General features: G+C 69.7%; 50 protein-coding genes (1 of these 50 running past the window's edge). 25 read left to right on the top strand and 25 right to left on the bottom strand.

Annotated elements, in window-relative coordinates; all coding sequences use genetic code 11:
- The 3 genes from ACN469_RS07935 to ACN469_RS07925 form a co-directional block, all read right to left on the bottom strand.
- A protein-coding gene (locus ACN469_RS07935; protein WP_498765760.1) for an OPT family oligopeptide transporter crosses the window boundary here: on the bottom strand, window positions 1-1,015 show its 5' portion. The gene continues 887 nt to the left of window position 1, outside the view; only the first 1,015 of its 1,902 coding nucleotides appear in the window; the start codon lies at window positions 1,013-1,015; its stop codon lies beyond the left edge, outside the window.
- Between the two features lie 123 nt (window positions 1,016-1,138).
- Window positions 1,139-1,666, bottom strand: a complete 528-nt coding sequence (locus ACN469_RS07930) for an FKBP-type peptidyl-prolyl cis-trans isomerase (RefSeq protein ID WP_498765758.1) — start codon at window positions 1,664-1,666, stop codon at window positions 1,139-1,141.
- Between the two features lie 71 nt (window positions 1,667-1,737).
- On the bottom strand, window positions 1,738-3,015 hold the full coding sequence (locus ACN469_RS07925; RefSeq protein WP_498765756.1) for a dicarboxylate/amino acid:cation symporter: 1,278 nt from the start codon (window positions 3,013-3,015) through the stop codon (window positions 1,738-1,740).
- 106 nt (window positions 3,016-3,121) lie between these two features.
- Here ACN469_RS07925 and ACN469_RS07920 point away from each other — a divergent pair, with 106 nt between their 5' ends.
- Window positions 3,122-3,760, top strand: a complete 639-nt coding sequence (locus ACN469_RS07920) for a hypothetical protein (protein WP_498765754.1) — start codon at window positions 3,122-3,124, stop codon at window positions 3,758-3,760.
- Here ACN469_RS07920 and ACN469_RS07915 read toward each other — a convergent pair.
- A complete protein-coding gene (locus ACN469_RS07915; RefSeq protein WP_498765752.1) occupies window positions 3,739-4,521 on the bottom strand; it encodes a DNA-methyltransferase in 783 nt (260 codons plus the stop codon). The genes ACN469_RS07920 and ACN469_RS07915 overlap by 22 nt on opposite strands.
- A gap of 579 nt (window positions 4,522-5,100) precedes the next feature.
- Complete coding sequence (locus tag ACN469_RS07910) at window positions 5,101-5,379, bottom strand: hypothetical protein (RefSeq protein ID WP_498765750.1); 279 nt, start codon at window positions 5,377-5,379, stop codon at window positions 5,101-5,103.
- Window positions 5,380-5,429: 50 nt separating this feature from the next.
- On the opposite strand from ACN469_RS07910, the gene ACN469_RS07905 reads away from it, so the two are divergent.
- A complete protein-coding gene (locus ACN469_RS07905) occupies window positions 5,430-6,347 on the top strand; it encodes a type VI immunity family protein (protein ID WP_498765748.1) in 918 nt (305 codons plus the stop codon).
- A 15-nt stretch (window positions 6,348-6,362) separates the two neighbouring features.
- Here the strand turns inward: ACN469_RS07905 and ACN469_RS07900 are convergent, their stop codons facing one another.
- From ACN469_RS07900 to ACN469_RS07885, 4 genes are all read right to left on the bottom strand, one after another.
- Window positions 6,363-7,241: a DUF2381 family protein gene (locus ACN469_RS07900; protein WP_498765746.1), complete on the bottom strand. Its 879-nt coding sequence runs from the start codon at window positions 7,239-7,241 to the stop codon at window positions 6,363-6,365.
- Between the two features lie 10 nt (window positions 7,242-7,251).
- Window positions 7,252-9,258 carry a serine/threonine protein kinase gene (locus ACN469_RS07895; protein WP_498765744.1) on the bottom strand — a complete coding sequence of 669 codons (2,007 nt, stop codon included), beginning with the start codon at window positions 9,256-9,258 and terminating at the stop codon, window positions 7,252-7,254.
- Window positions 9,259-9,534: 276 nt separating this feature from the next.
- Window positions 9,535-10,713 carry a TfuA-like protein gene (locus tag ACN469_RS07890; protein WP_498765742.1) on the bottom strand — a complete coding sequence of 393 codons (1,179 nt, stop codon included), beginning with the start codon at window positions 10,711-10,713 and terminating at the stop codon, window positions 9,535-9,537.
- Complete coding sequence (locus ACN469_RS07885) at window positions 10,710-11,846, bottom strand: YcaO-like family protein (RefSeq protein WP_498765740.1); 1,137 nt, start codon at window positions 11,844-11,846, stop codon at window positions 10,710-10,712. The genes ACN469_RS07890 and ACN469_RS07885 overlap by 4 nt, the downstream gene beginning before the upstream one ends.
- A 226-nt stretch (window positions 11,847-12,072) precedes the next feature.
- Between ACN469_RS07885 and ACN469_RS07880 the strand changes: the two genes are divergently transcribed.
- The gene (locus ACN469_RS07880) at window positions 12,073-12,426 is read left to right on the top strand and encodes a hypothetical protein (RefSeq protein ID WP_498765738.1); all 354 of its coding nucleotides are present in this window, start codon (window positions 12,073-12,075) and stop codon (window positions 12,424-12,426) included.
- Between the two features lie 47 nt (window positions 12,427-12,473).
- Window positions 12,474-13,829, top strand: a complete 1,356-nt coding sequence (locus ACN469_RS07875) for an eCIS core domain-containing protein (RefSeq protein WP_498765736.1) — start codon at window positions 12,474-12,476, stop codon at window positions 13,827-13,829.
- 92 nt (window positions 13,830-13,921) lie between these two features.
- On the opposite strand, the gene ACN469_RS07870 is transcribed toward ACN469_RS07875, so the two are convergent.
- Window positions 13,922-14,686 carry a hypothetical protein gene (locus tag ACN469_RS07870; protein ID WP_498765734.1) on the bottom strand — a complete coding sequence of 255 codons (765 nt, stop codon included), beginning with the start codon at window positions 14,684-14,686 and terminating at the stop codon, window positions 13,922-13,924.
- A gap of 348 nt (window positions 14,687-15,034) precedes the next feature.
- Between ACN469_RS07870 and ACN469_RS07865 the strand changes: the two genes are divergently transcribed.
- A complete protein-coding gene (locus ACN469_RS07865; RefSeq protein WP_498765732.1) occupies window positions 15,035-15,568 on the top strand; it encodes a hypothetical protein in 534 nt (177 codons plus the stop codon).
- A 204-nt stretch (window positions 15,569-15,772) separates the two neighbouring features.
- Window positions 15,773-16,249 carry a peroxiredoxin gene (locus ACN469_RS07860; protein WP_498765730.1) on the top strand — a complete coding sequence of 159 codons (477 nt, stop codon included), beginning with the start codon at window positions 15,773-15,775 and terminating at the stop codon, window positions 16,247-16,249.
- 15 nt (window positions 16,250-16,264) lie between these two features.
- Here the strand turns inward: ACN469_RS07860 and ACN469_RS07855 are convergent, their stop codons facing one another.
- The gene (locus ACN469_RS07855; RefSeq protein ID WP_498765728.1) at window positions 16,265-16,843 is read right to left on the bottom strand and encodes a TIGR02265 family protein; all 579 of its coding nucleotides are present in this window, start codon (window positions 16,841-16,843) and stop codon (window positions 16,265-16,267) included.
- Between the two features lie 180 nt (window positions 16,844-17,023).
- Between ACN469_RS07855 and ACN469_RS07850 the strand changes: the two genes are divergently transcribed.
- From ACN469_RS07850 to ACN469_RS07825, 6 genes are all read left to right on the top strand, one after another.
- Window positions 17,024-17,659 (top strand): RNA polymerase sigma factor, encoded by a 636-nt coding sequence (locus tag ACN469_RS07850; RefSeq protein ID WP_498765726.1) that lies wholly within the window; start codon window positions 17,024-17,026, stop codon window positions 17,657-17,659.
- Entirely contained in the window at window positions 17,659-18,189 is a 531-nt protein-coding gene (locus ACN469_RS07845; RefSeq protein ID WP_498765724.1) for a zf-HC2 domain-containing protein, read from the top strand. Before ACN469_RS07850 ends, ACN469_RS07845 begins: the two co-directional genes overlap by 1 nt.
- Before the next feature lie 5 nt (window positions 18,190-18,194).
- Window positions 18,195-18,707: a hypothetical protein gene (locus ACN469_RS07840; protein WP_498766024.1), complete on the top strand. Its 513-nt coding sequence runs from the start codon at window positions 18,195-18,197 to the stop codon at window positions 18,705-18,707.
- 128 nt (window positions 18,708-18,835) lie between these two features.
- Window positions 18,836-19,426, top strand: coding sequence for a DUF4136 domain-containing protein (locus ACN469_RS07835; RefSeq protein ID WP_498765722.1), 591 nt, complete (start codon window positions 18,836-18,838; stop codon window positions 19,424-19,426).
- Window positions 19,427-19,543: 117 nt separating this feature from the next.
- Entirely contained in the window at window positions 19,544-20,686 is a 1,143-nt protein-coding gene (locus ACN469_RS07830; RefSeq protein ID WP_498765720.1) for a chemotaxis protein, read from the top strand.
- A 249-nt stretch (window positions 20,687-20,935) separates the two neighbouring features.
- A complete protein-coding gene (locus tag ACN469_RS07825; RefSeq protein WP_498765718.1) occupies window positions 20,936-22,021 on the top strand; it encodes an ADP-ribosylglycohydrolase family protein in 1,086 nt (361 codons plus the stop codon).
- Window positions 22,022-22,030: 9 nt separating this feature from the next.
- Here ACN469_RS07825 and ACN469_RS07820 read toward each other — a convergent pair whose 3' ends face one another.
- The 3 genes from ACN469_RS07820 to uvrA form a co-directional block, all read right to left on the bottom strand.
- Window positions 22,031-23,041, bottom strand: coding sequence for a DUF5996 family protein (locus tag ACN469_RS07820; protein ID WP_498765716.1), 1,011 nt, complete (start codon window positions 23,039-23,041; stop codon window positions 22,031-22,033).
- A 132-nt stretch (window positions 23,042-23,173) separates the two neighbouring features.
- Window positions 23,174-23,770, bottom strand: coding sequence for a glutathione peroxidase (locus tag ACN469_RS07815; RefSeq protein ID WP_498765714.1), 597 nt, complete (start codon window positions 23,768-23,770; stop codon window positions 23,174-23,176).
- Between the two features lie 71 nt (window positions 23,771-23,841).
- Window positions 23,842-29,148, bottom strand: coding sequence for an excinuclease ABC subunit UvrA (gene uvrA / locus ACN469_RS07810; RefSeq protein ID WP_498765712.1), 5,307 nt, complete (start codon window positions 29,146-29,148; stop codon window positions 23,842-23,844).
- Window positions 29,149-29,329: 181 nt separating this feature from the next.
- Here uvrA and ACN469_RS07805 point away from each other — a divergent pair, with 181 nt between their 5' ends.
- Complete coding sequence (locus ACN469_RS07805; RefSeq protein WP_498765710.1) at window positions 29,330-30,337, top strand: S1 family peptidase; 1,008 nt, start codon at window positions 29,330-29,332, stop codon at window positions 30,335-30,337.
- Window positions 30,338-30,346: 9 nt separating this feature from the next.
- Here the strand turns inward: ACN469_RS07805 and ACN469_RS07800 are convergent, their stop codons facing one another.
- Window positions 30,347-30,934 carry a DUF2378 family protein gene (locus ACN469_RS07800; protein WP_498765708.1) on the bottom strand — a complete coding sequence of 196 codons (588 nt, stop codon included), beginning with the start codon at window positions 30,932-30,934 and terminating at the stop codon, window positions 30,347-30,349.
- A gap of 160 nt (window positions 30,935-31,094) precedes the next feature.
- Here ACN469_RS07800 and ACN469_RS07795 point away from each other — a divergent pair, with 160 nt between their 5' ends.
- The 4 genes from ACN469_RS07795 to mdoH all read left to right on the top strand — a co-directional run bounded on the left by ACN469_RS07795 (window position 31,095) and on the right by mdoH (window position 37,854).
- Complete coding sequence (locus tag ACN469_RS07795) at window positions 31,095-33,383, top strand: PAS domain S-box protein (RefSeq protein ID WP_498765706.1); 2,289 nt, start codon at window positions 31,095-31,097, stop codon at window positions 33,381-33,383.
- Window positions 33,384-33,715: 332 nt separating this feature from the next.
- Window positions 33,716-35,308: an OpgD/OpgG family glucan biosynthesis protein gene (locus ACN469_RS07790; protein ID WP_498765704.1), complete on the top strand. Its 1,593-nt coding sequence runs from the start codon at window positions 33,716-33,718 to the stop codon at window positions 35,306-35,308.
- Window positions 35,305-35,799: a hypothetical protein gene (locus ACN469_RS07785; protein WP_498765702.1), complete on the top strand. Its 495-nt coding sequence runs from the start codon at window positions 35,305-35,307 to the stop codon at window positions 35,797-35,799. The genes ACN469_RS07790 and ACN469_RS07785 overlap by 4 nt, the downstream gene beginning before the upstream one ends.
- 24 nt (window positions 35,800-35,823) lie before the next feature.
- On the top strand, window positions 35,824-37,854 hold the full coding sequence (gene mdoH, locus ACN469_RS07780; protein ID WP_498765700.1) for a glucans biosynthesis glucosyltransferase MdoH: 2,031 nt from the start codon (window positions 35,824-35,826) through the stop codon (window positions 37,852-37,854).
- Window positions 37,855-37,867: 13 nt separating this feature from the next.
- On the opposite strand, the gene ACN469_RS07775 is transcribed toward mdoH, so the two are convergent.
- The 3 genes from ACN469_RS07775 to ACN469_RS07765 are packed head-to-tail and all read right to left on the bottom strand — an operon-like array spanning window position 37,868 to window position 41,047.
- Window positions 37,868-38,842, bottom strand: a complete 975-nt coding sequence (locus ACN469_RS07775; RefSeq protein ID WP_498765698.1) for a spermidine synthase — start codon at window positions 38,840-38,842, stop codon at window positions 37,868-37,870.
- A gap of 45 nt (window positions 38,843-38,887) precedes the next feature.
- Window positions 38,888-40,198: a M18 family aminopeptidase gene (locus ACN469_RS07770; RefSeq protein ID WP_176434195.1), complete on the bottom strand. Its 1,311-nt coding sequence runs from the start codon at window positions 40,196-40,198 to the stop codon at window positions 38,888-38,890.
- A gap of 45 nt (window positions 40,199-40,243) precedes the next feature.
- Entirely contained in the window at window positions 40,244-41,047 is an 804-nt protein-coding gene (locus ACN469_RS07765) for a hypothetical protein (protein WP_498765696.1), read from the bottom strand.
- 198 nt (window positions 41,048-41,245) lie between these two features.
- Between ACN469_RS07765 and ACN469_RS07760 the strand changes: the two genes are divergently transcribed.
- Entirely contained in the window at window positions 41,246-41,971 is a 726-nt protein-coding gene (locus tag ACN469_RS07760) for a hypothetical protein (RefSeq protein WP_498765694.1), read from the top strand.
- A gap of 128 nt (window positions 41,972-42,099) precedes the next feature.
- On the opposite strand, the gene ACN469_RS07755 is transcribed toward ACN469_RS07760, so the two are convergent.
- Complete coding sequence (locus ACN469_RS07755) at window positions 42,100-43,041, bottom strand: acyl-CoA dehydrogenase family protein (RefSeq protein WP_498765692.1); 942 nt, start codon at window positions 43,039-43,041, stop codon at window positions 42,100-42,102.
- Window positions 43,042-43,345: 304 nt separating this feature from the next.
- Here ACN469_RS07755 and ACN469_RS07750 point away from each other — a divergent pair, with 304 nt between their 5' ends.
- The 3 genes from ACN469_RS07750 to ACN469_RS07740 all read left to right on the top strand — a co-directional run bounded on the left by ACN469_RS07750 (window position 43,346) and on the right by ACN469_RS07740 (window position 46,074).
- On the top strand, window positions 43,346-43,921 hold the full coding sequence (locus tag ACN469_RS07750) for a hypothetical protein (RefSeq protein ID WP_498765690.1): 576 nt from the start codon (window positions 43,346-43,348) through the stop codon (window positions 43,919-43,921).
- An 87-nt stretch (window positions 43,922-44,008) separates the two neighbouring features.
- Entirely contained in the window at window positions 44,009-45,631 is a 1,623-nt protein-coding gene (locus ACN469_RS07745; RefSeq protein ID WP_498765688.1) for a sigma 54-interacting transcriptional regulator, read from the top strand.
- Between the two features lie 74 nt (window positions 45,632-45,705).
- Window positions 45,706-46,074, top strand: coding sequence for a hypothetical protein (locus tag ACN469_RS07740; protein WP_498765686.1), 369 nt, complete (start codon window positions 45,706-45,708; stop codon window positions 46,072-46,074).
- Window positions 46,075-46,081: 7 nt separating this feature from the next.
- Here ACN469_RS07740 and ACN469_RS07735 read toward each other — a convergent pair whose 3' ends face one another.
- The gene (locus tag ACN469_RS07735; RefSeq protein WP_498765684.1) at window positions 46,082-49,627 is read right to left on the bottom strand and encodes a protein kinase domain-containing protein; all 3,546 of its coding nucleotides are present in this window, start codon (window positions 49,625-49,627) and stop codon (window positions 46,082-46,084) included.
- Between the two features lie 222 nt (window positions 49,628-49,849).
- A complete protein-coding gene (locus tag ACN469_RS07730) occupies window positions 49,850-50,479 on the bottom strand; it encodes an SET domain-containing protein (protein ID WP_498765682.1) in 630 nt (209 codons plus the stop codon).
- 94 nt (window positions 50,480-50,573) lie between these two features.
- Here ACN469_RS07730 and ACN469_RS07725 point away from each other — a divergent pair, with 94 nt between their 5' ends.
- Window positions 50,574-50,948, top strand: coding sequence for a DUF423 domain-containing protein (locus ACN469_RS07725; protein ID WP_498765680.1), 375 nt, complete (start codon window positions 50,574-50,576; stop codon window positions 50,946-50,948).
- A gap of 25 nt (window positions 50,949-50,973) precedes the next feature.
- Here ACN469_RS07725 and ACN469_RS07720 read toward each other — a convergent pair whose 3' ends face one another.
- On the bottom strand, window positions 50,974-51,096 hold the full coding sequence (locus ACN469_RS07720; protein WP_498765678.1) for a hypothetical protein: 123 nt from the start codon (window positions 51,094-51,096) through the stop codon (window positions 50,974-50,976).
- 32 nt (window positions 51,097-51,128) lie between these two features.
- On the opposite strand from ACN469_RS07720, the gene ACN469_RS07715 reads away from it, so the two are divergent.
- Entirely contained in the window at window positions 51,129-52,409 is a 1,281-nt protein-coding gene (locus tag ACN469_RS07715) for a metal-dependent hydrolase family protein (RefSeq protein WP_498765676.1), read from the top strand.
- Here ACN469_RS07715 and ACN469_RS07710 read toward each other — a convergent pair.
- On the bottom strand, window positions 52,397-53,635 hold the full coding sequence (locus ACN469_RS07710) for a glycosyltransferase 87 family protein (RefSeq protein ID WP_498765674.1): 1,239 nt from the start codon (window positions 53,633-53,635) through the stop codon (window positions 52,397-52,399). The genes ACN469_RS07715 and ACN469_RS07710 overlap by 13 nt on opposite strands.
- A 196-nt stretch (window positions 53,636-53,831) precedes the next feature.
- Window positions 53,832-54,782: a 1-phosphofructokinase family hexose kinase gene (locus ACN469_RS07705; RefSeq protein WP_498765672.1), complete on the bottom strand. Its 951-nt coding sequence runs from the start codon at window positions 54,780-54,782 to the stop codon at window positions 53,832-53,834.
- A 129-nt stretch (window positions 54,783-54,911) separates the two neighbouring features.
- Between ACN469_RS07705 and mug the strand changes: the two genes are divergently transcribed.
- Window positions 54,912-55,469 carry a G/U mismatch-specific DNA glycosylase gene (mug, locus tag ACN469_RS07700; protein WP_498765670.1) on the top strand — a complete coding sequence of 186 codons (558 nt, stop codon included), beginning with the start codon at window positions 54,912-54,914 and terminating at the stop codon, window positions 55,467-55,469.
- Window positions 55,470-55,477: 8 nt separating this feature from the next.
- Here mug and ACN469_RS07695 read toward each other — a convergent pair whose 3' ends face one another.
- Complete coding sequence (locus ACN469_RS07695) at window positions 55,478-56,311, bottom strand: 3'(2'),5'-bisphosphate nucleotidase CysQ family protein (RefSeq protein ID WP_498765668.1); 834 nt, start codon at window positions 56,309-56,311, stop codon at window positions 55,478-55,480.
- Between the two features lie 229 nt (window positions 56,312-56,540).
- On the opposite strand from ACN469_RS07695, the gene ACN469_RS07690 reads away from it, so the two are divergent.
- On the top strand, window positions 56,541-56,975 hold a 435-nt coding region (locus ACN469_RS07690; protein ID WP_498765666.1), incomplete at its 3' end, for a DUF3592 domain-containing protein.

Below are 56,975 nucleotides of genomic sequence, written 5' to 3'. Positions count from 1 at the left end.
ACAGCGCCTTGAAGGAGCGCGCCACGCTGCGCCACTGGAAGGCGAAGGCCAACAGGCCCGAGGACACCAGCACCGCCGAGCCCGTCCACACCATCCACGTGTTGATGGCCCGGTACGTCACCTCGGGGATGGCGCCCTGGGTGACCATGGCCGGCGCGAGGAAGCCATACGTCAGCACCGCGCCCAGCAACATGGACCAGCCCGTGCGGAAGCTCACCAGCGCGCCGGCGCCCACCAGCAGGAGGCTGAAGTCGAACGACAGCGTCCACGCGGAGGCCTTCTTGCCCAGCAGCGTGAACGGCATGCTCACCTTGTCCGGGATGTTGGTCAGCCACGAGAAGCGCGCGTCGCGCGCCATCACCAGCAGGGCGCCGACGAGGCCCGCGCCCGCGAGCATCTTCGACTTGCGCCGCGCCACCTCGCCGTGGCCGTGCAGGGCGCGGATGGTCTCCGCGGTGGCGGTGCCGGTGGGGAACGGCAGCGCCTCGATGTTGATGAGCTGGCGCTTGATGGGGATGGCCGCGAAGACGCCCAGCGCGGAGATGACGGCGAACCAGGCCACCAGCCAGCCGGATGACGGCAACGCGCCGGTGAGCATCAGCAGCGCGGGGACGGCGGCCATGTTGCCACCGCCCGTCATGTAGCCGGCGGCCGACGCCACCGAGCCCATGGCGTTGTTCTCCAGCGCGGTGAAGTCGTTCTTCAACAGCCGAAGCGAGCGCAGCGTGCCGAACACCGCGAAGGCCAGGATGCACGCAGTAATCGTGACGCCCAGGCTCCAGCCCGTCTTGAGGATGACGTACAGGTTGGACAGGCACATCACCGCGCCAATCAACATGCCCGCGATGACGGCGCGCACGGTGAGCTGGCGCGAGCCGCCCTGGTAGACGTTCTTCAGCCAGTACAGCTCCGGGTCCTGCGTCGCGGAAGCGCCCGGCTCGCCTGCGTGCGGGTCTGCGGGCTGGAGGCGCAGCCCACTGGGGCTCGGAGTCTGTTGAGAGGGGAACTGGCTCATTGGGGCGGCAAAGATAGTGCACCCCCCTTCCCCGACGAAGCATTCACTCCGGCAGGCAAGCGAAAGGGGCGAGGCATTCCTGCCCCGCCCCTCGCTGTCGCCGCACGGCGTCACGCCCAGGCGTCAGGCGTGGTCGTGCCCACCGGCCCCATGGTCGTGCCCACCAGCCCCATGGTCATGCCCACCGGCCCCATGAACGTGGCCGTGGGACAGCTCCTCCGGGGACGCCTGGCGGATGTCCTTCACGGTGACGTCGAAGTGGAGCGTCTTGCCGGCGAGCGGGTGGTTCAGGTCGATGACGATGTCGTCGCCCCGCACTTCCTGGATGCGCAGGGGAATGTCGCCCTGCTCCGTCTGGGCCATCAGTGTCTGGCCGGGCTGCGGGGCGAAGCCGGGGGGCAGCATGGCGCGCGGGACGACGCGCACGCCCTCCGGGTCATGCTCGCCGTAGCCCTGGGCCGGCTGCACCACCACTTGCTTGCTGTCGCCCTGACTCAGGCCCTCCAGTGCGCCCTCGAGGCCCGGGACGATTTGACGATGCCCGTGCAGGTAGGCGAGCGGCTGTTCCGGCGCGCTCTGGTCGATGACCTGTCCGTCACCGAGGTGCAGCCGGTACTCCAGCGAAACAATCGAATCCTTGGTGACCCTCATGCGGGCTCCTATGGCGGGTGAGGCGGTGAAACGACTTCCGGTGGGAAGGATGGGACGACTTATGCCCGGCGTCAGGAGGCGGTGGGGCCTGTCGCCCGCTCGACGTCCGTGCGAGCGGGCGGTTCTCCGCGCGCCACGTAGACGGCGGCGGCCAGGTCGCCGGTGACGTTGAGGGTGGTGCGGCACATGTCCAGGAAGCGGTCCACGCCGAGCACGAGGCCCAGGCCCTCCACCGGAATCTTGAACATGCCCAGAATCATCGCGATGACCGGGATGGAGCCCGCGGGGACTCCGGCGGTGCCGATACCGGCCAGGATGCAGATGAACATGATGAGCGCCTGCTGAGACAGGTCCAGGTGCACGCCATACACCTGCGCGAGGAAGAGCACGGTGACGCCCTCGAAGAGCGCGGTGCCGTTCTGGTTCATCGCCGAGCCGGCGGTGAGCACGAAGCGCGACACGTTGGCGGGCAGCTTGAGGTTCTCCTCGGCGACCTTGAGCGCGGTGGGCAGGGTGGCGCTGGAGGAGGACGTGGAGAAGGCGGTGACGATGGCCAGGCGGCTGTCGCGGAAGAACTCGATGGGATTGCGTCCACCGAGGAAGCGCACCGACAGCGAGTAGACGATGAACATGTGGATGGAGAGCGCGAGCAGCACCGTGCCCACGTAGGCCGCGAGCTGACCGAGGATGCCCAGGCCCAGCTTCGCCGTCATGGAGAACAAGAGCGCGGCCACGCCGAAGGGCGCCAGCTTCAGCACCCCGTCGATGAGCTTCATCATCACGTCGTAGAGGCCTTGAATCGTGTCGCGCAGGTGCCGCACGGGCTCGCCAGGGGTGAGCGCCACGCCCAGGCCGAAGATGAGCGAGAAGACGATGAGGCCAATCATGTCTCCGTCGGCCGCGGCCTTCAGGGGGTTGGTGGGCACCATGGACATCAGCACCGCGCCGAAGGACGTGTCGGACGGAGGCGGCGCCGCCTTGATTTGCGTGCCGCTCCGCGCGAGCGCTCGGGCCTCGTCGCTGAGGCCCACGCCGGGCTGGATGAGGTTGACGAGCAGCAGGCCGATGAGGACGGAGATGGTGGAGAAGACGATGGTGTAGCCCAGCGTGCGGACGCCCAGGCGGCCCACCTGCTTCAAGTCCAGCTCCGCCACGCCCATGACGAGCGCGGCGAAGAGCAGCGGCACCACGAGCATGAGCAGCAGGCGGATGAAAATCTGTCCCACCGGCGAGGCCACGTTGGTGACGGTCCAATCCAGCCAGGGAGCACCGCCCGCGAGGGCATTGGCGGCGAGTCCCGCCACCGTGCCGGTGACGATGCCGATGAGCATCTTGTGGTGAGCCTTCATCGAGCAGTCTCCGCGTGCCTCCGGTGGGGAGGGCAATGGGGCGGGCAGCCTACCGGCAAAGGAAGGTGGCGCCCACCCTTCGCATGGGACAAAGCTGCGGTCTCCCGTGGAAACCCTCGTCCAGCTCACTGAAGGCGCCGTGCCCCCTCCCCTCTTCCGGCGCCTGTTGCGGCGGCTGGGTGTGCTCGGCCGCGAGCGGCTGAAGGACACGTATCAGACGACGTTCTGGTACGACTTCGGGCCGCCGAGCAACGTGGTGGAGGACGTCATCTCCAGCTTGAAGCCCCAGGTCGCCGGGCGGCGGAGAATCGCCGGGGTGGAGTGGTGGCTGTCGCGGATGTACCCGACGGACGTGCGCGTGGACTTCCACCAGGACCGGGACGAGAAGCTCGCGCTGCGCACGGGGAAGCTGGTGCATCCGCGCATCAGCAGCGTGTTGTTCCTCAACCGGGTGCGCGGTGGGGCGCTGGTGGTGACGCGGGAGAAGCCGGACGAGGACAACCCGTCGCTCGCGCCCTCGCGCATGGACACCGCGGACCTGGTGACGCCGCGTCCCAACCGGCTGGTGCTGTTCGACGGCACGCTGACGCACGGGGTGCTGGACGCGGAGAACCAGATTCCGGAGGGGAAGCTGCCGGGGCGCTCGCGGCTGAGGCGCACGCTGGTGATGAACTGGTGGGGGCACCGGCCCACGGACGTGCCGCGCTGGTCGGAGACGCGGCTCTACCGGGCGCTGGGGGGCTGAGGGAGCGCGGCGGCCGTCTCGCGCAGGCGGTGGGTGACGCGCTCGGCCCACTCGGGCTCGATTTCGAGGCACGCGGGCTGGCGGCCCAGGCGCAGGGCGGCGGCGGGCAGCGAGCCACTTCCGGCGAAGGGGTCCAACACGGTGTCGCCGGGGCGGCTGTACGTGCGCACGAGCGGCTCGACGACGGAGAAGGGCTTGTGGTGGGGGTGGCTGCCCCAGCGCGTGGCGTCGCCATCATCGTCATAGCCGCCGACGACGGCCCAGACGGTGGGCAGGTCGCCGGGGGCGAGGACGGGCTCGGGCGTGCGGGCGATGACGAGGGCGACCTCGTAGACGCGCAGGGTCTGCTCGTTGGCGTTCTTGTCGGTGGTGCGCTTGCCCCAGGTGAACTCGCCGCGCAGGTGGGGATAGCCCAGGGCCTTGGCGGCGGTGAGGATGGGCTCCTTGCCGAGCAGGTTGGTCCAGATGACGAGCGGGGCGTCCGGGGTGAGGTGGGCCAGGGCGCGGGAGAGCCAGGCCTCGGAGAAGACGCGGTAGTCGCGCACGGTCTCGAAGCGGACGATGGGGTTCTGGTCGATCTTCTTGTGGGCGCGCGGGTCTCTCAGGTCACCGCCCTTGCGCCGCCGGGTGAGCAGGCAATAGGGCGGGTCGGTGAGCAGGAGCGAGGCGCGGCGGTCACCCAGGGCGGCGCGGTAGCCCTCGGGCTCGCGAGAGTCGGCGCGGATGCAGCGGAGGGCGTCGGGAGGGAGAGGAGAAGTCATCGTCCGGAGCGGCACCCTACACGGAGGGCCGCGAGGCTCAAGGCCCCTCGTGGGGGCAGTGGCCCCAGGTAGGCTGGGGCGCATGGGAAATCATTGCAGGAGGGCTCTCCGAATACGGCGTCCAGGTACGACAGTCCCTTCGATGCTCCTTCTCCTGCTCGGATGCGGAGCTACGGGACCGATGAGACAGGGCCGGACCGGCACCTATGCCCAGGCTCTCGACTCAGGAAATGCCGCCTGCGAGCAGAATCCCGCCTACTGCGCGGCAACGGCGGGGCAGGAGCGCATCGTCCCGCTCGCTGTGCGGGCCGCGCAAGTCACCGCGGCTGGTAAGACTTGGATGGAGCTTGAGACGCTCGTCGAGGCGGGAATCCGCGAACGCCTTGTCGACTGCGCCAGGAAGGCAGACGCAGAGGTGAACCGCAAGGAGTTCGGGGGGCGGAGCCCAACCCCTGCCGAGTGCGATAAGGTCATGGGCGGTACGAGGGAGAATCCCATCACGGGTGCTATGAGGCTGGGTCGCAAGAAACATGCGCTTGCGCTCGACTGTGCCGAAGAAGCCCTCGGGCAGAGTTTCCCTCACGCTTCTTGCGCGAGCAGCGCTATCGCAAAGTTGCTCGTGCCCAGGAGCCAGAACTGATCACCCACCAGGAAGAACTGGACCTCTTGCGCGCGGGTGCCAGCAAGGCACTGGAAGGAACGGTAGTGCCCGACCTCGTCCTCCACACAGGCAACCCGGCGCAGGTCCAGGCGGTCTACGATTTCAAGTTCCCTTGCCCTGACACCAATTTCCCTAAGTGGAGGCAGTCGCCGCCAGGCAATCCACTCGGAGTCCGGCACCAGGGCGATGCGTACCACTTGACCTTCGATAGGACTCCCTTCCTGGTGACGCCTTTTGGTGTGTTTCTATGAGCGAGCACTTCCCTCGCATTCGCATCGAAGCGGACAAGCAGGGATACATCGTCGTTCGCGACGGACTCACCTTCTGCTTCTATTTCCACCGCGCTCATGAAGGGCTCGGGCCCGCCATCCTTCAAGCGCTGGAGCGCTTCCAGCGAGCACTGCCCCCACGGACGCTGACCCTCCAGTCCGACTCGGAAGGGTATTGGAGGACGCTGAAGCCCTCGGACTGGGAGCACATCCAGCGCAGCCTGCTTCAGGACGAATGGCCCCAGGTGAGCCTCATCAGTGATTCAATCGGTGTTCCCGAGTTCTCCTTCAGTTATTCAGGAGGCCCGCTGGACGTCGCCACGGGAGGTGATTCCATCGGTCGGACCTGCGTCGCTACCTTCAGCCTGCCAACGGAGTATCTCGAACAACAGGGCCCCAAGCACGTCCGTGAGTTGGCGTTGGAAATCGCCGCGTCGCTCCCCTTCACCTCCGGCTACGCGAGCCTCTGCTTCAACGCCCCCATGGTCCTTGTCGGAGTCTACCAGCGCGTGCGTGAGTTGGCCTTCCGTCATCCCGGCATGGAGATCATCGACGACTTCGTCAGCCAGGAGATCGGCTCACGGGTGCGCGGGGCGCACTGGTTGACGTTCTTGGGACAACCCCTGCTGAGTGCACTCGGAGGTGCGAGCAAGCTCCGCGCGCGGCTCTCGACGCCAGGAATCGAAGTGCTGGAACTGGATGACCAGCGCGCCGTCATCTCCCTGGGAACATGGCCCGAGGCGGGCGACTCGACACGAGGTGCGACACTGCCGGCCTATCGCGAACTCGCCCGCATCCTGGAGCCGTGGCTCTACCACCGCGACTCGGACACGCTCTACAATCCAGACTTCCCACCCGAGGAGCAGCTCCGCTGGGAGCGCCGCTTCCTCGACTGAGGATGCGAGGGGCAGTCACTTCAACGAAAGCCCTTCCATCGTCACCGTGCGTCCCTTCGCGTCCCACAGCTTGAACACATAGCGACCCGACTCCACCTCGGTCGAGGGCTCCACGAAGATCATCAGGATCTGTTCCCCTTCGGCCTGCAGGGGACCGGTCTGCCAGTGCGACAGCACCTTGCGGCTTCGCCCACGACCATCCGTGAGCGACGCTCCCGTTGCCACCCAACCCGCGCCCCCGGCCCGCGCTCTCAACCCCAGTCGAATCGCGCGAAAGAGAGACTGATACACCATGAGCTGAATTCTCACGACGGTCACATCGGGATGAGTCACCACCCTCGTGGAAGTCGCCATCCCTATCGAAAGCTCATGGGGGTTCTCCACGGAGGCCACGAACGCCTCGAGCGCTCCCGACGACCGGCCCTCCAACTGAAGCCTGTCCAACTCGAACTGAGCCTGAGACAGACGCCCCTTCAGCTCGCCCACCTCCTGCCGGTAGGACTCCACCGAACGAGCACGGCGATAGACCTCCACCTGGGGCTCACCCATCGCTGGATCCACCACCAGCATGAAGGTCACCCGGTCCGGCGCCGCGCCATCTCGGAAACGCAATCCCAGGCGCAGCCGTTCACCGTCCCGGAACGCACTCGATGGAACGAGCACGAGATGATCCTCGGAGACCCCCAGGCGCTGAAACCGCTCACGCCCTTCCAAAGAGATTTCGTCCGGCAGGATGCGCGCGTCGAAGAAGAAAGTCGTGGACCGCCCAGGAGCGATACGAATCTCAGAGGCGGATACACGCATTTCCGCGCCCACTTCGATTCGACGCACGGGGGCCAACTCCCCCCCCACTGCCACCATCACTCCCCACGCAAGAACGAAGACCGCAGGCACGGCAGACAAATCACAGCCTTCCAAAATAAGAGGTAGTGGAAACCTCTAGGGCTGTATTAATCTTCCCCTCGCCCGGAAAATCTAAACGGTAGGGTGATCCAAACTTGGTGTTGGCGTTATGGGTGATCTGTAAGCACACGGGGATGCGCGTGCCATCGGGGAACTCGACCTCGGTGAACCAACCGAAGTAGCCCTCCGGTGTAGGAAAACCGGCGCCGTGGAAGCGGGTGTCCAGGGGAAAGACCATAACGCGATCCCGCTTAATGCTCTCGCTGGCGTAAGCAGTGAGGGGCCCTGCCGGCGGAGCCGGCAGCTCTGTCCTACCTTCCCAAAGTGACGCGGGGATGAGCCAGATCTTCGAACTGGTCACCACGAGACCTGGCTTGAATCCCAGCTTCGCCATGGCCTCGATGGCCGCCTGCGGGCACTGCTGCTCCAGATGCGTCGTCCGGACCTGAGGCGCCCCTCCGGCACAAGCCCCCGCGAGGCACGCGACCACCGCTGTCTTTCCCAGGGTGCTGCTCACGGATGACCGCTTCCTCGCGGCGACTGCGACCTCGCTGGCGGCCTCCACGGTGCGCTCGGCCGTCAAGACAGGCGCCCGCGGCGAGACTTCGGGAGTCACCTCGGCAACGCGAGGCATTGACGAAGGAGCGTCTGTATCAGGGGTGTGAGGGGAACGACTCGTCACGACGGGACTTCCTTTCTCAGCAGGGGGTGTGAGGGGGGCGACCGCCTGCATGGAACTCGGGGACGGCTCGCGGCGGGCGAGGCCCAACGCCGCGAAGCAGACGACGAGGAGCGCGACGACTCCGACTCCGAGCGGCCACCCTCGCGACCTTCGCGTCGGGGCCCGCTCGGCTCGCGGTGGTTCCATGGGCGGAGAAGCTTCCGAGGCCGCAACCAGCGATTCCTCTGCGCGAGGCGCGACCAGGACCGCCTCGGCAACGGAATCACTCGGTGGCCGCGGCGCTTCAAGTTCCGGCGTGTACGGGACGGACTCCGACGAGCGCACGAACTCGGGCACCATGCGCACCCGAGGCGTATCCGCGTCCACATCGCGAGGAGACTCGGGGTCCGGAGGTCGGTCGAGCGACACCTTCCACGCCGGCTGCCGCTTCTCCTTCGCGACCTCCCAGAGCGCCTGCAACAGCGCCTCGGTGCCCGCGTAGCGATCCTCGGGGCGCTTCGCCAACAGCCGCAGCGCGATGTCTCCCAGCGCGGGGGGCACCTTGGGATTGACGACGTGCGGGGCGCGGGGCGTCACCGTCTCGATGGCCGGCAGCAGCCGGTCATACGGGAGCCTCGGGTCGAACGCGTAGCCGTCCGTCAGCGACTCGTACAGGAGCGCGCCCAGCGCATAGAGGTCGCCGGGAATGCCCGCGTCGAACCGCGCGCCCTGCTCCCACTGGCCCTCGCGCAGGAAGGCCACGCACTCGGGCGGCAAGAGGTGCGGCGAGGCCGGCGCCACGCCCACCGTCAGCGTCGTCGCGCCCGGCATCCGCACCGTGCCCAGGTCGATGAGGAACGGACGCTCGTCCTCGCGGCGGATGAGCAGGTTGTCGCCCTTCACGTCGCGGTGGTGCAGCCCGCGCCGGTGCAGGTCAGACACCGCGCGCACCACCTCGGTGAACACGGACAAGAGGTGCGCCGCCGACGGCTTCACCCGCCAGCGCCACTCGTGGAAGGTCTCCCCGTCGATGAAGTCCGTGACGAAGAACAGGTAGCCCTCGGGTGGCTCCGGCCAGCGGTCCACCGCGTGGACTCGGGGCAGGTTCGGGTGGGGCGCGCAGGCCAGCAGCGTGGCCACCTCGTGCGACAGCCGACCGTTGACGTCCTCCTCCTCGGACACCTGGGACCCGGCGGGACGCAGCGCCATCTTCATCGTGTAGAAGCGCCCTCCCCGCTCGACCTTGAACACGCGGCCGAAGCCCCCCGAGCCCAGCGAGGCCACCACATTCCAGGGCCCCACCGCGCTGCCCGGCGCAAGCTGGTCCGGATGGAACGGCGCGGACATCACGGCGACGTCTCCTCCCGCGAAGACCCGCTTTCCTCGTAACCACCAAACCCAAGAACGCCGAAGCGCGCGGACGCCCACGCCTCAATGCGCGCGGCACCCCGCGGAGCGAGGGGCTCGGTGACCACCCAGGGAACGGGGTTGAGCAAGGGTAACCTCCAGGGTTGACCCTAGCCTTTCTTCAGGGACTGTCACGATTTTTCCCACCCGGCAGGTGGGGCTGCCCTGGCGAGGGGAACCCGACTTCACCCGTTGGCTCCCGGCCGTCCTCCCCGCTCAGTCCGCGTCGTGCTCGGACGCGTCCACCTCGTCGCTCTCGGCCACGGCGAGCGCGGCCTCCGCCCAGCGCCCGCGCAGCCGGGCCTCGGAGGCCAGCGCCTCCTCCCAGGACGGGCCATCCGGGAGCAGCCGCGTCGACTGCGTCAGCACGAGCCGCTCCAGCGCCAGCTCCTCACACAGCGCACGCAGCCCCTCGGCATCCAGGCCGTTCGCGATCCGCCACGCGTCGCGCTTGCGCACGGGCACCGCGCGCTCGCGCCACCACGCGGCCTCCACCTCCTCCACCTCGTCAGCCGTGGGGGACAGCCCCATCGTCCGGGCCCACCCCGCCAGCAACGCCCGTCGCAGGCCCGCCTCCGCCAGCGCCCGCGCGTCGGGGGCCTGGCTCAGCACCTCCAGCACCTGCCCCGAGGGCACGACAGCGTCGGGGAGCCGGGTCACGTCCTCCACCAGCCGTCGCCGCCGCACCAGGGACGAGGGAGACCGCCGGGTCCCCGGCACCGAGGTCGCTCGCGAGGCCACCCACTCCGCGGCGGTCTGGAGGCAGGCCCGCGCGTCCTGCCGCTTCAAGTCCTCCACGCCCTTCGAGAACCAGCGCTCCCAGGCGTCCCGCGTGGCCTCGGACCACCCTGCCCTCGCGCGCTCCACCAACCGGGGCCACGTGCGCTCCTGGTAGAAGAGCGCGCTCGCCACGTCCACCAGGCCCCGGGCCAGGCGAGCATTCAGCACACCGGCTTCCCGAGCGAGCTCCGCGACATGCCGGACGTTGACGAGCGGCACCGTGAGCGGACGCCAGCCGTGCTCCGCATCCGCGTGCAGCAGGGCCACCTCCGCGTCGTCCGAGATGACGCCGTCGCGATACCACCCGAAGATCCGCCCGACGCCCACCATGCCATGGGGCGCCAGCTCCACCGCGCGCAGGGCCCCCATGCTGGAGCCGCCGAAGACGGCCACGCCCGCCTCCAGCGCGGCCAGCAGCTCGTGGTGCCACACCGAGGGCTGGGCCTCGAAGACACCATCCACCAGCGCAATCGCACGCGGCTTCGCGCCGAGCGCGCGCCACACATCGCCCTGTCGAGCCGGGGGCAACACCACGCACGGGGCCAGCTTCCGCGCCTCCTCGGCGGGCAGCGAGGGCCCCAGGAAGACCACCAGTTCCTCCGCGCGCCTCTTCATAGGAGCTCCGAGATGAGCATGCCCGGCACCACCACCCGCCGCACGTGCAAGCCGGGCACGGGCGCGTCCAGCTCCACGGAAGCCACGCGAGCAAACCCCGCGCGCTTCAACCGCGTCAGCACCCGTCGCACGGCGACCTCGGCCGCCCCCCGCGCCACCGAGCCCAGGTCCGGCAGCTCTCCGGCCCGCCGCCGCGCGCGCACGCCCGCGCACGCCTCCGCGAAGTCCCGAGCCGCCTGCCGGTCCACCGACGCCACGTCCTCGCGCGCGCCGTGGATGTCCGTCAGGCGCGACTGCGCCGCCTCCAGCAACGCCTTCAGCAGCGCGGTGTCACGCTCCAGCGCACAGGCATAACCCGCCGTGAGCGGCACGGGTCCATCCTCCAGGTCCACCAGCACCGCCGCGCCCACGGGCAGGCCCACCGCGCCCGGCGTGCGCGCGGAGGGCGTCGCATCGAACAGGAACACCGCGAAGCCACGCTCCCGCAGCTGCTCGGCCAGCGCCGCCGTCCGAGGCGCGGCCTTCACCAGCTCCGCGGTCCGCAACATGCGCCCCTCCACCGCCTCCTCCGTCCACCCCTCCGGAAACACCCGCGCGAGCTGATCTCTTTCAGTGGCCTCCAGCAGCGCATGTAGCAGCGCCCGAGCCGCCTCCGGATGCGCACCCGAGCCGTTGCTCGTCCACGCCGCCGCCACCGGCCCCAGCGAGGGGCCTCCCGGCGGCGTCACATGGACGCCTTGCGCGGGCACCCAGACCGCCTGACCCGAGCCCAGCTCCGTCGCCTCGCGCCACGCACACCGCACTCCGTCTCCCCACAGCCGGGGCTCCACGAGCGCGCCGGCCGAGCCCAGCGAGTCCGCGCCCCACAGCGTCCCCAGCCGGCCCTCCAGCTCCGCGCGGGCCCCCCAGGCGAGCCGGCCTGGCACCACCGTCTCCGCCGCCCACAGCTCCGCGGTCTCGAACAGCGCGCCCCACGAGGCCTCGTCCGGAGTGAGGCCCTTGCCGTTGCAGACCTGGAGCACGTGCCCGCCCGGGCGCACCGCGCACGCCACCTCCACACCCGTGCGGTCCAACCCGGTGACGCGCGCCACCCGCGTCACCCCCATGGCCCGGGCCAGCCGGGACGACGTCATTCGCTCGAAGGACACCCCTGGCGGATAGCACTTCGGACGGGCACGGTCAGCAGCGACGCGTGAGGTGGGGTGAAGCCCCGGCCCTACCTCCCCCGTCTTAATCGGACTTAATTCCGCTTAATCCCTGGCGGACGAAAACGTCTGGGATAAGGCGCCCACTCGCCGGACGCGCCAGGGCAGACACCGCGTGGCCGGAGAGCTGACACACAACCGATGGAGTCGAACCATGTCGAAGCACTTCGTGCGTTCGTTGTTCCTGGGGGCGGTGGTGGCTTGCGTGAGCGCCTGCGGCGGCGTTGAGACCGAGACGCCGGCATCAGAAGTCATCGTGGGTGACGTGGAGCAACAAGCCTGTTCGGTGGGCACGTTCCAGAACAATTGTCGTGACTGGGGCTCTGGCGGCTACTCGGATCCCGCCTGCACCGGCGGCACGTTCCGATGGAAGTACTGGGCCTGCAAGCAGTACCAGGCCGGCACCCAGAAGTACCGCCAGGAGTGCGGCGGCGAGCAGTTCGTGTGCGGGAGCAGCGCGACAGTCCGTCCGTCCTCGGGCGTTGCCGTGTGCGTTCAGAATTGCTAGCCGTCTGACTCACCGCCGGGCGGAGCGATTCCTCCGCCCGGCGCGGGATGCGCGCCCCTGTGAACGATGGCTGCGTTCCTCTCGGACGCCAGCGCGTCCCGGCGGCACGCGGTCACCGCCTTCATGCAAGGCTGGCGGGCCTTGGCGCGAGGAGTGATGGGCGTTGGCGCAGCCCCCTCGCTGGCCGGACGATTGCACTGGGCGTCCCCATGTCCCAAGACCCTGCCCATTCCGCCCCAGACCTCACAGTGGGAGGACAACCTCTTCCCACGGGCGTGCGGCGTGAGATGGAAGCGTTCTTCGACGCGGATTTCACCACGGTGCGGATCCATGAGGGGCGACGAGCCGAGGCCCTCGGAGCCGCCGCCTTCGCGTGTGGCGAAGCCATCCACTTCGCCCGCGACCAGTTCCGCCCCGACACCCTGCCAGGCATCGAGCTGCTCGCACACGAGCTGACCCATGTGCTCCAGCAGCGCCGGGGTGTGTCAGTGGAGCGAACCTCGACGGGACCCGCCCTGGTCTGTGCGCCCATCCTTGAAGCCAGGGCCAATCGACGGGGTCGCCAGGCTCGTGACTGGGTCGAGCTGGGAAGGCGCCCCGTCGACTTTCAGCCGGTCGACGCCAGCGTGCCCCCAGAGCTGTCCCGTCGCGGCGGCGCGCCCCAGGGCCCCGTCATCCAGACCAAGGTGAACTTCGAGGGAGGCGACGACAAGTATCAGGGGACTCGCTTCCTCGACATCGACATCAACACCCGGATTCCATCCAAGGTCTTCAATCACATCATCCGGCAAGCCAAGAATCTCGCCGGAACCATCTACGTGGGATTCGCCAGCGAGCATACACCCCAGGCCTTTGGCACCGCGATGTATAGCGCCAGGAGCGCCGTGACCGGGAAGCTCACGCTCGGGGTCCTCACCGAGGAGCAGATCACCGCGGCGGGCTCGGAGTATTACGGCCTCCTCGCGGCCATGGTTCACGAGACACAGCACGCAATCGACCACCTTGCCAGGAACGTCATCTACAACGGCAAGGACGAAGCAACCCTTCGCGCGGAATGGCGCGCCTGGGCCATCGAGGCGGCCTTTGTGTATGAAGTGCAGCGCCTCGGGAAGACAGTCCCCTTCATGAAGCGGGACCTCCCGTTCAGTTATCGCAGCAAGGCGGATTTCGCCAACAAGTCCAGCGTTGCCTTCGGTAGGACCAAGCAGTACCTCGACTACTGCGACATCATCAAGAAGCCCAACGACATCCAGACCAGCACATTCATCATGCAGAATCAGGGATGGTTGCACGAGGCGATCTTGATGTTCTACGACCTCGTCGACGGCGGCATTGGTGGCGCGATCTGGCCGGGCGACCACCTTTCGAGCACGAGCACGAGCGACATGGAAGAAGTGGACTGACCCGAATCCTGCGATTGAAGCGGGAGACGGGCCAGGTGCCTCCGCGCCCCCATGGCGGGGGCTTGGGCCTGCCTTAGCCCGGGACCTCGTGGCTACGGCGCAAACCCAGTCACGCGAACCTGCGGCGGAAGGGGGAAGCGGGCGACCTCGACGTCCCGCTCCTTGCGCGGGTCGATGCCCTCGTCCTTGAAGCGCTGGAGGACCACCAGCGCCTGTCCCTTGAGCACCAGCTTCACGTCCGAGCCCCCGCCGGCCCACCAGACGCTGAAGGACTGCGTCATGTCCTGGGGCACCTCGCCATTGGAGAACTTCCCCTTCAGCGGGCGGACCTCCTCGCTTCCGTCCGCGTGCTTCAGCACGGCGCTCGCGGTGAAGGACCAGGGCGAGCCATCGTCCTCGTGAGCGTCCGCCTTGAACCGGAACCCCGCCTGCCAGACCTCCGCGGGCGCGCACTGCTTCTGTCGGGCGGCATCCCCAGCGACATACGCCCCCGCCGGGCGCACGGAGGAGATGACCCCCAGGGCCTTGAGCTTGCCACTGTAGGCCTGTGCCTCCGCCTTCGACGCGAAGCTGTTGGCGACGAGAATCTGGAGACACGGCTTGAGGTCCGCGAAGTCCGTGGAGGACAGGCGAGCGAAGTCTGTCTTCAGGTCCGCCTGCTTCGATACCCGCGCCTGGAGTTCATCCTGGGGACCCAGCTCCGGCTCCGCGGCGAGGATGACGAGGAAGCGCTTCGCGAAGCGTTGCTCCGAAGCTGCCGGCTTCTGGGCCCACGCGGGCGACGTGAAGACGCTCGCCACCATCAGCACCCCGACACAGGTGCGCCTCCACCCCATGGACAGCCTGGACGCCTGCATGAACACCCCTCTTCGCCCCATGGGCGAGGCCCGCCCTGGACGGGGCAGCGCCGCCCGAGTTCACACGGGCGGACCGGAGCCGCGCAAGCGCTCCTCGCATCCCGAGCTCCACGGACACGCCCATGTCACCGAAGCCGGCGTCGTCGTCGAGCAGCGGAACCTCGGGCTGAAACATTCCCAGTGAGTCGGCGATGACATCGACTCGAGGAGTCTCCATCCGGAGGAGCCACGCGCTGACACCCGCGACGTGACGCGACACAATCCGCGATATCAGGTGGCCTCGTTCTCGAGCCGCCTTCGCGCCCGCGTGGCGAGGAGTCGAACGAAGTGAACGGTCCGGACAGTGGGATGGCGATCGCGGTGTTGCTGGGCATGTTGCTGCTGCTGCTGATTGGCGGCGGCGTCGGCGTCGGCCTCACCCTCCTCCTCAAGAAGCTCTTCTCGTTCTCGACCCCCGTGGCCATCGGCGTGGGCGTCGTGTTGCTGGTGGTCGGCGCGGTGGGGCTCTTCGCGGTGGTGTTCGACGACCTCACCGCCAGTTGGTGGGAGGCACGCACCGCCAAGGTCGTGCACTTCACCGTGCCCAAGGGCTTCAACGGCCAGCTGCACCTGGTGTTCGACCCGAACGGGCCCGCGGTCAACGAGGTGGACGGCAAGCTGGAGGTGAAGGTCAGCGGCGCGAAGGCGCAGAAGGTCAAGGCCGGCATGGGGGTGGAGAACGACTACGTCGAGGTCGAAGCCCATGACACCGAGGGCAAGCAGGTCGACGTGTTCCTCGACTCGAGCGGCTTCCGCGACGGCGTCAGGTACCGCGGGTTCTGGTTCGGAGACCAGGCGACCCGGACCTACGATGACTCGCCCATCATCCCGCCGAAGGAGTGAGGGGCAGAGCGCTCAACATTACTTAACACCCCAGTGACTCCAACCATGCGATGCAGGACGCGCCCCCTTGGGTGGCTCGGGAAGGACACAGTCCTTCCGTCGAGGGGAGAACGGGTGGCGGCATGCGGGGAAACGGTTCCCGGACTCGCTCGGAAAACGTGGTACCGGTGGACCGTCGCGGCCACCAGAAAGGGAGCTGTCGGAATGCTCGCCATCGGAGACCTCGCGCCGGACTTCTCCGCCACGGACTGCCATGGCGCGCCCTTGAGCCTGTCCGCGCTCCGGGGCCGCAGGGTCGTCCTCTTCTTCTTCCCCAAGGCCTTCACGCTCGGCTGCACCATCGAGAACCGGGCGTTCAGGGACAACCACCACCGCCTCCAGGCGCTGGGCGCGGAGCTGGTGGGCGTCTCCGTGGACACGCAGCGCACCCAGTGCGCCTTCGCGGAGAAGGAAGACATCCACTTCTCCCTGCTCGGAGACCCGGACCGGGTCATCAGCCGGGCGTATGACGTGCTCTGGCCCGTGCTCCGGGTGGACCGCCGCGTCACCTTCATCATCGGCCCCGACGGCCACATCGAGGACATCATCCGCCACGAGGTGCGCGTGTACCGCCACCTGGACGACGTCCTTCGCTACCTCGAGTCCACCCCGCTCCCCCTCGCCTACGACACGGCCGCCTGACGCCTGCCGGGGCCTTCAATCCCAGCAGCAGTGGTACTCGCAATGGGACGCGCCCCGGGCGCGGCACATCGGGTGCGTGATTCGCGGCGACAGGCCGCCCGACAGCTCGATGGCGCGCTCGTGCCAGCCGATGATGGTGAGGCAGTCCGCCTCCGTGACGTTCTCCGCGCTGAAGGTGCGCAGCACCGCGGACCGGGGCCCCGTCGAGTCGTACGTGCGCGAGCCCACCGCGTAATAGAACCGGTAGATGCGCGCCGCCTGGCTCAGCAGGAAGTGCGGGTCCCCCACCCTCACGAAGGTATGCTGGGGGCCGTGCAGCGACTCGTCCGCGGACGCGCGCCCCATGTCGATGAAGGCCCGGCCCTCGTCCTCCGGCGACAGCACCTCCGCGATGGCCGTGTCCAGCCGCAGGTTCAGCTCCAGCGGATACCAGGCCACCGGCACTATCGATTTGCGCAGCAACGCCTGGTCCAACGGGGGCAGCCGCCCAAGGACTTCGTCGACGCGAACCTGCCCGCCATGTCGGCGCAGCATGTTCAGCCGGGATATGAGCACGCCCCCCTTGATGCGAGAGCCCGAGCCTTCCAGAACCATGAGAAGTCCGTGGGTTGCACCAACAGCGGACATTGTGACAGCCGCCAAGCGAGCAGGGCAACCCGATGGCTCACCGAAGTGTCGCCCAATTTGCTGTTATTTCCTGATATTCCTGAATTAATGCCACGGCGGTAACGCGGCGAAAAATAACCTGGGGGCCGCTCGGGGGTTGAAGGCGTCGTGAGCATCAGGGAGACAGGCGGCCGGGTGGTGGCGATGCCGTCTCGTCGGCTGGCCCTGGAGCGGGCGCCGGACGAGGTGCTCTGCCATGCCTTCCTGGATGGGGAGGAGGCCGCCTTCGAGGTGCTGGTGACGAGGCACCGGGCGCTCGTCTTCTCGCTGGTGCGCCGCTACACGACGCGGCCCGAGGACGCGGCGGACCTGGCGCAAGGCGCCTTCCTGCGCGCGCTGGAGGCCTCGCGCCGGGTGTTCGCGCGCTTCACGCCTTCGGGCCCGGCGCCCTTCCGGGCGTGGCTGGTGCGCATCGCCCTCAACCTGGCGAAGAACCACGCGCGGCACGGCCAGCGGTGGCGGCCGGTGCTGGTGGAAGCGGCGAATGACGAGGTGGCGGAGGCCCCTGGCGAGTCCGCGCAGGAAGGCCTGGAGCGGGCGGAGCGCGGGCGGCGGGTGCGCGACGCGGTGCTGACGTTGCCCCGGCGCCAGCGCGAGGTGCTGACGCTGCGCGTGGACGCCGGGTTGGCGTTCAAGGACATCGCGGAGACGCTCGGCATCACCGAGAACAATGCGAAGGTGCAGTTCCACCATGCGGTGAAGCGCCTGAAGGCGCGGGTGGGCGAGCCCGAGGAGATGAGCTGATGGCTGCATGCCCTGAACAGGAAGCGCGGCTGGATCTCCACGCCGCGGGGGCGCTGGAGGCGTCGGAGACGGTCCCCCTGCTCCACCATCTGGAGTCGTGCGCGGGGTGCCGCGAGGCCTTCGCCGCGTCGGTGGAGATCCTCTCGCTGGTGACGTTGCCCGCGCCGACGACGGCGGAGAAGCTCGCTCAGGAGGCGCTGCCCCAGCGCGCGCTGGACGCGTGGAAGCGCGAGCACACGAGCCAGTCCCTGCGACGCCGCACCGTGGGCTCGCTGATGGCCGCGGCGGCGGCGGTGGCGGTGATGGTCCTGGTGCCAGGCATCCCGCGGCCCTGGACCGGGAGCACCTCGCCGGAGCCCCAGGCCGCGCCGGTGTTGGAGGAGCGCGCGGTGGAGGCGCGGACGCTGGCGGACTTCGAGGCCTGGGCGGGGCTGGAGCCGCTGGAGTCAGGCACCGAGCTGGAAGACGAGGAGGCCCTCGACGACGTCGCGGGCTGGGACGAGGAAGATCCGCTGGGAGAGATGCTGTGAAGACGATGACTCGCAAGTCCTGGGTGGCGTTGACGGTGGTGCTCGTGCCCTTCCTGGCGATGGCCCGGCCCGGCGACAAGGAGCGCGGGGAGTCGCGGCCTCGCGACGCCGAGCGGATGGAGCGCCTGGAGAAGCGGCTGCGGCTGCGGCAGGTGCTGACGCTGTCGGACGCGCTGGAGCTGGACAACGCGCAGGCGCTGAAGATGGAGGAGACGCTGCGCGGCTTCGACGAGAAGCGGCGGCCCTTGCGGGAGCAGGTGCGCGACGCGGCTCGCACGCTGCATCAGGCGGCGAAGGGCGACAGCGCGGCGCTGACGCAAGTGGACACCGCCGCGCAGCGTGCGTTCGAGGCGCGCGAGCGCATCGCCGCGCTGGACCGGGAGATGTATCAGGCGCTGGCCAAGGAGCTCCCTCCAGAGAAGCGGGCGAAGCTGGCGCTCGCCCTCGCGCGCGGTGGCCTCAAGTCCAAGAGCTTCTGGAAGAACGATTCGCCCGGGGACGCGAGGGGCGACGACTGACGCCCCACCCCGGGGAATGAGACTGGAGTCGGGGACGGACAGGCATCCGTCTCCAGGGGCGACATGGGCCCCATGCCTACCGTCAGGGAGCCGACGGCGCGTATCGCGCCGCCACCGAGGAGGCTTCCATGCGTCTACTGCCCCGACTCGCTCCGCTGCTGCTGGGCCTGGCCCTCACGGCCTGCGCGAGCATCGACGTGAGCAGCAACTACGACCCCAGCGCCGTCCAGCAGCTCGACGGCTACAAGACCTATGCGTGGCTCCCGCAGCCGGAGGGGACCGACAAGCGCATCTACAACCCCATCGTCGGCGGTGAGGTGCAGCGCGCGGCGGACGACTACCTGCAGTCGCACGGCTACCAGAAGGTGGATGCGGGGGCGAACCCCGACTTCCTCATCGGCTGGCATGGGGCCATCGACAACAAGATTGAGGCGGACACCGTCAACTCCTACTACGGCTATCCGTACGACCCGATGTGGGACCCGTTCTACGGCGGTGGGCCCGTCGTCATGTCCGCGCCCGAGACGTACGTGCGGGAGTACGAGCAGGGCACCCTCCTGCTCGACATCGTCGACGCCAGGTCAAAGAAGCTCGTCTGGCGCGGGCAGGCGCAGTCGGAGATCGACGACAACGCCAAGGCGGAGAAGCAGCAGTCGAACATCAACAAGGCCGTGACGGAGATGCTGGAGCGCTTCCCGCCGAAGCCGGGCAAGAAGTGACGTGCGGAGTCCGTGTCCGGCGCCACCGACGCATGGGAGCGTCAAGCGTCGGACACGGGCTTGTCCTCCGAGCAGGGTCGGCGGAGCGAGCGGGCGTGTGCAGCTTGCGCGGGCTCCATGTCTCGCCTCCGCCGAATCGCTGGCTGCTTCTTGCTGCTCGCCTGCCTTGATGGTTGCTCCGTCGCGGCGCCGCGCTCGGAGCTGGTGCGGCGCGTGGGTCGCTCCGACTTGTCGGTGGCGGCCCTGCGCACCCGGGTGCGGGACATGGCGCGGCGCTTCTCCGGGCTGCTGGAGGTCTCCGCGGATGAAATCGCGGCGCGCTCGGGCTCCGAGTCCGTGCGCCAGGCGATGACCACGTTCAAGATCAACTCGGTGCCGGCCATGCAGGCCGCGCTGCTCCAGCCGGACCCCGTGGCGGCGCTGGTGGATGCGTGGGCCCTGCTCGCGCAGCTCGAGCTCGCCCTGCCGGAGTGGGCCGTGAGCGCCGGTGCGACGCCGGAAGTGACGGCCAAGGCAGAGCGCATGTTGCGCGAACAGGAGGCCGAGGTGGAGGCGCTGTGGAAGGACGTGTCCGGCCGAGAGGATACGTCTCCCGCGCATCGGCTCGTGCATGAGTGGGCCGCGAAGAACCCGCTCGTGGGCTCGCTCGTCGCGCGGGTGTCCACCGTGGGGCTGCTCGCGGATGTGACGTCGCAGTCCGGGCTCGGCGCGCTGGGGACCGCGGGAGTGCTGGTGGAGGACGTGAGGGACCTCACCGCGCGCGTGGACCTCTACGCCGCTTCCCTGCCCCGACAGGCGCGGTGGCAGGTGGAGTCGATGGCGCAGGAGGCCCTAAGGATGCTCCCCGCGCGGGAGGCGATGAGGGATTTGGAGCGCGTGGTGGACACGCTGGACCAGCTGGGAGGGCTGGCGGCGGGAACTCCCGCGCTGGTGGCCCGGGAGCGGACCGCCGTGCTGAGCGCGCTCGACGCGGGCAGGGAGGCGCTCCAGCGCTTCATCGAAGCGGAACGACAGGCGCTCATGGTGGACGTGCGCGGAGAGCGGCAAGCCATCCTCTCGGCGCTCCATACCGAGCGCGTGGAGACGCTCCAGCAGGGCGAGCGCATCGGCTACGGACTGGTGGACCACACCTTCCAGCGCGCGGCCATGCTGGTGGACCGCGTCTTCCTGTGGCTGCTCGGGCTGATGTTGCTCGGCGTGGTGGGCGCCATCGCGGTCGCCTTCCTGCTCACGCGTGCGTGGCGTCGCCGCCTGGGCTGAGCGGAGCGCTGCGGTAGCGAGGCCAACGCAGGGCTCGTCGACAGCCTGACGACGCCTCTCGACGAGCCCGGCCAGCGTGGCGACAGCGCCTCGGCCGAGAGTGCCGTGGGGCTGCGCCTCCCGCTCACGGGTCCGACATCCTGACACCCGCCTTCCGACGGGCCGTGCCAATCTGACACACGAACTCCGCACCGAGGCTGGAATCACCCTCGGTACAGGGCGGGCTCTGTGATTGCATCCGTCCCAGCCATGGACTCGCGCTCACGTCAGGACCTCATCACCGGTGCGTTGCTGGGAACCCTCGTGGGAGATGCGCTGGGGCTCCCTCGGGAGGGGCTCAGCCCGAAGCGCGCACACCGCATGTTCGGCGGCGCACCGCTGCGACACAGGCTCGTGCTGGGCCGGGGCTTCGCGAGTGATGACACGGAGCACGCGTGCATGACGGGCCAGGCGCTCCTCGCGCAGCCCGAGGACCCGGCGCGCTTCGCTCGCGACCTGGGGTGGCGACTGCGGGGGTGGTTCCTCGCGCTGCCGGCGGGCATCGGCTGGGCGACGGTGCGCGCCATCGCGAAGCTGTGGTGCGGCTTCCCGCCCGAGCACAGTGGCGTCGTCTCCGCGGGCAACGGCCCGGCGATGCGCGCCCCGCTCCTGGGTGCATGCCTCGCCACGCGGCCCGAGCGACTCGATGCCTTCGTGCGGGCCTCCACGCGACTGACACATCGAGACCCTCGGGCCGAGGATGGAGCGCGGCTCGTCGCGCGGGCCGCCGCGTACGGAGCGCTGCACGGGCCCGAAGGCGTGAAGGACTCGGAGGCCACACTGCGCATGCTGCGCGAGGCCACCACCACGACCGAGTTTCAGGCGGTGCTCGACACGCTGAGCGCGCACCTGGCGCGAGGTGCGTCCCTCGCGGAGCTCGCCTGGTCACTCGGGTTGGAGCGTGGAGTCACGGGCTACGTCATGCACACGGTGCCCGTGGCGCTCTATGCGTGGCTGCGCCATCCGGACGACCTGCCTCGCGCGGTGGAGGAGGTCATCCTGCTCGGCGGAGACACGGACACGGTGGGCGCCATCGCGGGAGGAATGCTCGGAGCCACCGTCGGCGCGGGCGCCATTCCTCCGGCGTGGTTGGACGGAGTCGCCGAGTGGCCTCGCTCCACGCGGTGGATGCGCGCGCTCGCGGAGCGCCTGGCGCAGCAGTTCCCCACCGGCGAGCCCCCTGTCGAGCGAACAGGCCCGCTCGCCCTCTTCTGGCCCGCGCTGCTCCCGCGCAACCTGGGCGTCCTGGCCATCGTGCTGGCGCACGGCTTCCGCCGCCTGCTGCCGCCCTACTGAGTCAGGTGCTCACGAGCGCGTATCGGCGGAGGGCTGCTCCGCCGCCGTGCCGCCACCGACACCCCGCGCCGCCTTCAGGCTCTCAGGAATGATGAGCGGTCGCTCCAGACGAGCCCGGTCCCATTTGCCGTGGTCGGCGCACGCGTCATAGGACGTCTGGAGGAACTCGAGCAGATACCCCTGGGGGTCCCTCGCGCGGCGCACCGACTCGTAGGGCAACAGGAACTCCTTGAGCCCCGCGTCGTATCCCCCCTCCGCCGGCTCCACGCGCGAGGCGGAGAAGCCCGTGGGCTCCGGCGCGGCGTAGCAATAGAAGGCCGCGCCTCCCAGCGCCTCGGTGCCGGGCCAGAAGCCCGCGCTGCAGACCTCCTCGCAGTACGCCTCGGCCGTCACCGCGTCCGCGCCTTCGCGCATCGGCGCGGGCCGACCCGCGAAGCGCGTCACCGCCAGGTCGAAGCTCCCCCAGAAGAACTGCACCGGGCTGCACTTGCCCGTGAAGCGCGCGCGGAACTCCTTCAGGACGAGGTCCGCCTGGAGCAGGGCCCGAAACCAGCGCCGCGCATGCTCGGCCACATAGGTGTGGTGGTGCCGGTCCTGGCTGAACGGCGTGGTGTCGTCCGGTATCTCCACCGGCTGCTCCCAGATGCTCACCTCGATGCCCAGCGAGCGCAGCGTGGCCATGACATCCCGGTAGAACTCCGCCACCGGGCGAGCCGTCAGCTCCATGACGCGCACGTCGCCGCGACTCGTCAGGAAGCGCAGCTCGCTGGCGAGGAAGTCGAAGTCCACCTCGAAGCCGCCATTGCCGTAGGGGATGAGCGTCGTCGTCAGGCCCCTGGCCGTCACGCGGAACGACACGTTCCACCAGTGGTTCTCCGGGGGCGTCAGCGCCAGCCGCACCTTGCCGAGCACCTGGGTGTACCGGTGCAACGTGGCATAGGTGTCCTTCCACTCCGCCAACGGAAGCGCGGGCCACGCCTCTTCCCGCGAGCCCAATCCAGGTGTCGACGCGATGGCCATGCGGCTCCCTCCTCAAGGGCTCCGTCCACCACCACGGTGGGCCCCTCGCGGCCCGCATGCCACCCCCGACAGACGACACGACACCGGCCCGGGCGGATGCTTGCTCCGGGCCGGCGAGAGGTCAGGCGATGGCTACGGCTGGGCGAGCGCGGCGTCGACGGCCTTGCGCAGCTCGTCGCTCTCCGGCGTCACCTTGCTGGGGAAGCCCGCCTTCACCTGGCCGTCCTTGCCCACGACGTACTTGTGGAAGTTCCACTTGGGCGCGTCGTGGTTCTTCGCGAGGAAGGTGTACACGGGGGACTGGCCGTCGCCCTTCGTCTTCACCTTCTCGAACATGGGGAAGGTGACCTTGAAGCGCAGCTCGCAGAACTTCTTGATCTCCTCCGAGCTGCCCGGCTCCTGCCCACCGAAGTCGTTGGACGGGAAGCCCAGCACGACGACGCCCTTGTCCTTGTAGTCCTGGAACAGCTTCTCCAGGCCCGCGTACTGCGGCGTGTAACCACACTCCGACGCGGTGTTCACGACCACCAGGACCTTGCCCTGGAAGTCGGAGAGCTTCTCGGCCTTGCCATCGAGACGGTTCGCGGACAGGTCATGCAGGGACATGGGCTTCTTCTCGCTCGGGGGCTGGGACTTCGCGGGAGTGGAGGGCTTCGTCGCCGTGTCCCCGGCGAGTGCCGGGGTGACGAGGAGCGCCGTGGCGACGGTCAATACATGGAGGGTTCTCATGTGGCCGCCAAGGATGCCGAAGCCCCGGCCCCGTTTCACGACCTTCTGTCCTGTCGTCGACATCCCCACCTTCACCGCCCCCCCGCCGCACCGCGACGCGATGCGTGACGGTCCTCGCCCGAGAAGAGTGACTTGAGCACCCGCCCGGTGGCCGTCTTCAGCTTCGCCACCTCGCGAGGCGTGCCCTCCGCGACGATGAGGCCACCGTCGTCGCCACCCTCCGGCCCCAGCTCCACGACATGGTCCGCCGCGCCGATGACCGACGGGTGGTGCTCGATGACCACCAGCGTGTCGCCCCGGTCCACCAGTCGGCCCAGGAAGGTGATGAGCTTCTCCACATCGCCCAGGTGCAGGCCCGTCGTCGGCTCGTCGAGCACGTACAGCGTGGGCTCGTGCCGCGAGGAGGCCGTCAGCTCGGAGGCCAGCTTCAGTCGCTGCGCCTCGCCGCCGGACAAGGTGTTGGAGCCCTGTCCGAGCTGGAGGTAGCCCACGCCCAGGTCCGACAGGCATTGCAGCGGCGCGGCCACCTTGGGGATGGAGCGGAACACGTCCTTCGCCTCGTCCGCGGACAGCCGCAGCACGTCACCGACGGACAGGCCATGGTAGCGGATCTCCAGCGTGGCCGCGTCGAAGCGCGCGCCTCCACAGGCCTCGCACGGCGTCACCACGTCCGGGAGGAAGGACATCTCGTGGGAGATGGAGCCCTGTCCGTCGCACGCGGTGCACCGGCCACCGCTGGCGGTGTTGAAGGAGAAGCGCGCGGCGGAGAAGCCCCGAATCTTCGCCTCGGGCGTCGCGGCGAAGGCCCGGCGCAGCTCGTCCCAGAGGCCCAGGAACGTCGCGGGCACCGAGCGCGGCGTACGGCCGATGGGCGACTGGTCCACCGACATCACCCGCTTCACGGGCTCCACGCCCTTCAGCGACTCGAAGGGCCCCGGCTTCGAGGAGACCAGCTCCAGCGCCTCGCGCAGCGCCGGGTAGAGCACCTGCCGAATCAGCGTGCTCTTGCCGGAGCCTGACACGCCGCTGACGACGTTGAGCCGGCCCACGGGCAGCCGCAGGTCCACGCGCTTCAGGTTGTTGGCGCGCGCGCCCTTCAGCTCCAGCCAGTGCTTCGGCTCTCCACGTCCGGACGGAGGCCGCACCTGTGCCTCGCGCAGCGCGAGCGCCGTGGGGGAGTCGCTCTGCAGCACCACGTCCGGAGGCCCCTCCGCGAGGATGCGTCCGCCCCCGCGTCCACCGGTGGGCCCCAGGTCGAGCAGGTGGTCCGCCGCGCGGATGGTGTCCGCGTCGTGCTCCACCACCAGCACCGTGGAGCCCGTGTTCACCAGCGCGCGCAGGTTGTCGAGCAGGCGGTGGGTGTCGCGCGGGTGCAGGCCGATGGTCGGCTCATCCAGCACGTACATCGCCCCGGTGAGACCCGCGCCGAGCTGCGCCGACAGCCGCAGGCGCTGCATCTCTCCGCCCGACAGCGTGCCCGCGTTGCGGTCCAGGGACAGGTAGCCCAGGCCCACGCGCTCCAGGAACTCCATGCGCCGCAGGAGCTCCTGACGGGACGGCTCGCCCAGCAGCGCGCGGTCGCCCTTGAACTTCCAGCCCTTCACGCGCTCCAGCGCCGAGGCTACGGACTGCTTCACCACCTCGTGGTAGCGCGCCCCTTCCAGGCGCACGCCGCGAGGCACCGGGTCCAACCGGCTGCCACCGCACGCGCGGCACGGCGCCGTCTCGCCCTCGACCTGCGCAGTGGGTCCACCCTGCACGCCCGTGCCCTCGCACGACTCGCAGCGGCCCTGCTTCGTGTTGAAGGAGAACCAGCGAGGGTCCAGCTCCGGCACGGCGGTGCCGCACTTCGGGCAGGTGCGCTCGGTGGACAGCAGCGTCTCCCCCTTCGACGCGCGCAGCTTCAGCGCGCCCTGGCCCCAGCCCAGCGCCTTGTCGAACACTTCGCGCGGCAGCTTCGAGAGCTTGCCCTCGTACATGACGAGGTCGATGTCGTGCTCGCGCGTCTTCGCCAGTCGCGGCGGGTCATCCGTGGACGCGACCTCCCCATCGACGATGGCGTGGGTGATGCCCCCGCGCGCGGCGGCCGTGAAGACATCCAGGTACGTGCCCTTGCGCGAGCGCACCGCGGGCGCCAGCACCGTCCCGTCCCCCTTCATCGCGGTGAGCTGCGCGAAGAGCAGCTCCGGGGAGACGGAGGTGATGGGCGTGTCGTCATTGGGGCAGTGCGGCTCGCCCAGCTTGGCGAACAGCAGGCGCAGGTAGTGGGCCACCTCGGTGACGGTGGCCACCGTGCTGGTGCCACCCGCGCGCGAGGTGCGCTGCTCCAGCGCCACCGTGGGCGGAATGGAGCTGACGCGCTCCACGTCCGGCCGGGGCATGGTGGGAAGGAACTGCCGCGCGTAGGGGCTGAGCGTCTCCAGGAAGCGCCGCTGCCCCTCCGCGAACACCACGTCGAAGGCCAGCGAGCTCTTGCCCGAGCCGCTCGGCCCGGTGACGACGGTCATCTTCCCGAGCGGAATCTTGCACGACACGTCCTGGAGGTTGTGCTCGCGCGCGTGCTCCACCTCGATGGCTGGCGCGGCCTCCTTGCCTGGCTTGCGCTGCTTCACCACGCGAACTGGCGGCTTGCGCTCGCCTCGCAGCGCCTCCGCCGTCGCGCCCTTGCCCCGCGCCACGTCCGCGGGCGTGCCCTCGGCCACCAGCCGGCCGCCATCCTTGCCACCCACCGGCCCCAGGTCGATGACCCAGTCCGAGGCCTTCATCACCGACACGTCATGGTCCACGACGATGACGCTGGCGCCACGGTCCACCAGCGCGTGCAGCGCGTCGATGACATGACGCACGTCCTCCGCGTGGAGGCCCGCGCTCGGCTCGTCGATGAGGAACAGCGAGCCCTTCGACTCGGAGGCCAGCGCGCGCGCCAGCTTCAGTCGCTGCGCCTCGCCGCCCGACAGCGTGGACAAGGGCTGCCCCAGGGGCAGATAGCCCAGGCCCAGCCGAGCCACCGGCCCCAGCGCGCGCTGGAGGGCCGCGTCACTCCCGAAGTGCTGGAGCACCTCCGCCACCGTCATCTCCAGCACCTGCGCCACGCTGAAGCCCTGGTGGCGGACGGCGAGCACCTCTTCCTTGAAGCGCCGGCCCCGGCACACCGCGCACAGCAAGGCCACGTCCGCGAGGAACTGCATCTCCACCGTCTCGTAGCCCTCGCCCGAGCACGCCTCGCAGCGCCCCTTGTCCACATTGAAGGAGAAGTGCGCTGGCGTCAGTCCTCGCACCTGCGCGTCGGGCTCCGCGGCGAAGCGCTCGCGCAGCCGGTCCCACGCCTTGGTGTACGTGGCGGCGTTGCCGCGCGACGTGCGCCCCAGGGGAGACTGGTCCACGAAGGTGATGGACTTCACCGCCTCGGCGCCCTCCAGCGCGTCCACCACGCCCGGGGCCTCCACGTCCTTCACGCCCAGCCGCCGCGCCAGGTGCCGGTAGAGGACCTCGTCCACCAGCGTGCTCTTGCCGGAGCCGCTCGGCCCCGTCACCGCGCACAGCACGCCCAAGGGCACGCTCACCGACAGCGCCTTCAGGTTGTGCTCCCGCGCACCCCGCACCTCGATGGAGCCCGTCTTCGTCCGGGGCGTCCTCGACGACTCGCCACCGCCCGCGAGGAGCCGTCCGGTGGGCAGGTCCTTGCGCTTCGCCAGCGCCTCCGGCGGACCATCGAAGCACAGCCGTCCGCCCTCGCGACCCGCGCCAGGGCCCAGTTCCAGCACGCGGTGCGCGGAGCGGATGACCAGCGGGTCATGTTCAATCACGAGCGCGATGTTGCCCCGCTCCGCCAGCTCCGCGATGGCCTCCGTCAAGGGCGGCACGTCCCCGGGGTGCAGGCCCACGGTGGGCTCGTCCAGGACGAACAGCGAGCCGGTGAGCGACGTCCCCAGCGCCGCCGTCAGCGACACGCGCTGCGCCTCGCCTCCGGACAGCGTGCGCGCCTGCCGGTCCAACGTCAGGTAGCCCAGCCCCACGCGCCGCAGATAGCTCAGGCGCCCGGACAGCTCGCGCCGCGCCAGCTCCCCCTGCCCCGTCGTCGTGCGCAGCGCCTCCAGTCTGGACAGCGCCTCCGTCAGCTCCAGCCCGTGCCAGCCCGGCAGGTCCAGCCCGCCCACGCGGTACGCACGCGCCTGCTCGTTGAGCCGCGCGCCATGACAGCTCGCGCACAGCGAATACGCGCGGTAGCGCGCCAGCAGCACGCGCACGTGCATCTTGTACGTGCGGCCCTCCATCCACCGGAACCACGCGCGCACGCCCGGGTACGCCCGGCCCTCGTCGTAGTCCCCCGCGCCCTGCAGCACCGACTCTTGCTGTGCGGGCGTCAGCGAGCCCCAGGGCGCGTCCATGGGAATGCCCTTGGCGCGACACCAGCGCTGGAGCATGCCCCGCTCCCACTCCGTCGACGCGCCGGACCAGGGGCGGATGGCTCCCTCCGACAGACTCAGCGCCGGGTTGGGAATCACCTTGTCCCAGTCGATGCCGATGGTGCGGCCGAAGCCCTTGCACGCCGCGCACGCGCCCACGGGCGACTGGTAGCTGAACAGGCCCGGTCGCGCGGCCTCGAACTCACGCGCGCACTTGGGACACACCAGCCCCCGTCGCACCCGCTTCGGCTCGGCGCCGACCACCAGCACCACCGCCTCGCCCTCCGAGCGCGCCCACGCCTCCTCCATCGCCTGCGTCACGCGCGACAACTGCGATGACGACAGCTTCACCCGGTCCACCAACACCCGCGCCACGCCCGCGGCGTCCGTCGCCTCTGACGGCTTGAGCGACTCCAGCTCCCGCACCTCGCCCTGCACCACCAGCCGGTGGTAGCCGTCCTTCAGCAGCCGCGCGCGCACGTCCAGGAACGAGGCCGTGTCCGCGATGCGCAGCGGAAAGGCGATGAGGGCCTGGGCCTCCGGCGACTCGCGCAAGAGCGCCGCCGCCGCGACGCGCGCATCCGTGCGCACCGCCTCCACGCCACACGTGGGACACACCGGCATCGCCTCGCGCGTGAAGAGCGCGGACAGGTACGGCTCCACGTCCGCCAGCGTCGCCACCGTGGAGCGCGAGCTCTTCACCGGCGCGCGCCGGTCCACCGCCACGCCCGCGGCCACCGGCTCCAGCGCGTCCATGGGCGGCCGCTCCAGCCGCTCGAGGAACTGCCGGGCATACGGGCTGAAGCTCTCCACGAAGCGTCGCTGCCCCTCCGCATACAGCGTGTCGAGCGCCAGGCTGGACTTGCCCGCCCCCGACACTCCGGTGATGCAGACCAGCTCCCCTTCCGCCAGGTCCACGGAGAGGTCTTTCAGGTTGTGCGTACGGGCGCCTACGAGGTGGGTCTTGTGCATTTCGGGTCGGAGGTTTAACGACCTGACACTTCAACGCCACAGACAAGTGAACCAGCGGAACGTGGAGGGCACCCCCTGGTTGGGTGAAGGGCGAGCGGCTTGCTACAACTGGGGTACAATGAGCGCGCGGGGGCGGCGCCCGGCCCAGGTGCCCATATGCCCCGCGATGCAGGAGCTCTCCATGGCTGAGGGAATCGACAGGTCTCCCCCCCGTGACGCGCTGGTCCATGCCTCGCCCTCGCTGGTGCTCCTGGAAGTCGATGGCCACACGGCCTCCGCCTTCGTGGCCACCGGACAAGGACACCTCGTCACCAGCCTGCATGCGGTCGCCGGCGCCCGTCTCATCCACGCGGTGATGGCGGATGGAACCCGCGCGGAGGTGGCCCAGGTGGCCGCCATGGATGACCGCCGTGACCTGGCCATCCTCCGGTTGCCGGTGAAGGACCTGGCCCCACCTCTGGGGCTCACGCCCGCACCCCTGCCCGCCGAGGGAGACACCGTCTACGTCTTGCGACCCGGCGCCGGCCCCGCACCAGAGGTCCGCTCCCAGCAGGTGCGGGCGGTCCAGGTGCTCGGCGACTGGCTCACCCTGTTGGAATTGACGCGCACGCTTCCGGAAGAGTCCTCCGGTGGACCGGTGCTGGACATGAGCGGCGCGGTGGTCGGCGTGGCCACGGCGGCGCTGGCCAACGGCCGCTCGCTGGGACTCGTCATCCCCACGCGCTACATCGCGCCGCTGCTGCGCGGTTCGGCCGCCTCGCCACTGTCCGCGCTGGAGGCCCCGCGCCGCAGGGCGGGCCGCGTGCGTCAGGTGCCGCAGCATTCGCTGAGCCTGCTGGAGGGCGCGACGACGGACGTGCTGGAGTCCATCGCCACCACGCTCGGCCACGCCATCAACGCGGGCGCTCCCGCGTACAACCGGGGCGACGTGGACGGCTGCTACCGCCTCTACGCCCGCACCGCCGAGCGCCTCATCGACACGTGCAAGCTCTTCCCCGGCGCCCAGCGCGCGCTGCGCGACGGCCTCACCCGCTGCGTGGAGTTGCCGGACTCCGACGACCGGGCCTGGGCCCTGCGCGACACCTTCGACGGACTCCTGGACGTCATCGGCCGCTGGCTGCAAATCCGTCCGGAGGCCTCACGCATCGCCCGGCCCTCGGCCGCGCTGCCCAAGCGCTACATCAACTGACGCGCCGTCTCACGCCTCGTCCCAGCACACGCGCAGCGCGTAGCCGGCGGGCTGCCTGTCCAGCACCTCTACCCGAGGCTGCACCCGGGTGCGCCGCAGCACGCCTTCCACCACGCCCGCTACGAAGTCCGGCAACGGGTCTCCGTCCACCACCCGCACGCACCACTCGCGCTCCTGCACCGGCTCCAGGACCATCTTCATGTCCTCGCGCCCCGCCTTCAGGTACGTGGGCAGCCGCGTCAGACAACGCTCGGTACCCAACAGTGGCGCCGCGGTGGCGAAGATGCGCCCCACCAACGTCTGCGCGAACCCCTCCACGTAGTGGTGGCCCAGCGCCCGGTTGGCCTCCTCAGCGGGTTGTCCCGCGCACGCGAAGCGCCGCGCCACACCCAGCGCCGCGCGCCACACGTTGAGGGGGTAGTACTCCTGGGACGAGTCCGTGTCGTAGCCGATGTCTCGCAGCGACTGGGCGAACGCGCCGGAGGGCTTCAGCGCATGGTCGAACAGCCCCTCGAAATTGCGCCGAGGCACCTGCACTGGCACGTAGGGCGCCTTGCGAGCCGCCACCACCGCGTCCTTCGAGCCCCGCCACTCCATGGCGTTCCCCCCTCCGAATCCGCCGGTCCGCACCGGCCCGCAACCACTCTAACAGCCCGCTGTCCACGCGGCTTTGCTTGCCCTGGGAAACTAGCGCCTCAGCACACTTTTACAACACGAGGGCTCGTGCAACGATGGTCGTTTGCATGCAAGGAGTCCCATGCGGGTCCTGATAGTCGCTCAGGGAGGGGCGGACCTGTCGCCACTGGAAACCCTGCTGGAAGCCAGGGGGAACACGGTGGTCCACGTCGCGCGCGACGTGGATGTACCGGCGGCCTGGCGCGCCGAACCCTGTCCCCTGGTGGTGTTGGACGCGCGCGAGCCGGGCTCGCGCATGCCCCTCGTGCGGGCCCTGCGCAGCCTGCCGGGCGGCCCCTCCGCGGTGGTGTTGCTGGTGGGACGACGCGGCGCGCTGCACCTGCTGGAGCCCGCGTTGGAGGACGGCGCGGACGAGGTCCTGGCCTGGCCCATGGAGCAGGAGGAGCTGCGGCTGCGGCTGGACATGGCCGAGCGCCGCTATGTCCGCCGCGAGTCCCGCACGGGCGTGCCCTTCGGCGACGAGCTGCGGGACACCATGCTCGCCGTCAGCCCCGTGCCCACGTCCATCACCACGCTGGGAGAGGGCCGCGTCGTCGCGGCCAATGACGCCTACTTCCGGGCGTTCGGCTACTCGCGCGACGAGATGCTGGGAAAGACGACGGTCGAGCTGCGGCTGTGGGAGCGACCGTTCGACCGCTCGCAGGTGATGGAGCGGCTGCGCCAGCATGGCTCGGTGCGGGGCGTGGACGCGCAGTACCACACCAGCACCGGCGAGCTGCGTCACACGCTCTTGTTCATGGGGATTGTGCCCTACGCGGGCGAGCCGCACGTCATCTCCTTCTTCCCGGACATCACCCCGCTGAAGCAGGCGGAGGAGGAGGTCCGCCGCTCCGAGGTGAGCTTCCGCACCCTCATCCAGAGCCTGCCGGACCTGGTGGCCGTCTTCGACCGCGACGCGCGCGTGCGCTACGCCAACCTCAAGGTCGCCCGCGCGCTGGGCTACTCGGACGTGCGCGAGCTCATCGGCAAGCACATCTCCGACATGATTCCTCCGGAGGACCTGGCCTCGGCGGACGCGCGCATGCACGAGGCCCTGCGCACCGGCCGCAACGCCCTTCAAGAGAGGCGCATGGTGCGCCGCGACGGCGGCATCCTCCACGTCGAGTCCACCACCTTCCCGCTGCACTTCGACGGCGAGGACTCCATCGTCTCCGTCGCGCACGATTTGACGGAGCGCCACCAGATGCAGGCGCGGCTGATGCTCGCCGAGCGCATGGCCTCCGTGGGCACGCTCGCCGCGGGCGTGGCGCACGAAATCAACAACCCCCTGGCCTACCTCACCGCCAACCTCGCCTTCGCCCGCGAGGAGCTGTCCAACCTGCCCGCGCCCGGCGTGGACCCCGCGCTGGCGGAGTCCCTCTCGGATGCGCAGTCCGCGCTCGCAGAAGCCCAGCAGGGGGCGGAGCGCGTGCGCACCATCGTCCGCGACTTGAAGACCTTCAGCCGGGTGGACTCACTCGAGGACGCCGTCGTCGACGTGCGCCAGGTGCTCGACTCCACGCTGAACCTGGCCACCACCGAAATCCGCCACCGCGCCCGGCTGGTGAAGTTCTTCGAGGAAGTCACGCCCGTGCGCGCCAACGAGTCGCGGCTGGGACAGGTGTTCCTGAATCTCCTGGTCAACGCCGCGCAGGCCATCCCCGAGGGCTCGCCGGACCGACATGAGATTCGCGTCTGCGCGCGCATGGGCGACGGCGGCCGCGTGCTGGTGGAGGTCTCCGACACGGGCGTGGGCATCGCCACCGAGCACCTGCCCCGCCTGTTCGACCCCTTCTTCACCACCAAGGCCCCCGGCGTGGGCACGGGCCTGGGCCTGTCCATCTGCCACAACCTGGTGACGGCGCTCGGCGGCGAGATTCGCGTCCGCAGCGCCCCCAACCGAGGCTCCACCTTCCAGGTGCTGCTGCCCGCCGCCGAGCGCCCGCGCGAAGTCCCGCTGCTTCCCCGGCCGCTCGAGACGCCCGCCGCCGCCGCCGAGAAGCGGGGCCGCCTGCTCGTGGTGGACGACGAGCCCCTGGTCTGCACCGCCCTGGGCCGCACCCTGCGCCCCCACCACGACGTCACGCTCGCCACGCGCGCGCAGGACGCCCTGGAGCGAATCGAAGCCGGCGAGCACTACGACGTCGTCTTCTGCGACTTGATGATGCCGGGCATGAGCGGCATGGACTTCTACTCCACGCTGATGAAGCGCTACCCGGACCAGGCCCGCCGCGTCGTCTTCCTCACCGGCGGTGCGGTGACACCCCAGGCCCGCGCCTTCCTCGAAACCGTCACCAGCCCCCACCTCGAAAAGCCCTTCGCGGGCCGGGAGCTGCTGTCCTTGGTGCAGGAACGATTGGCCCGAGCCTGATCCGGGTCATGGTCCACCTGGGGAGGAATCGGACAGAGTCACGCGCCGGCTGTCCTTCTATTCCCCAGCGCTTCCACGGCCTTGCCCACGCCGCTTTCCACGGCGAGCGCGCAAGCCCGCAGTTTCATTGACCTCAAACTAAATTCTCCGAGTAAGCGCTCGCGATTCCTGGAGAAATTCCAGGGATGAACGACCGCGTCATGGGCTGGTACGCGTGTTGCTCAGGGCTGACGCGCCGCACCGTGGAGGCCTTGCGGGGTGGCGGAGTCGAGTGAGGTCCGGAGGTCTCCCGGAGCCGCTCGGCCCCTCAGCGGAACTCGGAGGAATCTGGCGTGACGGCGGACAGGAACAAGCACGGTGGGACGCGCGCGGCGTGCGTGCGGTGGCTGGGCGTGGCGCTGGTGGCCACGGCTGGGACCGCGTGCGCGGCGACCCCCTCCTCGTCCACGTCGCAGGCTCGCGGTGCCACGGCCTTCACGGCCGACACGGTGGTGGAGCGGGCGCGGGCGAAGGCGGCGCAGGCGTATGTGGAGCCCGTGTCGACGCTGCCGGAGACCTACCGGACGCTGGACTACGACGCGTACCGGGACATCCGCTTCCGTCCGGAGAAGGCGCAGTGGCGTGAGGCGGGGCTGCCCTTCCAGGCGCAGTTCTTCCACCCCGGCTTCTTCTTCCAGTTCCCGGTGGCCATGTACGAGGTGTCCGGCGGCAAGGCGGCGCCGCTGCGCTTCTCGCCGGAGCTGTTCACCTACGGCCCGCTGGTGAAGCCCGGCCCGCTGAAGAAGGCGGATGGCTTCGCGGGCATGCGGCTGTCGCATCCGCTGAACCGCTCGGACCTCTTCGACGAGCTGGTGGTGTTCCTGGGCGCCAGCTACTTCCGCGCGCTGGGCCAGGGCAACCTGTATGGCCTGTCCGCGCGCGGGCTCGCCCTCGACACGGCGACGGCGCGCGCCGAGGAGTTCCCCGCCTTCCGTGAGCTGTGGCTGGAGAAGCCCGCGCCCGGCGCGGACCGCGTCGTCGTGCACGCGCTGATGGACAGCCCCAGCGTCACCGGCGCGTTTCGCTTCACCGTCATCCCCGGGGCGAACACGGTGATGGAGGTGGAGGCCACTGTCTTCGCGCGCAAGCCGGTGGAGCAGCTGGGCGTGGCGCCGCTGACGAGCATGTACCTCTTCGGGGAGAATGACAGGGGCGACTACGACGACTTCCGGCCGGAGGTGCACGACTCGGACGGCCTCTTCGTCTGGACGCGCACGGGCGAGCAGCTCTGGCGGCCCCTGCAGAACCCCGAGCGCATCAACGTCTCCAGCTTCCAGGTGGACAGCCCGCGCGCCTTCGGCGTCCTGCAGCGCGACACGGCCTTCAACCACTACGAGGACCTGGAGGCGCACTACGAGCGCCGCCCCAGCGCGTGGGTGGAGCCGGTGGGCGAGTGGGGCCCGGGCGTGGTGCGGCTGGTGGAGCTGCCGACGCCGGACGAGACGAACGACAACATCGTCGCCTTCTGGGTGCCCCAGAAGCCGCTGGCGGCCGGCGACTCGCTGCGCGTCGCGTACAAGCTGCACTGGGGCTCGCGCTCGCCGTGGCCCGTGACGGCCGCCACCGTCGTCAGCACGCGCCTGGACGCGGGCGACTCGTGGAAGGGCGCCAGGCTGAAGGACGCGCGCCCCATGCGCCGCTTCGTCATCGACTTCTCCGCCGTGCCGGACCTGAAGGAGAGCGACACGCCCGTGGAGCTCGTCGTCAGCGCCGGCTCGGGCAAGGTCATGAGACCCATCGCCACGCGCCACACGCCCACGGGCGGCTGGCGCGCGACTTTCGAGCTGCACCCCGCCTCACCCGCGGTACCGACCGAGCTGCGCGCGTTCTTGAAGCGCGGCTCGGAGACCCTCACCGAGACCTGGAGCTACCTGTGGATTCCGTGACGACGCTGACCGCCTGCCCCTCCGTCCCGTCCACCGTGTGGGCAGTCCCGCGTTCTCGCGCGGCCATCGACACCTTCTTCCGCGGCTTCGGCTTCAGCGCCGAGGCGGACCTGTCCGCGCTGGCGGCGTGGGTGCTGGACGGCTACGGCGCTCAGGGAGCCCAGCCCCAGGCGGCGGTGGCGCTGGCCCGGGCGCGCATGGAGACGTGGCTTTCGAGCGTGCTGGGTCTGGAGCACTCGGGTCCGGGCCTGCTGGCGCGAGGCCGCGCGGCCTTCGTGCTGTGCGACGGCGCGAGCCGGGGCGCGCGGCTGCTCACCCGGCCCTCGGCGCCGGAGGACTTCGTGAAGGCGGCGCGCGCGGCGGTGCCGGTGCCCGCGCCCGCGCAGGTCAGCTCGGTGATGCCCGAGCAGCAGCTCGTGCTGTGGCCGTTCGGTGAGCTGCTGCGCCGCTGGTGGCGCGGAGCGGCGCCGGACGTCTCCATCTCCCGCTGAGCGGGGGAGTTCCGGAGCCTCGCGATGGAAGCCCATTCGTTTTCGCCCGAGAGCGCCGGGTTGCGGCGCGTCGGAGTCCTGGGCCTGGCGGCCGTCACCACCCTCGTGGGGACGCTGGAGATGCACCGCCTGTTGAGCGCCCAGGGCACGTCGGCTCCGGAAGTGGTGTTGGTGTTCCTCTTCGCGCTGTGCTTCGGGTGGATTTCGCTGTCCTTCTGGACGGCCATCGCGGGCTTCCTCCAGCTCGCCTTCGGCCCCCGGCTCCCCGGGCTGCGCTATCCCACGGTGGATGAAGAAGCCCTGCCCCTGGCGTCGCGCACGTCGGTGGTGATGCCCATCCACAACGAGGACCCGGCCTCCGTCTTCGCCAACGTGCAGGCGACGTACGAGTCCGTCGCGGCCACCGGGCACCTGGACGCCTTCGACTTCTACGTGCTGAGCGACTCCACGCGCGCGGAGGCGTGGGTGGCGGAGGAGCTGGCCTGGGCCGACTTGTGCCGCCGGGTGGGCGGCCAGGGACGCATCTTCTACCGGCGGCGCACGGACAACACGGGCAAGAAGGCGGGCAACCTCGGCGACTTCTGCGAGCGGTGGGGACGCCGCTACGACTTCACGGTGGTGCTGGACGCCGACAGCCTGATGGACGGCCGCACGCTGGTGAAGATGGCGCGGCTGATGGAGCTCAACCCGCGCGCGGGCATCCTCCAGGCGCCGCCGCTGAACGTGGGCCGCACCACGCTGTTCGCGCGGCTGCAACAGTTCGCGGGCCGGGTGTACGGGCCCATTGTCGCCGCGGGCGCGGCGGCGTGGCAGCTGGGCGAGTCCAACTACTGGGGCCACAACGCCATCATCCGCACGGAGGCGTTCATCAACCACTGCGGCCTGCCGGTGCTCCCGGGCAAGCAGCCCTTCGGCGGACACATCCTCAGCCACGACTTCGTCGAGGCGGCGCTGATGCGGCGCGCGGGCTACACGGTGTGGCTGGTGCCGGAGCTGGGTGGCAGCTACGAGCAGCCGCCGCCGAACCTGCTCGCGTACGCGCAGCGTGACAGGCGCTGGTGCCAGGGCAACCTGCAGCACCTGAGCCTGGTCATGGCGGGGGGCCTGCATCCGTTCAGCCGGGGCCACTTCCTGATGGGCGTCATGTCGTACGTCGCCTCGCCGCTGTGGCTGCTGTTCCTGTTGTCGGGACTGGTGGCGGCGCTGCATGACCGCTTCTTCTTGGACGCGGACGCGCACTCGCTGGACACGGCGAGCCTGGCCTTCGATGCGCCGGGCTCGCTGCGCCTGTTCGCGGTGTCCATGGGGATGCTGCTGACGCCCAAGCTGCTGGGCCTGACGCTCGCGCTGGTGCGCCCGGGTGAGGCGGCGAAGATGGGCGGCCGGGTGCGGCTGACGCTCAGCGTGCTGCTGGAGAGCGTGTTGGCCTCGCTGCTGGCGCCGGTGATGATGCTGTTCCAGTCGCACTTCGTCTTCGGGACGATTCTGGGCTACCGGGTGAACTGGTCCAGCCAGCAGCGCGAGGACGCGGACCTGCCCTGGGCGGAGGCGGCGCGGCGTCACGCGGCGCACGTGGCGGCGGGCGTGGGGCTCGTCTTGGTGGCCTCCCTGGTGTCCACGTCGCTGGTGGCGTGGTTGATTCCGGTGGTCGCGGGCCTGCTGCTCTCGGTGCCCCTCACGGTGCTGACGGCGCGCTCCTCGCTGGGGATGTGGGCCGCGCGCCGGGGGCTGTTCCTCCTGCCCGAGGAGACGGAGCCGCCCGAGGTGCTGGAGCGCGCGCAGGCCATCACCGAGGAGCACGCGGTGGAGCCGGTGCCGGACGCCATTGAACGGGTGCTCACCGACGCCAAGACGCACGCGCTGCACCTGGCGTTGCTGGAGTCTCAGCCGGGGCTCGCCGAGCACACCTCCCCAGCTGCCCTGGAGTCCGCGCGACGCAAGCTCCTGGGCGGCGACGCCGAGCCCCTCTCCACGCAGGAGAAGCTCGCGGCCCTGCTGGACGTCGGCACGCTGAGCGAGGCCCGTGAGCAGCGGCTGACTCGCTCGCTGTCCTGACGCGGCGGCGAAGTCAGTCCTCGTCGTGCAGCACGAGGTCCAGCGAAGGGAGCGGACGTCCCTCCGTGGTGGCGCGGCGGACCTCGCGGTCCTCGAACCTTCGGGACATCAGCGCGCGCAGGTTGAAGCGCGCGGCGCGGGCCAGCCGACCGGCGCGGGCCTTCAGCGCGCCACGCGACACCTTCTGCGTGGACGTCAGCCCCACGAAGACTCGGTTGGCCGTCGTCTGCGAGTCAAACGCGTGCAGCTGCGCGAAGCTCGCCTGCCATGTCTGGAGCATCGCCGGGTACAGCGGATTGGGTGAGCGGTGCACGTTGCTCACCACCGCGCCGTCGGGAGTGAGCCGAGCCTTGGCTGCCTGGAGGAACTCCCACGTCGCCAGCGCCTTGGGCATGCCCCGGGGGCCATAGGCATCCAGGAGGATGACGTCGTAGGCGGGCCCGGGAGTCTCGATGAAGCGGCGCCCGTCGGCCACGTGCGCGTGCAGGAGCGCGTCCTCGCGGAAGCCGAAGTAGCGCCGGGCGACCTCCAGCACCTCCGCGTCGGAGTCCACCGCGTCGATGCGCGTCTGGGGCAGCGCGGCGCGAAGGAACATGGGCAGCGAGCCGCCGCCCACGCCAATCATCAGGATGCGCTGCGGATTGGCCACGAAGGCCACGCCGCCAATCATGCCCTGCGTGTATTCGAGCTCCAGGCGCAGCGGGAAGCCCTGCCCCATCACGCTCTGGTAGGCGCTGTCCCAGCCGAACTGGAGGTAGCGCCGGCCCTCGTCGTCCTGGCTGACGATGCAGCGGTGCGAGCCGGCCAGCCCCACGTGCAGCACGGTGCGCGGCTGGGAGAGCCAGCGGAAGACTCGCGCGAGGTAGCGCCGGGAGCGCTCGACCTTGCCCCCGGGGAGGGAGAGGCCGAGCGGTGCGCCCTGGCGGGGGAGAACCCGCTTCCAGGGCGCCTCGCACCACCAGGGACCTCCCGCGCGCGGCCAAGTCACACGCGGAGATCTATCATTTCCCCGGCCGGCTTTTGACACCCCTGCTCACGCGAAGAGGCGGCGCAGCACGGCCACCATCGCCGCCACATCGGACGCGCACGCCATCTCCCGGATGGAGTGCATGGACAACATGGGGTTGCCCACGTCCACGGTGCGGATGCCGAGCTGTCCCGCCGTAATCGGGCCGATGGTGCTGCCGCATCCCAGGTCCGTGCGCGTGACGAAGTGCTGCGGCGTCACCCCCGCCTCGCGACACAGCGCGGCGAAGTACGCCCAGGACTCGCCATCGGTGGCGTAGGACTGATTCACGTTCGACTTGATGACGGGCCCGGCGCCCATCTGCGGCTGGTGCTTGGGCTCGTGCAGCGACGCGTAGTTGGGGTGCACCGCGTGCGCCATGTCCGCGCTGACCAGGAAGGACTGGGCCATGGCGCGGTGGAACGCGTCGGGCTTTCCGTCCGAGAGGCTCAGCGTGAGGCGCTCCAGCAACGTGCGCAGGAAGGGAGACGCGGCGCCCTGCGCGCTGCGGCTGCCCACCTCCTCGTGGTCGAACAGGATGACGCCGCTGGTGGCCTCGCGCGAGGCGGGGCCGGTGAGCAGCGCCGTCAGGCTCGAATGGCAGCTCGCGAGGTTGTCCAGGCGCGGCGCATGGAGGAACTCCTCATGCACGCCCGAGCGAGTGGACGGCTGCAAGTCATAGAGACACAAGTCGTAGCCGAGGATGTCGGCGGCCTCCGCCTTCACGCCCCCCTTCGCCAGCTCCTTCACCAGCAAGGCGCGCAGGTCGAAGGCGCCCGCGCTCTCCAGGCCCAGCACGGGCACCATCTGCTCCTGCGGGTTGAGCTTGAGGCCCTCCGTGTTCACCCCCCGGTTGAGGTGGATGGCCAGGTTGGGCACGCGCAACAGCGGCTTGCGGAAGTCCACCAGGTGGCCCCGGGGCTTGCCGCCCTCGAGCAGCACCACGCGGCCGGCGAGCGACAAGTCTCGGTCCGTCCAGGTGTGCAGCAGCACCCCGCCGTAGATTTCGACGCCGAGCTGCTGGTAGCCGTTCTTCGTGACCTGGGCGTTGGGCTTGAGCCGCAGGTTGGGCGAGTCGGTGTGGGAGCCGACCAGCCGGAAGCCCGCCCGGTCCACCGGCGCGGTGCCGAGGTGGAAGGCGGCGATGCTGGTGTCGCCCCGGGTGACGTAGACGCGCTCACCGGGCTTCAGCGTCCAGGACTCGCGCTCGTCCAGGGCGCGATAGCCGGCCTGCTCCAGGCGGCGGGCCGTCTCGCGCACCGCGTGGTACGGCGTGGGCGAGGCATCGATGTACGCGAGCAGGTCATCGGCCAGGGCATCGGTGTCGGTGGGGCTCATGTGGGCCCGAAGCTAACCGCTGGCGGGCGTCTCGCCACGTCCGAATCACGTCCCCCGAGCGGGCGGACGGGCCCCTGTCCCTGGCGGAGGTACGGTGGAGGACGGACGGGCCTGGGGAGCGGCGTCGAGGAAGGTCCCCAGCAGCACCCACCTGCGGGACTGGTCCTCCTTGCCTCGCCGGGCGAGCAGCGGCGTCGTGTAGTGCCAGAAGGGCAGCCGGTACACGGTGATGCCGCCCACGGTGCTCACGCGCGTCAGCTCGGACAGGTGCCCGTCCTTTTCATAGACGAGGTACTGGTGGTCCACACCCGGCATGGTGAGGCTCACGTGCATGTCCACGTAGCCGTCGCGGGCCTCGACCTCTTCCGGGTGGTGGTCGTTGTGCGGGCCGGAGTAGTCGCCGGGGCCGTAGCACAGCACCTGGATGCCCCACTTGCGGCGCAGCACGCGGCCACTGACGGACGCGGCGAAGGCGGCGAAGGTGTCCGAGCGCAGCATGGTGGTGAGCCCCACCGCTTCCGCCGCGCGCCAGGAGCGGGAGCGCCGGCTCTCCAGGAGCGCCGTGCGCACGCGGACCGTCTTGGGCAGCAGCTCCATGTAGTTCATCGTCATCCCGGAGATGGAGTCGAAGGGGATGGGGTCCTCCATGGGCACCAGGGTGTCGTTGAGGGCCGCGTCGAGCGCGTTGCGACAGGCGGCGGCGCGAGTCGCGTCCACCACGCCCTGGAGGGAGACGAAGCGGCGCGCGGGGTCCAGCAGCGCGCCCGACACCGACGCGTCCCGCCCCTCCAGGATGCGGCGGCCCTTGGCGGTGAGGAGGTCGGCGAACTCGGCGGGGAAACGCTTCATGGGGGTCCGAATACGGCTTCACGGACCGGTTGTCCTGCGGAATGCGCGGAGCCCTCCGGGCAGATCGGGCTCCGGCGGATCAACCCATGACATGCCGCGTCACACAGGGAGTGCGGACGGAGTTCCGCTGGGCGGCAACCTTTACCGAGTTCCTGCGATAACCTCCTGATTCGTCGAAGTCCGGAGAGTCCCCCAAGCATGGATCCCATCCGCAGCCGCCCCCGAGTCGTCACGTCGAACCCCTCCACGTCGCTCCAGCCGCAGAAGGATGCGCAGCAGACGGCGGCCCCGGCGAGGGCCAACGCGGTGGGCCATGCGCAGCTGAGCACCTTCGAGGCGAAGCTGGCGGCGCCGGTGCAGGCCGTGGCGGCGCAGCCGACGCCGGGCGCGTGGCGTGGCGGGCCGGACACCGAGGTGGGCAAGGCGGTGCAGGCCATCTGGGAGCGGATGAAGACGATGCCGGGCGCGGATATCTCCATCAAGGGTGACACGCCGGCGTCGCTGCTGGGTCGCGCCATCCTGGACGGCAAGAAGGTGTCGAACGAGCAGCTCATCGCGATGTCGAAGGTGACGTTGGATCAGCTCGCGACGGATCCGAAGGACCGGGAGAAGGTCCTGAAGAAGGTGCCGAACGCGCGCGAGCTGCCGGTGCACAAGTTCACGGTGGCGATGCTGTCAGCGGCGACGGGAATTGATCCGGCGAAGCTGTCCGAGGCCTGTCCCGACCTGGGCCTGACGGGCGCGCCGGGCACCCCGCTGCTGTACGCGGCGGAGGGACAGGGCATGCAGCGCTCCACCGCGCTGCACGACTTCACGGACTACCTGCGCGGAGCGGGCATCAAGGGCCTGAACAAGGCCGTGTGGGGCGTGGAGAACCGCATCCTGTCCGCCCTCGTCTCCGCCGTGGGCGGCGGACGGTACTGAGCAGACCGGGGTTCACGCCGTGAGGCGTGTCAGGGCCGTGTCCCGCACAGGGGCACGGCCCTTCGTCTTTCTGGGGACGAGCATCGAGGGTGTGGCGTCCCAGGCCGTGGCACGCGTGCCGCCGGAGGTCAGTCGCCCTGCTCCTGCGCCGCGCCCGAGAGCTTCGCGCGAGCGGCTTCCAGTCGCTTGGCCCGAACCTTCCCCGCGACGCCGAGCAGCTTGCGGTCGCGCTCCCAGCGCTCGCGGGTGGGCGCATCGACCTGAGCCCACAGGGGCTCGCTCTCGATGACCGTACGCTTCACCTGGGCCAGCGCGCCGCCGAGCGCCACATGCGTCGCCGCGGAAGCAGGGTCTGCCTGGGCCAGTCCACGCATCATCACCGCGAGCGAGAGCAGTTCCTCGCGCGTGGAGTCGGGCCAGCCACTCCGGCGACCGAGTTGGAGAAGCCAACCCAGGAGCGCGAGCTGGACGTGACAGTCCTCCACGGTGCGGAAGGGCTTGAGGTAGCGCGTATAGCCATCACCCGGCAGGACTTCATCCGGAGACACAGCCACGTCTTCGAGCCGTAGCTCCGCGTGGGGAACCTCTGGCACGAAAGGGAGCGCGGGCAGCTCCGTGGCCTTGATGCCCGCGCGTCGGGCGTCCACTGACACCATCCGAAGCCTGTTCCGGCCCTGCTCGTCCTGACCCTCGGAGGCGACGATGAGCAACATCTCCGCACTGGAGCCCAGCGTGACGAAGGCCTTCTCCCCCGTGAGCGTCCAGCCCGTGGGCGACGGGGACAGGCGCGTCTGGATGGCGGCGGGATGGCCCCCCATGGGCTCCGTGGCGCAAAGCGCGACGGGCTTGTCGGCGGGGAGCATGGGGAACAGGAAGCGGTGGGCGGCGTGGTAGCCGGAGGCGAACGCAAAGCCGAGCCGGTCCGCACGAAAGCCTCCCGCGAGCGCGAGGTCCGCGGGAGCCGGGAAGCGGGACACCATTTCCAGGTGACGACGCCACCACGTCTCGACGGAGTCGAGGGTGACGGGCTCGGGGGGCTCGGTGAGCAGGAAGGAGAGGATGTCGTTCACGGGGACACTCTATCCCGGGGCCACGAATGTGCCTGACCAAAGGGGCCTGCCCTTTTAGCTCCAACCCCATCCGCCACCTCAATCCCACACACCCTGAAGCCACTCGACCCATGAAACTTCGCGTGAGGTCCCCACCCAACATCCGCGACATGTCGCGGACATGTCCTGGACACGGCAACACCCCGCGAATGCGCCCGCCCATCGAGGGGCCCTCCTGGAGCAGCGACTTCTCCAAGTCCTGGCACATGTCCTGCTCTCAGCCCTCGCGGCGTGAATGAGACGCCATCGCCGCAAGGAGCTTCACATGGGCCACACGCGCATCAAGCAGTGCCTCCTCGCTTCCGTCCTCCTCACCCAGGTCACCACGGGCTGCGGTACGACCGAGCAGGACGAACCCCTCTCCCATCAGTCCGCCGCGCTTCCCGGCGACGTGCAGAAGGTCACCGGCGATACCCCGTGCCCCACCGGCTACGCCATCGCGACGCTCAACGACGTGCTCGCCAGCCAGAACGCCGTCTGCGGTCTGCTCGACACCTGGGACATCGCGCGTCTGGATGGCAGTGGCGCATTGCGCGGGTCGGGCTATGGCTGCGGAGTCAACGCCGTCGAACTCAACTCGCTGGGCCACACCGTCTGCAAGCAGACCTCGTCGAGCACGTTCCTCAAGGTCGTCGGTGACGGCCCCTGCGCTCCCGGCCAGACGCTCCTCTCCCCCTCGGAGGCGAGGACGCGCTCGGCCGAGGTCTGCGCCAAGCTCGCCACCTGGGACATCGCACGGCTCAGCGGAGGTGGCACCATCCACGGCCCTGGCTATGGCTGCATCATCCGCGACGTGGACCCGCAGGGCGTGGGCCACGCGCTCTGCAAGTCTCTCAACTGACCACCTCTTCACGTTTCCAGTTGGAATGACCTGAAGGGCCCGGCGGCGGCGCTGCACGATTTGCAAAGCCGAGTAGCGTCCCGCCGGATGTCCCGCTCCGGATTACCAGAACTCCAATCCCTGTTGGCAACGGCCGATGTCTCCACGGCCGCCTCGGACGTTCATCGCGGCACGACGCCTTCTCCCCGGAGAATCCCAGCCCTCACCGTGGTTGCCCATCCGAGGGCGACACGCGCCGGCGAGCGACTCCTGCTCGAAGGACTCCCAGCGGGTCGAGAACAACCGCTGTCACGAAACTTCCCGGACTTCACCAAGCCGGGAAGCATCCTGGGAGAGCCGCTGAGCGACCCTTTTCTCAGCCGGAAGCCCATCCTCCGCTTCAAGCAAGTGGGTGAGAGGCTTCACATCAGCAACGAGGGCCCCCCGGGCAAATGCACCTCGCGAGGAGTCCCGCTCCAGGGCACAGTCGAGTTGGACTCGGAGGCGCTGACGCAAGGCTTTCCCCTGGAACTGGCTGGGCGAGTCGTGCTGCTCCTGCACCTGGCCGAAGCGGAGCAGCAAGCAAACCCAATCTCGCGGGGCATGGTCGGCGCAAGCCTGGGATTGCAACACGTTCGACTGGACATCGGGCGGGTCGCCGACGTGGACCTCCCGGTCCTCATTCGTGGAGAGACGGGAACCGGCAAGGAACTGGTGGCACGGGCGCTCCATGAGCACAGTCCACGGCGAGACCAACCCTTCATCAGCGTCAATCTGGGCGCCATTCCCAAGGAGCTCGCCGCATCCGAACTCTTTGGCGCCACGAAGGGGGCCTTCACGGGAGCCCACCGCGACCGCGAGGGCTACTTCCGAGCCGCACAGGGAGGGACTCTGTTCCTGGATGAAGTGGGCGAAGCCTCTCCCGAGGTTCAGGTGCTGCTGCTCCGGGTCCTGGAGACGGGTGAGCTGTATCCGGTGGGAGCGAGTACGCCTGTCGCCACGAATGTCCGACTCGTCGCCGCCACGGATGCACATCTGGAGACCCACATCCGCGAGGGTCGCTTCAAGGCGCCGCTCCTGCACCGGCTCGCTGGCTACGAAATCCAGCTCCCACCCCTGCGCGAGCGTCGGGAGGACATCGGCCCGCTGTTCCTTCACTTCGCCCGCGAAGCACTGGAAGGCATTGGCGAGTCCCATCGCCTCTCACCGAGCGACCCTTATGCGTCCCCGTGGCTCCCCGCCACGCTCGCGGTTCGGCTGCTCCTTCATTCCTGGCCCGGCAACATCCGCCAGCTTCGGAACGTGGCGCGCCAGTTCGTCATCCGAAGCCGGGGTCGACCGACCCTGGACCCGGGTCAACGACTCACCCTGGAGTCTGACAACCGCGAGGACCCGCCAAGAATTGGCACACGTGGGGCGGTACCAACCCCAGACGTCGGCAGCCCCCAACTCCGTAAATCCACCGAGGTCGAGGAGCGGGAGTTGATCTCCGCCCTGCGCGCGAATGAGTGGGATATCAAACGCGCGGCGGACCAACTGGGCATCCCTCGCTCCTCCATCTACAACCTCATCAAGCGAAGCCCGAGCATCCGCCTCGCGGGAGACCTGAGTGTGGAGGAAATCACTCGCTGCTTTCAAGAATGCGGGGGTGACCTGGATGAAATGGTGCGTCGGCTGGAAGTGTCTCGACATGCGCTCAACCGGCGCATCAAGGAATTGGGGTTGGTCTGACCCGGAGGAGGAGGACTTCGCCGGGCCCATGACTTGCACAACCCCTTGAGTCACTCCATCAAAGGGCATCCCCAATGACCACGGCATCGCATCCAGCGCTAAATCTCGAAGCAACCTACACGTTCAATGCAACGAACAGTGGATGGGAATTCAACGGCGGCCTCATCTCCGCAGCAACAATCACCAACCTCACCGACTCTCCCAATCACACCCTGCTTGTCACCGTCGCCCGCGGAATCCCCACGCCCGAGATCCACCTCGCATGGATCGACGTGACCGACAATGTGACCCACCTCCGTCCCATCGTCCCCAACAAGCTCCTCACGAACACCCTGCCTCCTGGCAGTTCCATCCTCATCGCCGCATGGCGGGACCCGGAACACGAACGAGGCGACATCCGCGCCAATTTGAATGTGGGCCTGGGCGACCCAGACCCAGCATAACCAGGGCTCATCGACTCGGCGATGACCGCCCAGGGACTCGTTCAGCCATCCAGCGCGGAGCGAGATTGGGATTGCGCGACACGGCTTCTTCGAGTTCTTGTCGGGCCCGGGACCTTTCCGTCAGTTTCTCCTCCTCGCCCTGTGCCCATTCGGCACGCGCCAGGAGGAGTCCTGCCCGGTGGGCCCGGGCACTGGGCCAGCCTGGACGTGCAGCAAGGGACGCCTCCACCTGAGAGAGACCTCGCGCCAGGACAAGGCTGGCATCGCCGCCCACCCTGGCCAGCCAGGCAGCCCGGTCGAGGCAGAACCGGCCAAAGTCCAGTCGAAAGTCATGTCGATCAGGGCTGAGTTCCCGTGCCTTGTCGAAGGCTTGATCGGCCTCCTCGAAGTCCTCGGCCCGCGCATGTCCTCTCCTCGCGTTCCACCGCGCCTTGACTGCGCGCAGTTCTCCGAGCCCATGCCACGCTTCACCCAAGCGAGGGTTGTACTTCAGCGCCTTCTGGAACGCGGCTTCGGACCTGGCCAGCGTCAAACCCGGGTCCAGGCCCTTCTCCAGGGAATGGGCGGCTGACAGCGCTTCGATGGTCCCCAGGTTGGACCACGGCTGTGCATGTTGGGGAGCCTCGGCGAGCGCTCGCTGATAGGCGGCCACCGCCGCGCTCACGCTCGCATTCGGGTCCTTGCCTGCCTCTCTCAGGTGGCGTGCCCGAACGGTGTGCACCTCCCCCAGGTTGTTGAGCGCAGGAAGCAGGTTTGGAGCCACGGCAAGGGCCCGCTCATAGCTGGCTCCAGCCTCTGACAACAGGGACTCAGACGAGCCTCCTCGCTCCCAGGCCTCCTCGGCCTGACGGCGCAAGACCATGCCCACTCCAATATGAAGCGCTGGGAGCTTGGGATTGATGGCAAGCCCCTGGCGATACGACTCCAGCGCCCTGGCCATCTCAGGCCGCGAATCTTCACCTGCATCTCTTCGCCGCTCGGCCCGCACCGAGTACACCTCTCCGGCGTAGAACCAGGTCGCCACCTGCTTGGGATTGAGAGTCCGGGCCTTGTCGAGCGTGGCGCTTGCCTGCTCCAGGTCAGAGTCCCGCTCCGCCCCTGTCGAGGCGAGGGCGCGGTTGAAATACGAGACGCCCAGGTTGATCCACGCCTCGGGCATTCGAGCCTCGAGCGCGATGGCCCCTCGATAGGCTTCGATGGCCTTCCCATGGGTGTCACGAGATGGCAGACCCACCTGCTCCTCGTAAACCGCCCACTCCTTCAAGACGAGGCCCCGCTGGTTGTGCGCGGTGTAGTCACGGTCCTCCGGCCGGAGTCCATCCAGCAACACCAGGGCCTCGCGAAACAGCTCTCGGGGGTCCCCACCTCGCTCCCGCAGGGATTGTCCCCCTTGAAGCAAGACGCTCCCAAGCTCGCGCCGGGCCTCGGGGCGCTCCGGCACGCTGGCCAGCGCCGCACGGACCGCCAGGCTGGACTTCTGGAGCAGCGGCTCCACCTCCGCGCCGTGGCGTCCCCGGTCTTCCGCCCAGCGACGGTGGAATCTCGACTCCAGCACCTGGGCCTCGTAATCACCCGGGGCCACCACCAATGCGCGTGACACCGCCGCGAGCCCTCGCTCATAGGCAGGCCGCACATCTCCCTGCCCATAGAGCTCCATCAACAGCACGGCGTACTCGAGCTCGCCCAGCGCGCGGTGAAGGGCCGGCAGGCTCTCCGCGATGGAGGTCGCCAGGGCATAGGCGCCTCGCGCCGCCTCGAAGTCAGCCAGCGCCGCGTCACGCCCACCGCCGCTCCAGGTCCGAGTCGCTCTCGCCACCAGGATATCGCCGCGCAACATCGGCGCCTCGTGGAACCAGGGCAGCTGGGTGCCCACTTTGTCGAGCAAGGCCAAAGCCTCATCCAACCGCCCTTCGTAGAAGACCAGGAGGGCCGTGCCGTAATCGGGCGCGGGCATCTCCGCCCCCTGACTCCGCCGCAGGTACCTGAGCGCCGGGGCGCGATAGACGCGCTCGATGTCGCTCAGCCGCGCCTCGCGCTGCTCCGGCGAGCGCAAGCGCTCGGCCTCCAACAACTGCTGGCGGTACATCTGTCCCAACACCAGCGCGAGTGCATAGGCCACCCGAGGCTCCTGGAACCCCTGCGCCCACGCGGCCTCCAGATGCCGCCGCGCCTCGTCAACCGCTCCCAAGGCAAGAGCCCCACGGCCCAGGGCATACTGCCCGGGGCCGCGAGCACCTGGACCACTGCGCTGGATGTCCTCCGTCAGCGCGTCCATCTGGGCACGCAGCAGCTTCCTGTCTCCACGCGTGTCGTGCAGTCGGGCCAGCGCGGAGTAACGCGCCAACGATTCGATGCGCTCCACCCGCTCCGTGAAGCGCCGGGCCAGCCGCTCTCGCTCATCGGCTTCCTGTCGGACCACTCGCTCACGCTCTCGGGCCTCGCGGCGCGACAGGACGCCCCAACCCAGCGCGCCAGAGAGCGCCAGGAACACGGATGCGGCGACCGCGACGAGACGCCAGTGTTTGCGCAGCCGCTTGCGCAACTGATAGCCCGGGCCCGTGCGCGCACGCACCGGCTCTCCCGCCAGGAAGCGGTCCAGGTCCTCCGCCAGCGCCCGCGCCGAGTCGTAGCGAGCCGAGCGCTCCTTCTCCAGGCACTTGAGCGCGATGGCCTCCAGGTCCACGGGCACGCTCCGCTCCAGCTCTCGCGGAGGACGAGGCTCCACCGTGGCGAGCTGATGCAATACCTCCAGTGCCGTGCTTCCCGTGAGCGGGGGTTGTCCCGTGAGCAGGAAGTAGAGGGTGGCGCCCAGGCTGTAGACATCCGCTCGGCGGTCCAACCGGGCATGTTCCCCACGGGCCTGCTCGGGCGCCATGTACTGGGGCGTGCCCAGCAGGGTTCCCTCCACCGTCACGCTCGCCGCCCAGTCCCTCGCGAGGCCGAAGTCCATGACGTAGGTCTTGAGCGCTCCCTCCGCGTCGCGTTCCACCATGATGTTGGAGGGCTTGAGGTCGCGGTGGATGAGTCCAGCACGATGAGCCTCGTGCACGCCCAGCGCGGCATCGCGCAGCACCAACACCTTCTGCTCCAGGGGCAACGTGCGCGCGAGCGCACTGAGCGGTTCTCCATCGATGAACTGCATGGAGATGAAGACCTTCCGCTGGACCTCCCCCACCTCGTACACCTTGCAGATGCGCTCGTGGTTCACCCGAGCTTGCGCACGCGCCTCCGCGACGAAGCGGCGGGTGACCTCGGGGCCTTCGTCCCGGACGAACTTGAGCGCCACCTGACGATGCAGCCGGGGGTCCCTCGCCAGGAACACACGCCCCATTCCCCCCTGCCCGAGGAAACGCAAGGGCTGATAGCGCTCCCACCCCGGCACGGGAAAAGCATCCAGCCCCCCTTCGGAGCCTTGCTTCAGAGGGACTCCCTCACCCTGGGCGGGCGGCTGCACCGTGAGCGTCACATCCAAGGCGGGCGCGCCCCTCCGCGGCGCGGCCTTTTCCGCCAGCGCGCCCTCGGGCAATTTCTCATCATCATCCTGAGTGGCCATGAGTCCCCATCAACTGAAATGACCGGCACACGCTCCTTGGGAACACGTCCCGGTGGCCACAAAGCCCTCACGATTCCGCCAGACATTGTTCAGCCCGACACAAACCCTGCCTTCCCCCACGAATGACAAGACAAAGGCCGGCGGCCTCATCGGCGGCGCCGGCCTTCGAACTCCCATCGGCACGCACCTGACACGAGAGCGTCAGGCCCGACCCCATCCACCTCACCCCGCCAGACGCTTGCGCCCGCCCGTGGATTTCTTGCCCTTCACAGGCTTCGTCGCCGTCTTCTTCCCCTTCACGGGCTTCTTCGCGGAGCGGGACTTGGACGTGGACTTCTTCCCCTTCTTCGCCCGGGCCTTCTTCCGGGCGGGGGCCTTCTTCTCCGGCGCCAGGATGGTGCCCCGGCACTGGGGCGCGCCACAGCGGCACATGTAGAGGGACTCGGAGTCCGGCCCCATCTCCTCGGTGCGCTCGTAGGCGTAGTCGTAGACCAGCTCCTCACCCACCTGGAGCGCGCGCAGGGCGAAGATGTAGATGCGCCCCTTGTCGATGAGCGCCTCGCAGTTGGGCGCGCACGAGTGGTTGATGTAGCGCGCCTCGTTGTGGAGGGTGCCCGCGTCGAGCACCGTATTGGGGTCCAGGTTGAACAGGAAGGTGTGGTGCCGCCCCATGCCCTCGTCGTCGTAGCGAACGTCCGCGTCCGCCTGGGTGATGCGCTCACCGATGTACTCGATGATGCGCTCGCCCTTGCGGATGCGGCGGGTGGCGAAGGCGCCCGTGCCCTGGATGGACGAGGGACGCAGCTCGAAGGGGATGGGCTTGGAAGAAGGAGTGAAAGTGAGGGATGTCATGCGGGTATGAGTGGCCCGGAGTTCACGTCGGCCAGGACGCTCCATCAACGGCGGTGTAGCGTGCACCAGACGGACTCTCGATGAAAGGCGTTCGATGATGCGGTGGTGGCTGGTGCTCGGTGCGGTGAACGCTTTGTTGTCCGTGGCGGCGGGAGCCTTCGGTGCGCATGCGCTCAAGGCCCGGCTCCCCCCGGACCTCCTCGTCATCTTCGAGACGGGCGCGCGCTACCACATGTACCACGCGCTCGGACTGCTCGCGGTGGGACTGCTGGCCCTGCTGCGCCCCTCCTCGCTCCTGAACGGCGCGGGCTGGGCCATGCTCGTGGGCATCGTCCTGTTCTCCGGCAGCCTCTACGCGCTCGCCCTCTCCGGCGTCCGCGTCCTGGGCGCCGTGACGCCCCTGGGCGGCCTGGGCTTCCTCGCCGGCTGGGCCCTCTTCGCCATCGCCGCCTGGCGCGCCACGCCCTAGCTGCCTGGCGCGCCCCCGCCCGGTGTCACTCCCGAACCCGCGGAGGCATCGGGTACATCAAGTCCAGGTCCTGTTGGTTGCGGATGCCGCAGTCCTCGCGCTGCACCAACAGGTACCAGCGCTGCAACTCCGCCTCCCGCGCCATCATCCCCTCCCCCACACCCACGCCCAGGCACCGCCATGCGCGCCCTCCTCCTCGCCCTCGTCGTCACCACGGCCTCGGCCCAGCAGCCTGGAGCCTCGGCCCCTGCTCCAAGGTCCTACCTGCTGCGCCCCACGAGCGTCTTCGACGGCGTCACCCCCAAGCCCCATACGGGCTGGGTCGTCCTCGTCACCGGAGAGCGCATCGTCGCCGCGGGCCCCTCGGCCCAGGTGAAGCCGCCCGAGGGCGCGGAGGTCATCGACCTCACCGGCACCACGCTGTTGCCCGGCCTCATCGAGGGCCACTCGCACCTGTTCCTCCACCCGTACAACGAGGCGACCTGGAACGACCAGGTGCTGAAGGAGTCCCTGGCCCTGCGCGTGGCCCGGGCCACCCAACACGCGCGCGAGACGCTGCTCGCGGGCTTCACCACCGCGAGGGACTTGGGCACCGAGGGCGCGGGCGACGCCGACGTCGGGCTCAAGCAAGCCATCCAACAGGGCATCATCCCCGGACCTCGACTCCTCGTGGCGACGCGGGCGCTGGTGGCCAGCGGCACCTACGGCCCCAAGGGCTTCGCTCCCGAGTGGCACGTCCCCCAGGGCGCCGAGGAGGCCGACGGGGTGGATGACCTGGTGCGCGCGGTGCGCGGACAGATGGGCCGGGGCGCCGACTGGGTGAAGGTCTACGGCGATTATCGCTGGGGCCCCTCGGGCGAGGCGCGCCCCACCTATTCACTCGAGGAGATGACGCGCATCGTGGAGACGGCGCGCGACGGTGGCCGTCCCGTCTCGGTCCACGCCAGCACGCCCGAGGGCATGCGCCGCGCCGTGCTCGCCGGTGCGGAGACCATCGAACACGGCGACGGAGGAACAGCGGAGGTCTTCCGCCTCATGGCCCAGCGAGGCGTCTTCCTCTGCCCCACGCTGGCGGCGGGTGACGCGCTCTTCCGCTACCACGGCTGGAAGAAGGGCGTGGACCCGGAGCCCGCCTCCATTCAGGAGAAGCGCGCCAGCTTCCGCGCGGCGCTCGCGGCGGGCGTGCCCATGTGCGTGGGTGGCGACTCGGGCGTCTTCACCCACGGAGAGAACGGGCGCGAAATGGAGCTGATGGTCGAGTACGGCATGACGCCCGTGCAGGTGCTCCAGGCGGCCACTTCCGGCAACGCGAGGATGCTGCACCGCGAGGACCGGCTCGGTCGGGTGAAGGCGGGGCTCTTCGCGGACCTCGTCGCGGTGGACGGAGACCCCACGCGGGACATCTCCGCCGTGCGCAAGGTCCGCTGGGTGATGAAGAACGGAACGCCCTACCGCCGCTGACTCGCCAGCCCGATGCCCGCGGACTCCGCGCAGCCCGCCTCCACGGACGCGGGCAGGTAGTCCAGCGCCGACGTCGCCTGGGGGGACACGTCATCCGAGGCCACCCGCCGCAACGCATCCCGCACCAGCAGGTAGCCCGCGACGAGCAGCATCCCGTTGCGCGCCAGCAGCAGCAGCGTCTGGGGAACGCCCAGCCCATCCTTGTACGTGGGCCCCACGAAGACGCCGCGCGACAGGATGGCGGCCACGAGGATGAGCACGGGCACCGTGCGCGAGCCCGACAGGAGCGCCAACGCCGCCGCGCCCATGACCCAGGTCATGAACTGCGGGCTGAACACCGGGTTGAGGATGATGAAGGCCACCAGCGGCCCCAGCGCCAGCCGCGCCAGGTCCTCCATCCGCTCGGGGAGCCGGCGGCGCACGGACCACATGCCCACGGCGGCCATGCCCAACGAGCCCACCACCCACAGCCACCGGCTCACCGCCCGCACGCCCTCGGCGGCGGCGCCGTGCAGCTCGAACGCCGCGGGCGCGTGAATCCACCGCACGCCCTCGACCAACCCCAGGTGATGCGAGGCCCACAACAACGAGGCTCCGAGCGACTCCACCTGGAGCCCCCGGTCCACATGGAACGAAGCGAAGCCCCACCACGGCCACACGGCGCTCAACGGAAGCAGCGGAGCCACGCCCAGCGTCAGGCCCACCACCAGCTTGCCCAGCGTGCCGCGCTTCCAGGCCACGGCCAGGGCCAGCGGCACCAGCACCACGGGGTAGAGCTTCGTCACCACGCCCACGGAGAGCGCCAGGCCCGCCACCGTCTCGCGACGACGCGCCAGCGCGAAGAGGGCCGCCATCGTCAGCGCCGCGGGGATGAGGTCATAGCGCTTGAGGTAGTAGAGCGCCGCCATCCAGGACGTCACCGAGTACGCCAGACACGGCACCACGAAGCGCCACGCCCGGCCCCACTTGCGAGCGCCCTCGGTCAGCAGCACCCACTTGATGAACCCATCCATCACCGCGAGCTGGAGCCCGAAGAGAGGGATGAACTCCCACTGCGTGGAGCGCACCCACGCGGCGGGGACGAACCACAGGAGCGCGTAGGGCGGGTACTCGAAGCGGAAGTCCTGGTTGGGCGTGGCGCCGGCGAGGAAGGCGCGCGCCGTCTTGAAGTACAGGTCCAGGTCGCCGATGCGGGGCGAGAACGCGTACACCACGAGCGGCGTCACGCCGACGAGGAACGCGACCCAATGCCAGGGCCCAAGACGGGTGGAAGCGGAAGTTGCGGGAAGAGGGGGTGTGGAGGCGGACACGCGAGCGCACTCTGTCCAATCCCGGCTGCTCTTGTCGCGGGGAAAGAGAGACATGGCGCCCCCTCCCTTGCTCAGGCACCACCCGAGGAGGCGAAGTCTACCCGGGTCGGCGCTACGCGGTGCGGGTCAGGGGCACGGCCACCACCCGCGTGAAGAGCTGCTCGACGTCCGCCCGAAGGCACAGGTCCGTGCCCTGGGAGAGCAGGGCCGCCGTGCCGGAGGCGATGCCCCAGCGCAGGGCGTCCTCGTACGACTGGCCCCGGGAGAGCGCCAGCGTCAGCCCCGCCACGAAGCTGTCACCCGCGCCCACCGAGCTGTGCGTCTCCACGGGCGGAGGCGAGGCGCGCAGCTGAGTGTCCTTCGTCGTCAGCAGCGCACCGTCGGCGCCCATGGACACGGCCAGGACCTCCGCCCGCCCCCGCGCCACCAGCTCGCGCGCCGCCTCGGCCTGGGTGTCCAGGTCCTCCGCCTTCATGCCAGTCAGCTCGCGCAGCTCGCGGCGGTTGGGCTTGGCCAGGAAGACTCCTTCCTCCAGGGCGATGGAGAGCGGCGCCCCGCTGGTGTCCACCACCGCGCGCACCCCCAGCCGCTTCGCCAGCCGCGCGACACGCGCATAGAAGTCCTCGGGCACCCCCTGAGGCAGGCTGCCGCTGGCCACGATGAACGCGGCGCCCGTGGCCACCTCCCCCACCGCGCTCAGACAGCCCTGCCACTCGCGCTCGGAGAGCACGGGCCCGGGGAGGATGAAGCGGTACTCGCGGGCGCTGGTGCCCTCGGCCACGGTGAAGCTCTCGCGGGTGGAGCCCTCCACGGGGATGGAGCGGCGCAAGAGCCCCTTCTCCTCCAGCAGCTCCTCCAGCATCAGCCCGGTGGCGCCGCCCCGGGTGTAGACAGCGATGGACTCGCCGCCGAGTTCCCGCACCACGCGCGCCACGTTGATGCCGCCGCCGCCCGGGTCCCTGCGCACGGTGCCGCAGCGCAGCTTGTGCTCGGGGGTGACCTCCGGAACCGACGTGGCCACGTCGATGGCGGGGTTGAGCGTCAGCGTCACGATGTGCGCCATGCGCGAGGTCTCCAGCGGTGGGAAGTGGACGTCCCTCTCGGAACGGGAAGCGCGCAGAGTGCCCCACCCAGAACGTCCCCGCCAGCCCGGGCGTTGCCATCCCCGCGTGGCTGAGGCGAGATGCGCCCCATGCCCTCGCCACGAGGCCCCACGCGGGACGAGCTCTCCGCGGCCACCGGCCGCACCATGCCGGACATCCTCGCGCGCGGCCTGCGCGTGCTCTTCTGCGGCATCAACCCCAGCCTCTACTCCGTGGTGATGGGCCACCACTTCGCGCGGCCCGGCAACCGCTTCTGGCCCACGCTGCACCTGTCGGGCTTCACGCCCCGGCAGCTACGTCCCCCGGAGCAGGCCGAGCTGCTCGAGCACGGCCTGGGCATCACCAACGTCGTCGACCGCGCCACGGCGACGGCGGACCTGCTCGACAAGGCGGAGCTGCTCACGGGCGCCGTCTCGCTGGAGGCCAAGGTGCGCCGCTACCGCCCGCGCTTCCTCGCGGTGCTGGGCATGGGCGCGTACCGCACCGCCTTCGCGCGGCCCAAGGCTGGGCTCGGGCTCCAACCGGAGACGATGGGCACCACGCGGCTGTGGGTGCTGCCCAACCCCAGCGGGCTCAATGCCCACTACCAGCTCCAAGATCTGGCCCGGCTCTACGCGCAGCTGCGCCAGGCGGCCGACGCGGACTGACGCCCGCGTCAGGTGATGAGCTTCGCCTCGCGCGCGAAGCGGGTGACGACGGGCTGCACCTTCGGGAACGCGGCGGCGTTGCAGGCCAGCAGGCCGCGCAGGTTCTGCAGCTCGGAGCCGTCATAGCGATACGGCGTGCCGCCCAGGTCCGTGAGGATGCCTCCAGCCGAGCGCAGCACGGCCTCCGGCGCGCAGTTGTCCCAGCGGTAGCTCTTGTCGCTGACGTGCAGGTAGAGGTCCGCCTTGGACTCCGCGAGCAGGCCGCACTTGACGCCCACCGAGCCGGACTCCTGCTCCTGGGTGATGCCCAGCCGGGCCACCACCTGGTTCGTCAGCTTGGAGCGGTGCGAGCGCGACACCACCAGTCGCAGCGACGCGGGCTCCGCCACGTCCGACACGCGCAGGGCGCGGCGAGTGCCCGCCGACTCCACGAAGCCCCCCTGTCCCACCACGCCCGAGTAGAGCGTGTCGCCCACCGGCCGGTACACCACGCCCAGCACGGCCTCGGTGCCGATGGCCAGGCCGATGTGGATGGCGAACTCGCCGTTGCGGTTGACGAACTCCTGCGTGCCGTCGAGCGGGTCCACGAACCAGCAGCGCTCGAAGCGGCCTGCGACGGCGCTGTTGTCGGACTCCTCGGCCACCACGCCATCACCGGGGAAGGCCCGGCGCAGCGCGTCCACGATGAGGGCGTTGGCCCGGGTGTCCGCCTCCGTGACGGGCCCCTGGCCGCCCGCCTTGTCCTCGACGGAGAAGGCGGTGGCGTAGACCTCCAGCAAGAGGGCGCCCGCTTCACGGGCGATGCGGCGGGCGGTGTCGAGCTCGGTGTCGAGGGATGGCATGGCGGACAGTCTGCCCTCGAATAGGGCCGGGGTGGGAAGTCGCGCGTCGGGCGGACCTGGGGCGGCGCCCGAGGCGAACCGCCCCACTCGGGGCGAATTGCCCCACGGGATTCGGTGTGCTCGCGAGGGAAGCTGGTGGCGCGGCTTCTGCACTGCACGAAGTGAACCGTGAGCGCTCGGGGAGCGGGCCCACGCCCAGGCCCCCGAGTCGCCGTGAGGGAAGACCCAGATGATGAAAGTGCTGCTGGCGGGGTTGATGCTGCTCTTCGGAGCGATGCTCGCCTTCGGGGGCGGGCGCATGCTGTACCGCTCTCATGCGAGCGAGCGCTGGCCCACGACGGAAGGCACCGTGGTGGCCTCGGGGGTGGAGACGCTGCGCAACCGGCGCAGCACCCGCTTCCACCCCGAGGTGCGCTACGAGTACGCGGTGGGTGGCCACACCTACTCGGCGGACACCATTTCGTTCGGAGGCAATGACACGGGCACATTGCCGGAGGCCCAGCGCCTGACGCACCGGTATGCCTCTGGCGCGAAGCTGCCCGTGCACTACGAGCCGGACGACCCGGCGGTGGCGTGCGTGGAGTGCGGGAACGCGGGCATGTCCAGCTACGTGGTGATGCTGGGCGGGCTGGCCGTCGCCGGAATCGCGGGCGCGGGCATGGTG

It is taken from the genome of Corallococcus terminator (genome assembly GCF_049194865.1).
In the GTDB taxonomy this organism is placed as follows: domain Bacteria; phylum Myxococcota; class Myxococcia; order Myxococcales; family Myxococcaceae; genus Myxococcus; species Myxococcus terminator_A.
This window is presented reverse-complemented; position numbering and strand designations above follow the sequence as displayed.

Coding starts and splice junctions, on each gene's coding strand:
- ACN469_RS07930 (WP_498765758.1), bottom strand. CDS start 1,666: ATGAGGGTCACCAAGGATTCGATTGTTTCGCTGGAGTACCGGCTGCAC.
- ACN469_RS07925 (WP_498765756.1), bottom strand. CDS start 3,015: ATGAAGGCTCACCACAAGATGCTCATCGGCATCGTCACCGGCACGGTG.
- ACN469_RS07915 (WP_498765752.1), bottom strand. CDS start 4,521: ATGACTTCTCCTCTCCCTCCCGACGCCCTCCGCTGCATCCGCGCCGAC.
- ACN469_RS07905 (WP_498765748.1), top strand. CDS start 5,430: ATGAGCGAGCACTTCCCTCGCATTCGCATCGAAGCGGACAAGCAGGGA.
- ACN469_RS07895 (WP_498765744.1), bottom strand. CDS start 9,258: ATGTCCGCGCCGTTCCATCCGGACCAGCTTGCGCCGGGCAGCGCGGTG.
- ACN469_RS07890 (WP_498765742.1), bottom strand. CDS start 10,713: ATGAAGAGGCGCGCGGAGGAACTGGTGGTCTTCCTGGGGCCCTCGCTG.
- ACN469_RS07885 (WP_498765740.1), bottom strand. CDS start 11,846: ATGACGTCGTCCCGGCTGGCCCGGGCCATGGGGGTGACGCGGGTGGCG.
- ACN469_RS07880 (WP_498765738.1), top strand. CDS start 12,073: ATGTCGAAGCACTTCGTGCGTTCGTTGTTCCTGGGGGCGGTGGTGGCT.
- ACN469_RS07875 (WP_498765736.1), top strand. CDS start 12,474: ATGCGCGCCCCTGTGAACGATGGCTGCGTTCCTCTCGGACGCCAGCGC.
- ACN469_RS07870 (WP_498765734.1), bottom strand. CDS start 14,686: ATGCAGGCGTCCAGGCTGTCCATGGGGTGGAGGCGCACCTGTGTCGGG.
- ACN469_RS07865 (WP_498765732.1), top strand. CDS start 15,035: ATGGCGATCGCGGTGTTGCTGGGCATGTTGCTGCTGCTGCTGATTGGC.
- ACN469_RS07860 (WP_498765730.1), top strand. CDS start 15,773: ATGCTCGCCATCGGAGACCTCGCGCCGGACTTCTCCGCCACGGACTGC.
- ACN469_RS07855 (WP_498765728.1), bottom strand. CDS start 16,843: ATGGTTCTGGAAGGCTCGGGCTCTCGCATCAAGGGGGGCGTGCTCATA.
- ACN469_RS07845 (WP_498765724.1), top strand. CDS start 17,659: ATGGCTGCATGCCCTGAACAGGAAGCGCGGCTGGATCTCCACGCCGCG.
- ACN469_RS07840 (WP_498766024.1), top strand. CDS start 18,195: ATGACTCGCAAGTCCTGGGTGGCGTTGACGGTGGTGCTCGTGCCCTTC.
- ACN469_RS07835 (WP_498765722.1), top strand. CDS start 18,836: ATGCGTCTACTGCCCCGACTCGCTCCGCTGCTGCTGGGCCTGGCCCTC.
- ACN469_RS07830 (WP_498765720.1), top strand. CDS start 19,544: ATGTCTCGCCTCCGCCGAATCGCTGGCTGCTTCTTGCTGCTCGCCTGC.
- ACN469_RS07825 (WP_498765718.1), top strand. CDS start 20,936: ATGGACTCGCGCTCACGTCAGGACCTCATCACCGGTGCGTTGCTGGGA.
- ACN469_RS07820 (WP_498765716.1), bottom strand. CDS start 23,041: ATGGCCATCGCGTCGACACCTGGATTGGGCTCGCGGGAAGAGGCGTGG.
- ACN469_RS07815 (WP_498765714.1), bottom strand. CDS start 23,770: ATGAGAACCCTCCATGTATTGACCGTCGCCACGGCGCTCCTCGTCACC.
- uvrA (WP_498765712.1), bottom strand. CDS start 29,148: ATGCACAAGACCCACCTCGTAGGCGCCCGTACGCACAACCTGAAAGAC.
- ACN469_RS07805 (WP_498765710.1), top strand. CDS start 29,330: ATGGCTGAGGGAATCGACAGGTCTCCCCCCCGTGACGCGCTGGTCCAT.
- ACN469_RS07800 (WP_498765708.1), bottom strand. CDS start 30,934: ATGGAGTGGCGGGGCTCGAAGGACGCGGTGGTGGCGGCTCGCAAGGCG.
- ACN469_RS07795 (WP_498765706.1), top strand. CDS start 31,095: ATGCGGGTCCTGATAGTCGCTCAGGGAGGGGCGGACCTGTCGCCACTG.
- mdoH (WP_498765700.1), top strand. CDS start 35,824: ATGGAAGCCCATTCGTTTTCGCCCGAGAGCGCCGGGTTGCGGCGCGTC.
- ACN469_RS07770 (WP_176434195.1), bottom strand. CDS start 40,198: ATGAGCCCCACCGACACCGATGCCCTGGCCGATGACCTGCTCGCGTAC.
- ACN469_RS07765 (WP_498765696.1), bottom strand. CDS start 41,047: ATGAAGCGTTTCCCCGCCGAGTTCGCCGACCTCCTCACCGCCAAGGGC.
- ACN469_RS07760 (WP_498765694.1), top strand. CDS start 41,246: ATGGATCCCATCCGCAGCCGCCCCCGAGTCGTCACGTCGAACCCCTCC.
- ACN469_RS07750 (WP_498765690.1), top strand. CDS start 43,346: ATGGGCCACACGCGCATCAAGCAGTGCCTCCTCGCTTCCGTCCTCCTC.
- ACN469_RS07745 (WP_498765688.1), top strand. CDS start 44,009: ATGTCCCGCTCCGGATTACCAGAACTCCAATCCCTGTTGGCAACGGCC.
- ACN469_RS07740 (WP_498765686.1), top strand. CDS start 45,706: ATGACCACGGCATCGCATCCAGCGCTAAATCTCGAAGCAACCTACACG.
- ACN469_RS07735 (WP_498765684.1), bottom strand. CDS start 49,627: ATGGCCACTCAGGATGATGATGAGAAATTGCCCGAGGGCGCGCTGGCG.
- ACN469_RS07730 (WP_498765682.1), bottom strand. CDS start 50,479: ATGACATCCCTCACTTTCACTCCTTCTTCCAAGCCCATCCCCTTCGAG.
- ACN469_RS07725 (WP_498765680.1), top strand. CDS start 50,574: ATGATGCGGTGGTGGCTGGTGCTCGGTGCGGTGAACGCTTTGTTGTCC.
- ACN469_RS07720 (WP_498765678.1), bottom strand. CDS start 51,096: ATGATGGCGCGGGAGGCGGAGTTGCAGCGCTGGTACCTGTTGGTGCAG.
- ACN469_RS07715 (WP_498765676.1), top strand. CDS start 51,129: ATGCGCGCCCTCCTCCTCGCCCTCGTCGTCACCACGGCCTCGGCCCAG.
- ACN469_RS07705 (WP_498765672.1), bottom strand. CDS start 54,782: ATGGCGCACATCGTGACGCTGACGCTCAACCCCGCCATCGACGTGGCC.
- mug (WP_498765670.1), top strand. CDS start 54,912: ATGCCCTCGCCACGAGGCCCCACGCGGGACGAGCTCTCCGCGGCCACC.
- ACN469_RS07695 (WP_498765668.1), bottom strand. CDS start 56,311: ATGCCATCCCTCGACACCGAGCTCGACACCGCCCGCCGCATCGCCCGT.